Raw genomic sequence first — 55,352 nt, 5'->3', positions numbered from 1 at the left:
GGTCAGTACATCGGCCTCCTGGAAGGGCAGGGCGATGATGATCGCGTCCAGCTCCCCGGTGCGCAGCTTGTCGCGCAGGATATGGGTGAAGTTTTCCTCGATGTACAGCGGCATGTCCGGGGCGACCCGGTGCAGCTGCGGAATCAGGTGCGGGAACAGGTAGGGACCGACGGTGTAGATGGCGCCGATCTTCAACGGCGCCGCCAGCTGGTTCTTGCCGGCCTGGGCTAGCTCGCGGATGCCTTGTGCCTGCTCCAGTACCTTCTGCGCCTGGGTCACGATGCCCTCACCGACCGGCGTCAGGCGCACGGCGCTCTTGCTGCGCTCGAAGATCAGCACGCCGAGCTCGTCCTCCAGCTTCTTCACGCCCACCGACAGGGTCGGCTGGCTGACATGGCAGCGCTCGGCGGCACGCCCGAAGTGCTGTTCCTGAGCGAGGGTGACGATGTAACGCAGTTCGGTGAGGGTCATAGTGTTTATCCATTAAGTTGCCGCTAAGCATAGCCTTTGCATTGCGATGAACCAACCGGGCTGACCGACTGTTTGAGAACAATATGTGTTGCCGTGGCAGGCGCGTGCGCGAGTCCGATCAACAGGCCGGCTGCCAGCGCGAGCCTGCCTTCCAGCTGTTGCGGCCGGGCGCTGACGGCCTCGCCGAGGCGTCTGAGCGGCCTGTTACACTGCGCGTTCGCCTAAACGTCATGGAGAAGAGCATGTCCGCACCTAACAGTCTGCTGATCGTCGGTTGTGGCGATGTCGGTAGCCGCCTTGGGCAGCGCATGGCCGACGCTGGCTGGCGCGTGCTGGGGATGCGCCGCAATGTCGCGGCCCTGCCGGCCGGTATCGAGCCGGTGGCCGGTGATCTGCACGCGGACCCGTGCCCGGCGGACTGGCCACGGCAGCCCCTGGACTACCTGGTCTACTGCGCCGCCGCCACCCAGCATGACGAGGCCGGCTATCGCGCTGCCTACGTCGACGGGCTGCGTCGCACCCTGGGCTGGCTGGCGCTGCATGGGCAGCGCCCACGGCGCATCCTGTTCGCCTCCAGCAGTGGCGTCTATGGCCAGCAGGAGGGCGAGTGGATCGACGAGGACTCCCCGGCCGAGGCGCAGAGCTATTCGGCGCTGATCATGCGCGAGGCCGAGCGCGTCGCCCTCGACAGCGGCCTGCCGGCGACCGCCGTGCGCCTGACCGGTCTCTACGGGCCGGGCCGGCAGTGGCTGCTGAGCCAGGTGCGTGCTGGCTATCGCGTCAGCGAGACGCCGCCGCTGTATGGCAACCGTATCCATGTCGACGATGCCGCCGGGCTGCTCGCGACCTTGTTGCAGGCGGACGCCGCCGGCACGCCGCTGGCCGATCTCTATCTGGGTGTCGACGATGAGCCCGCCGCGCTGCACGAGGTGGTGGCCTGGCTGCGTGAGCGCCTGGGTGTCAGCCACTGGAGCGACGAGCAGCGTGTCCGGCGCGCCGGCAGCAAGCGTTGCAGCAACGCCCGCGCCCGGGCCCTGGGCTGGGCGCCGCAGTACCCCAGTTACCGCGAGGGCTACGCGGCGATGTTGCAGGACGCCTGAGGTTGGCCGGTAACCGCTTGCTGGCCAGGCCCTGGTTGCCGGGTGTGGAGCTGTTCCACGCCGACTTTTCCGGGCAGGCGTTCGGTCGCCACAGCCACGACGCCTTTGCCGTCGGCGCCATCGTGCAGGGCGTCGGCGGGTATCAGTGCCGGGGGCAGCGCTATGCCCTGCCGGCTGGCACCCTGTCGCTGATGAACCCCGAGGAGCCGCACACCGGGCATGCCGAGTCGGCGCGGGTGGTCTATCGCATGCTCTATGTCGAAGAGGCGCGCCTGCCTGCGCTGCTCGGGCGCAAGCGCCTGCCCGCGGGGTTTCGCGAGCTCAATCCGGCTGATGATGGCCAGGTGGCGGCCGGGCTCGCGCGGCTGGCGAGTGCCTTCGAGCACAGCGACGCGCTGACCCTGGAAAGCGAGCTGCTGGCGCTGCTCGAGCAGGTGTTCGTCCGCCATGGCGGCCTGCGCGCGGTGCGTGCCGCGCCACGTGACGGTGGCATGACGGCCTGGGTGCGAGACTATCTGGAGGCGCATCACGCGCAGGCGGTCAGCCTGGATGAACTGGCCCGGCTGGTGCAGCGCCATCCGCGGCACCTGATCGAGGCCTTTCGTCGTGCCTACGGCGTACCGCCGCACACCTACCTGCTGCAGCGCCGGGTGCGTGAAGCCAAGCGCCTGCTGTTGAGCGAGCAGACGCCCGTGGAGGTGGCGCTGGGCCTCGGCTTCTGCGATCAGGCGCATTTCTCCGCGACCTTCAAGCGCTTCACCGGCGTCACGCCGGGCCAGTTCCGGCGTCTTGCCGCGACCTGAGTTTTCTTCAAGACCGCAGCGCCGGGCTCCCCGGAAACTGACCTCCATTGCCAAGGAGGTCGTCTCTCATGCTCGCGCTGTTCGCCCTGGTCGCCAGTACCCACTTTGCCGCCTTGCTGTCGCCGGGGCCGGACTTCTTCCTGCTGATTCGCACCGCGCTGAGCCAGGGGCGTCGCCAGGCGGACGGGTGCGCCGCCGGCATCGCCCTGGCCAACCTGCTGAGCATGTTGCTGGTGCTGCTGGCCCTGCAGGCACTGCCTGGGCAGGGTGGGCCATTCTGGAGGGCGCTGCAGCTGGTCGGTGGGCTCTACTTCGCCTGGATCGGCGTGCAGGCGCTGCTGTCACGGCGCGACCTGCACCTGCCGGACGCCGCGCAGGTGGCGCTGGGCAGCTGGACGCGGGGGCTGCGCCAGGGGCTGCTGGCCAGCAGCCTGAATCCCAAGCTGCCGCTGTTCTACGCGGGGCTGTTCGGTGTCCTGCGCGAAGCCGCCATGCCGAGCTGGGGCCTGCTCCTGGCCATGCTGTGGATGACCCTGGTGGTCTGGGGCTGGGACCTGGCCCTGGTACGCCTGCTGGCCTATCCGCGCTGGCGCAGCTGGCTGCAGCAGCGGGTGCGCTGGCTGGACCGCGGGTGCGGGGCGCTGCTGTCGCTGCTGGGGGTGTCGCTGGTGCTGGGCGGGCTGCTCGACTAACCCGCCGCCCGGTTCATGGTTGCCGGCGCTTGAGCAGCCAGCGCTGCGGGCCTGGCTGGTACTCGGGCATCTCGTCGAACTGGGCACGGTTCTGTGCTTCGAAGATGCGCAACTGGTTGCCTTCATGGACGAACAGCCAGGGGCTGCCTTGGTCGCCCGCCTGGAGCCAGAGGCTGTCGTTCTCACCGCTCATGGCCGCGCAATCACCGGCCAGGCACAGGGCGAAACGCTCGGCGCCGGGCAGTCCTTCGACCTGGCCGTCGACCTGGAAGCGCACCAGGCCACCCTGGCCGATGCCTTCCTCGATCAGCCAGTCGCCACCCAGGTAGTCACGGTACAGGGCCTGCTCGAAGCGGCTGCCCAGTGGTGCCGGGCCTTCCTTGCTGTCGACGCGGGTGAACTGCTGTTCGGGCCAGTACTCACTGGCCACCTGCACCAGTTGGCCATCCTCGACGCTGAGCCGCTCCTGGTAGTCGCCGTAGAAGGTGACCTGCCAGCGGCCTTCGCCGGCGGCCTGCAGCCTGCCTTCTGCCAGCTCGAAACCGTTGCTGTAGCTGGCTTGTCGCTGCGCCGGGTCGATCTGCCATTCCAGGTTCGGGCCATAGGCGAGCAGGGCTTCGCGCAGGCGCCCGCTGGCGCTGGCCGCATCGATGGCTGCCTGGTTGATCCAGGTGCCGCTGGGGTCGTTGTTCGGTGTGCTGGCGCAGCCGGCCAGCAGGGCGCTGGCTAACAACAGAGCTGTCAGACGCATGGTGATCTCCATGCAGGGGGGAGAAGGGCGGGGCCGTGCGCCCCGCCTCGGGACTTATTCCAGAACCAGAATAGCGTCCATTTCCACCTGCGAGCCACGCGGCAGGGCGGCAACGCCGATGGCGGCGCGCGCCGGGTAGGGCTGCTCGAAGTAGCGACCCATGATCTCGTTGACCTTGGCGAAGTGCGAGAGGTCGGTGAGGAAGATGTTCAGCTTGACGATGTCCTTGAACGAACCACCGGCGGCTTCAGCCACGGCCTTGAGGTTCTCGAACACCTGCACGGTCTGGGCCTCGAAGCCTTCGACCAGTTCCATGCTCACCGGGTCCAGCGGGATCTGCCCGGACATGTAGACGGTGTTGCCGGCCTTGATGGCCTGGGAGTAGGTGCCGATGGCGGCAGGGGCCTTGTCGCTGCTGATGACGGTCTTGCTCATGAATCGCTCCTTGTGAGAACCGGCTGGGTCGAGCACCCAGCCTACAGGCTGGAAATGGGTGGATTGTGTCAGGCACGCACCCGAGTGATACGCATCACGCCCTTGAGCGCACGCAACTTCTTGATCACCCGGGCCAGGTGCACGCGGTCATGCACGCTGATTACCAGTTGCACGACGCTGATGCGCCCGTCGCGCTCGTCCATGCCGATCTTCTCGATGTTGCCATCGGCGGCATTGACGCTGCTGGCCAGCAGGGCGATCAGGCCGCGCTGGTGCTCCAGTTCGACGCGCAGTTCGACATTGAATTCGCCGGTGACATCCTTGGCCCAGTTGAGCTGGATGCATTTTTCCGGGTTGTGGCGAATGTCGGCGATGTTCCGGCAGCTTTCCATGTGCACCACCATGCCCTTGCCGGCGGACAGGTAGCCGACGATGGGGTCGCCCGGAATCGGCGTGCAGCACTTGGCGTAGCTCATCACCAGGCCTTCGGTGCCGCGAATCGCCAGCGGCCCTTCGCTGCTGGGCAGGGCGTCGTCGCTGCTCTCGGCGAGCAGGCGGCGGGCGACCACGTAGGCCATGCGGTTGCCCAGGCCGATGTCTTCGAGCAGGTCCTCGATGACCTCCTGGCGGTATTCGCCCAGCACGGTCTGGATGCGCTCGGCGCTGATCTTCTCCAGGTGCGTGTCGAAGCTGGCCAGCACCTTGTTCAGCAGGCGTTCGCCGAGGCTGATGGACTCGGAGCGGCGCTGCTGCTTGAGCGCATGGCGGATGTGCGTGCGCGCCTTGCCGGTGACCACGAAATTGAGCCAGGCCGGGTTCGGCCGGGCGCCCGGGGCGGTGACGATCTCCACCGTCGAGCCGCTTTCCAGGGCTTGCGACAGCGGCGCCAGGCGGCGGTTGATGCGGCAGGCGATGCAGGTATTGCCGACGTCGGTGTGCACCGCGTAGGCGAAGTCGACCGCCGTGGAGCCTTTCGGCAGCTCCATGATGCGGCCCTTGGGCGTGAACACGTAGACCTCGTCCGGGAACAGGTCGATCTTCACGCTCTCGATGAATTCCAGCGAGTTGCCGGCGCGTTGCTGCAATTCCAGCACGCCCTTGACCCACTGCCGCGCACGGGCGTGGTTACCCTTGGGCGCCTCGTCCTCGCTGGACTTGTACAGCCAGTGTGCGGCGATGCCGTTGTTGGCCATCTCTTCCATCTCGCGGGTGCGGATCTGGATCTCGATGGGCACGCCGTGCATGCCGAACAGTGTGGTGTGCAGCGACTGGTAGCCGTTGGCCTTGGGAATCGCGATGTAGTCCTTGAAGCGGCCGGGCAGGGGCTTGTACAGGTTGTGCACGGCGCCGAGCACGCGGTAGCAGGTGTCGACCTTGTCGACGATGATGCGGAAGGCATAGACGTCCATGATCTCGTTGAACGCCTTACGCTTGCCGCGCATCTTCTGGTAGATGCTGTAGAGGTGCTTCTCGCGGCCGATGACTTCGCCTTCCATGCCCTCGTGCTGCAGGCAGAGCTGGATCGACTCCTCGATCTTGGCGACGATTTCCTTGCGGTTGCCCCGGGCGCGGCGCACGGCGGCGCGGATGCGCTCGGAGCGCATCGGGTGCATGGCCTTGAAACCGAGGTCCTCGAACTCCACACGCATGGCGTGCATGCCCAGGCGGTTGGCGATGGGCGCGTAGATTTCCAGGGTTTCCTTGGCAATGCGCCGGCTCTTCTCGTGCGGCATGGCATCGAGGGTGCGCATGTTGTGCAGGCGGTCGGCGAGCTTGACCAGGATCACGCGAATGTCGCGGGCCATGGCCATGGCCATCTTCTGGAAGTTCTCGGCCTGGGCCTCGGCCTTGGTCTCGAAGTTCATCTGGGTCAGCTTGCTGACCCCGTCGACCAGTTCGGCCACGGTTTCGCCGAACTGCGCGTTGAGCGCTTCCTTGGCGATGCCGGTGTCTTCGATGACGTCGTGCAGCATGGCGGCCATCAGGCTCTGATGGTCCATGTGCATGTCGGCGAGGATGCTGGCCACGGCCAGCGGATGGGTCACGTAGGCTTCGCCACTGCGGCGGCGTTGGCCATCGTGCGCCTGTTCGGCGTAGAAATAGGCTCGGCGGACCAGGTTGACCTGGTCATGGCCGAGGTAGGTCGAAAGCCGATCGGCGAGAGCGTCTATGCCAGCCATGGGATGCTCCCCGGATGACTGGCCTCGTGCTGCGAGCGACTTCGACCCGGCATCATCGACTTACAGAGGCTCGTTGGCCTCTTCCTCGAAGGCAGCGAACAGCGGCTCTTCTTCAACGATGTCTTCCTGGGCGACGATCTCGGCATCGACCAGGCCGGCAGCGATTTCGCGCAGGGCGACGACGGTCGGCTTGTCGTTTTCCCAAGCGACCTTCGGCTCCTTGCCGCCGGTGGCCAGTTGGCGCGAACGCTTGGTCGCGAGCATGACCAGTTCGAAGCGGTTATCAACGTTGTCCAGGCAATCTTCGACGGTAACGCGAGCCATGGTGTTCCTCGTAACGTGTGCGGATAAGCTTGGCCCGAGCGGGCGAGCGGACTGAATAGTCTAAAAAATCACCAGCGACAATGGAAGCGCTGTTTTACGCCAGCAGTTCGCTGAGCAGGCCGGCATGGCGTTGTTGCTGCTGCGATTGCGCCAGCTGGTTGCAACGGAAGATCGCCTTGAGGTCGCTCAGGGCATGGTTGAAATCGTCGTTGATCACCAGGTAGTCGTACTCGACGTAGTGGCTCATCTCGCTGACGGCCTCGCGCATGCGCCGCTCGATGGTCTCGCCGCTGTCCTGGCCGCGGTTGGTCAGGCGATGGCGCAAGGCTTCCTGGGTCGGCGGCAGGATGAAGATGGACTTGGCCTGCGGCATCAGCTTGCGCACCTGCTGGGCGCCCTGCCAGTCGATTTCCAGAATCAGGTCGAAGCCCTCGGCCAGGGTCTGCTCGACCCACTTCTGCGAGGTGCCGTAGAAGTTGTCGAAGACCTGGGCGTGTTCGAGAAACTCGCTGCGCTCGATCATGGCAGTGAACTGGGCATGCTCGACGAAGTGATAGTTCACCCCGTCCTGCTCGCCCGGGCGCATGGCGCGGGTGGTGTGCGAAACCGAGACGCGAATCTGCACCTCGCTGTCGATCAGGGCCTTGACCAGGCTGGTCTTGCCGGCGCCGGAGGGTGCGGAAACGATGTAGAGGGTGCCGGTGGTGGCCATGAAAGCGATCCTGGGAAAAGCGTTGAACGAAAGATAGCAGCCGTATGGCTGACGTTACTCGATATTCTGCACCTGCTCGCGCATCTGCTCGATGAGCACCTTCAGGTTCACCGCAGCCTGCGTGCTGCGCGGGTCGAAGGCCTTGGAGCCGAGGGTGTTGGCTTCGCGGTTGAGTTCCTGCATCAGGAAGTCCAGGCGTCGCCCGGCAGCGCCGCCGGCCTTGAGTACGCGGCGCACTTCGCTGACGTGGGTGCTGAGACGGTCGAGCTCTTCGGCAACGTCGCTCTTCTGCGCCAGCAGCACCAGTTCCTGTTCCAGGCGTTGCGGGTCGAGCTCGGCCTGCATCTCGGCGAAGCGCGTCTCGATCTTGGCGCGCTGGCCGGCGAGCATCTGCGGGACCAGTTCGCGCAGGGCGGCGACCTCGTCGAGAATGGCGTCGAGGCGATCAGCCAGCAGCTTGGCCAGTTCGGCGCCCTCGCGGGCACGGCCGGCCTTGAGTTCGCCGAGGGCTTCGGCGAACAGGCTGAGGGCGGCGGCGTTGAGGGCCTGCGGGTCGGCCGAGTCGGCGACCAGCACGCCGGGCCAGGCCAGCACTTCCAGCGGGTTGAGCGGGGCGGGCTGCTGGATCAGCGCGGCGACCTGCTCCGCAGCGGCGATCAGCTGGCGTGCGCGCTCGCTGTCGACCTGCAGCTGCTTGTCGGTCGCCTCTTCGGCGAAGCGCAGGGTGCATTCCACCTTGCCGCGCGACAGCCCCTGGCGCAGCGCCTCGCGCACGGCGCCTTCGAGGTCGCGGAAGGCTTCCGGCAGGCGCAGGTGCGGCTCCAGGTAGCGATGATTGACCGAGCGCAGTTCCCAGCTCAGGGTGCCGTGGGCGGTCGCCTGCTCGTTGCGGGCAAAGGCCGTCATGCTGTGAACCATGGGAGTACCTCGCGGGATTCGGCTCGAAAAACGCAGGATTGTAGCCCAGGGGGCGTGCCCATTTCATGCCCGGCTGATCCGCCGGGGCGGGCCTGCCGTCTGCCGCTGCCAATTCGGCATGTCGTCCTGCTCTGCGGCCCCCTATAATGCGTGCTGTTTTCACTTAATGAAGTAGGTATCGCTCGATGAAACGTCCCAGTGGCCGCGCCGCCGATCAGTTGCGCTCGATTCGCATCACCCGCAACTACACCAAGCACGCCGAAGGCTCGGTGCTGGTCGAGTTCGGCGATACCAAGGTGATCTGCACCGTCAGCGTCGAGTCGGGCGTGCCGCGCTTCCTCAAGGGGCAGGGCCAGGGCTGGCTGACCGCCGAGTACGGCATGCTGCCGCGCGCCACCGGCGACCGTAACCAGCGCGAGGCCAGCCGTGGCAAGCAGGGCGGCCGTACCCTGGAAATCCAGCGCCTGATCGGCCGCTCGCTGCGCGCCGCGCTGGACATGAGCAAGCTGGGTGAGAACACCCTGTACGTCGATTGCGACGTGATCCAGGCCGACGGTGGTACGCGTACCGCCTCGATCACCGGTTCCATGGTGGCGCTGATCGATGCGCTGAAGGTGCTGAAGAAGCGTGGCTCGCTGAAGGGCGAGCCGCTCAAGCAGATGATCGCCGCGGTGTCGGTCGGCATCTACCAGGGCGAGCCGGTGCTGGACCTAGACTACCTGGAAGACTCGGCCGCCGAGACCGACCTCAACGTGGTGATGACCGACGCGGGCGGCTTCATCGAGGTGCAGGGCACCGCCGAAGGCGCGCCTTTCCAGCCGGACGAGTTCAATGCCATGCTGGCCCTGGCGCAGAAGGGCATGAATGAAATCTTCGAGCTGCAGAAAGCCGCGCTGGCCGACTGATCTTTCCGAGCAAGGAGCACCCAGATGAACGATGAACTGCAGAATCCGCTTCCGACCCCCAGTCAGGAGGCCCGTCAGTGGGCGATGTTCTGTCACTTCGCCGCATTTCTCGGGCTGGTGTTCCCCTTCGGCAATCTGCTCGGCCCGCTGATCCTCTGGCAGGTGAAGAAGGACCTGGACCCGTTCGTCGATGAGCAGGGCAAGGAGGCGCTGAACTTCCAGATCAGCGTCGCCCTGGCCGCCGTGGTGTGCTTCATCCTGATGGTGGTGGTGATCGGCTTCCCGCTGCTCATGCTGCTGGGGCTGGCCGCCCTGGTGCTGACCATCATCGCCGGGATCAAGGCCAACGAGGGGCAGTCCTACCGCTATCCCTTCAGCTGGCGCCTGGTGAAGTAGGCGAGCACGCAGCAAAAAGCCGGCTAAATGCCGGCTTTTTCATGCCTTGCGCTCAGACGCTGAGAATCCAGTCGTAGTCGACGATCAGCGGCGCATGCTGGGAGAAGCGCGGCTGGCGCGGCAGGCGCGCGCTGCGTACGCTGCGACGCATGCCCGGGGTCAGCAGCTGGTAGTCGAAGCGATAGCCCAGGTTGAGCATCTCCGCCTGTTCGTTGTCCGGCCACCAGCTGAACTGATCGCCTTCGCGGCTGACTTCACGCAGGGCATCGACGTAGCCCATGGTGCCGATCACCTCGTCCATCCAGGCGCGCTCGGGCGCAAGGAAACCGGGAGTCTGCTGGCAGTCGCGCCAGTTCTTCACGTCCAGCTTCTGGTGAGCGACATGCAGTGAACCGCAGTAGATGTACTCGCGGCGCTTGCGGCGTTGCTTGTCCAGATAATGGGTGAAGTCGTCCATGAACTTGAATTTCTGATTCAAGCTCTCGTCCCCGTCCCGACCCGAAGGCAGGAGCAGGGTGGCAATACTTACCTTGTCGAAATCGGCCTGCAGGTAGCGCCCGTAGCGATCGGCCATTTCAAAGCCGAGGCCGCTGATCACCGCCTTGGGTTGCAACCGCGAATAAAGCGCCACGCCACCTTGGCTGGGCACTTCACCGTCGCATGCATAGAGGAAATAACCATCCAGTTGGAAGGCTTGGTCGTCCAGTTCAAAGGCGGAGGCACGGGTGTCTTGCAGGCAGATCACGTCGGCATTCTGGGCTTGCAGCCAGCTGAGCAATCCACGCTCGGCCGCAGCCTGAATACCATTCACGTTCACACTGATGATCCGCATAAATGGCCCCCAAAAACACGTGCGTGTATGATACCCGAGCTCACCTCATTTAGCTAAATCCGTGCCGTCCGGGACTTTTCATGCAAACGTACCAGCGTGATTTCATTCGCTTTGCCATCGAACGCGGTGTTCTGCGTTTCGGCCAGTTCACTCTCAAATCCGGGCGCACCAGTCCTTATTTCTTCAATGCCGGCCTGTTCGACAGCGGCCTGGCCCTGGCCCAGCTCGGGCGCTTCTATGCGGCGGCCATCGTCGACAGCGGCATCGATTTCGACGTGCTGTTCGGCCCGGCCTACAAGGGTATTCCGCTGGCCGCGACCACGGCGGTCGCGCTGGCCGAGCATCATGGCCGTGATCTGCCCTGGTGCTTCAACCGCAAGGAAGCCAAGGATCATGGCGAGGGTGGCACGCTGGTCGGTGCGCCGCTGGAAGGGCGGGTGCTGATCGTCGACGACGTGATCACCGCCGGCACCGCCATCCGCGAAGTGATGCAGATCATCCAGGGCCAGGGCGCCCAGGCGGCCGGTACGCTGATCGCGCTGAACCGCCAGGAGCGTGGCCAGGGCGAGCTTTCTGCGATCCAGGAGGTCGAACGCGACTTCGCCATGCCGGTAGTGAGCATCGTGTCACTACAACAGGTACTGGAATATCTGGCAGGGGATGCTGAACTGAAGCAATATCTCCCGGCTGTCGAAGCCTATCGCGCCGAGTACGGAATCTAGCCCTAGCACAAGGTCGTTCTATGTCTGCACCGCTCCTGACCCGCTGTACGCTGCTGTTGAGCTTGCTACTGCCGCTGTCCGGAGTGGCTGCCGAGCTTTACCGCTACGTCGACGACAAGGGTGTCACGGTGCTCAGCCGTCAGGGCGTGCCGCCCGAATTCATCGGCAAGGGCTACGAGGTGCTGAACGACCAGGGACGTGTGGTGCGGGTGATTCCGCCGGCGCCGACGGCCGAAGAGTTCGCCCGCATGCAGGCCGAGAAGGTGCGCGCCAGCAATGACGCGAAGCTGCTGCGCCTCTATACCAACCTCAACGACGTCGACCGTGCCCGCGAGCGCAAGCTGGCGGAGCTCGACAGTGTCACCAACGTGGCGCGCGGCAATCTGCAGTCGGTGCGCACGCAGCAGGCCAACCTGCAGAGCCAGGCCGCCGAGCACGAGCGTGCAGGCCGGCAGGTGCCGGAAAACCTGCTGGCGCAGATCAACAACCTCAAGGAAGAGCAGCAGCGGCTGCAGCGCGACATTGCCCGCTACAAGGAGGCGCGTGGCCGCGCCGAAGCCGGTTTCGCCGCGGATCGTGCACGCCTGGCCGAGCTGTTCGGCGAGCCGCAGAGCAAGCCGTAGGCGCTGAGGTTTCCCGTGCCCCTGTGGGGTTAATCGAAACCTGTGGCGATGCCGCTTCAGGGCTGCCAGGGCGTGCTGCCTGCCTGACCCCGACCTATGGACACCCTCTCCCGCAAGCAGGAGAGGGGCATCAGCAAGCCGCGAGCGCGGCTGGCTTTCAGGGGCGCTTGCGGTTGCTGATCATGGTGCCGTTGCCGATATCGGTGAAGATCTCCAGCAACACGGCATTCGGTACGCGGCCATCGATGATGTGCGAGCTGGTCACACCACCCTGCACCGCCTCCAGGGCGCACTTGATCTTCGGCAGCATGCCGCCGTAGATGGTGCCGTCGGCAATCAGTTCGTTGACCTGCTCGGTGGTCAGGCCGGTGAGCACGTCGCCCTGCTTGTTCATCAGGCCGGCGATGTTGGTCAGCAGCATCAGCTTCTCGGCTTTCAGCGCCTCGGCCACCTTGCCGGCCACCAGGTCGGCATTGATGTTGTAGGACTCGCCGTCCGGGCCGACGCCGATGGGCGCGATGACCGGGATGAAGTCACCCTTGACCAGCATGTTCAGCAGGTCGGTGTTGACCCCGGTGACCTCGCCGACATGACCGATATCGATGATCTCCGGCTGGGTCATCTCCGGGGTCTGGCGGCTGACCTTGAGCTTGCGCGCGCGGATCAGGCAGGCGTCCTTGCCGGTCAGGCCGATGGCGCTGCCGCCATGCTGGTTGATCAGGTTGACGATGCTCTTGTTGACCTGGCCGCCTAGGACCATTTCCACCACGTCCATGGTCGCGGTGTCGGTGACGCGCATGCCGTCGATGAAGTGGCTCTCGATGGACAGGCGCTTGAGCAGGTCGCCGATCTGCGGGCCGCCGCCGTGCACGACCACCGGGTTGATGCCGACGGCCTTCATCAGCACGATGTCCCGGGCGAACCCCTGCTTGAGCTCCTCGCTTTCCATGGCGTTGCCGCCGTACTTGATCACCAGGGTCTTGCCGACGAAGCGGCGGATATAGGGCAGGGCTTCGGACAGTACCTTGGCAACCTGGGCGGCGGCGTCACGCTCGAGGGTCATGCGGGGGCTCCTGGAACTAATCGATCAAAAGGGCAGTTGCAGGTCGGGGGCGACCTTGTGCAGCTGGTTGCGGAACACATCCTGAATCCGCTCCAGCTCTTCCTGGGTGTCGGCCTCGAAGCGCAGCACCAGCACCGGCGTGGTGTTGGAGGCGCGGATCAGGCCCCAGCCCTTGGGATAGTCGACGCGCACGCCATCGATGCTGGTGAGATTGGCTTCGCCCCACTGGCCTTCACGCTGCAGGCGCTCGATCAGCGGGAACTTGCTCTGTTCGGTCACCTGGATGTTGATTTCCGGCGTGGAGATGTCGCTCGGGAAGGCGCTGAACACCAGCTCGGCTTCGCGCTTGTCGAGGCTGAGGATTTCCAGCAGGCGCGCGGCGCTGTAGATGCCGTCGTCGAAACCGAACCAGCGCTCCTTGAAGAAGATGTGGCCGCTCATCTCGCCGGCGAGCAGGGCGCCGGTTTCCTTCATCTTCTTCTTGATCAGCGAGTGGCCGGTTTTCCACATCACCGGACGACCGCCATAGCCGCTGATCAGCGGGGTCAGGCGACGGGTGCACTTGACGTCGAAGATGATGTCGGCGCCCGGGTTGCGCGATACCACGTCCTTGGCGAATAGCATCAGCAGGCGGTCGGGGTAGACGATGTTGCCGGTATTGGTGACCACGCCAACGCGGTCGCCATCGCCATCGAAGGCCAGGCCGAGATCGGCGTTTTCCGCTTTCACGCGGGCGATCAGGTCCTTGAGGTTCTCCGGCTTGCCCGGGTCCGGGTGGTGGTTGGGGAAGGTGCCGTCCACTTCGCAGTACAGCGGGATCACGCTGCAGCCGAGGGCTTCGATCAGTTGCGGGGCGATCACGCCGGCCGCGCCGTTACCGCAGTCGACCACCACGCGCAGCGGCTTGGCCAGGGCGATGTCGTCACGGATGGTCTTGAAGTAGCGCTGCAGCACGTCGACCTGCTGCACGCTGCCCACGCCGCTGGCCAGGTCGTTGTCGTCCAGGCGGGTCTTCAGTGCCTGGATCTGCTCGTTGGCCAGGGTGTCGCCAGCGATGATGATCTTGAAGCCGTTGTAGTCCGGCGGGTTGTGGCTGCCGGTGAGCATCACGGCGGAACGCCCTTCCAGCACGTTGGCGGCGAAATACACCACCGGGGTCGGCACCATGCCGATATCGGTCACTTCGCAGCCGCAGTCGAGCAGGCCTTGTACCAGCTGTTGCAGCAGTTCCGGGCCGGAGAGGCGGCCGTCACGGCCGACGATGACCTTGGGTTCGCCCTGGGCCAGGCTCTGCGAGCCGATGGCACGGCCGATCCAGTAGGCGTACTCGGCGGTCAGGGTGTCACCCACCACGCCACGGATGTCGTAGGCGCGGAAGATGTCGGCGGGGAGTTTCGGGGCGCTTTGGCTAGTCGTCATTGCGGGGTTCTGCTCCAGTCCCAGGAGATCCTGGTCTTCGTCGAGAATGTCGATATCGAGGATATCGGTGTCCTGGAACAGCGGGTCGACCAACTCGGCGGGCTTGGCAGCGGGCGGAGCGGCGGGAGCCGCAGCTGTTCCTTTAGCGGGTGTGGTACTGCCTTCAGGGCTGCTGCGACGCGGCAGCCGGGCCAGGCTCTGAGCCAGGGCATCGAGTGCTGGCACGCTGAGGCTGAAGGCTTTGACGTTTTTGCCGGCGGAGAGTTCTTTGAGCATTTGCCCGAGTTGCCTGGCGTCGCCGTTGACCTGGCGTTGCAGGCCGCCGCGTACCAGGATCAGGCCGATGACCGCGCCGCCGAGGGCGAGCAGGGCGGCCAGGGCCAGCATCAGCGGAGGAATGCTGCCCTGCACCAGGCCTGGGCCGGGGGTGAAGGTGACTTTCCAGTAGGGATTGCCGGTGGCGAAGGTCTGGGCGTTGCCGTTGCCCGGCTGGCCACGCTGCAGCAGCACCTGCGCCGGGGTGTTGGCGAACTGCTGCACCAGCTGCAACTGGCCATACTCGGCCGGCAGCGGCGGCAGTGCCGCGAGCAGGCGTTGCAGATCGAACGCCAGCAGCAGGGTGCCCTGGGCCGGCTGGGTCTCGCTCATGCGCAAGGTTGCCGCGCTGTAGGCCAGCCAGCGCTGGCCGACCCGATAGGCTTCGATGGCGGGTTGCTGGCCGCTCTCGGCGCGGCGCAGCATGTCCAGCCCGGCGAAGTTCATGGGGGCTGCGCGGCTGGTGTTTTGCACGGCTTCGCCACGCCGGTTGAGATGGGCATCGATGACGCCGTCCCAGTAGCCCAGGCGCCGTTCGGCTTCGCTGACCTGCAGGCTGTCGCCGCTCTGCAGGGCCTGCAGCAGCTCGGGGTTGCGCGCAGCGGACAGGCTGTCGGCCTGCATCTGCTTGAGTGCCTGCTGCACCGCAGCGGCCTGGCTGCTGCCGATGGCCTGGGTCTGCTCGGCCTGGCGGGCCTGGTCACCGCTGCTCTGGACGAACCAGAGCAGCGCGCCGCCGGCGCCCACGCCGATCAGCGTGGCCAGCAAGCCGGGCAGCAATGGGCCCAGGGCCGGCGCCGGCGCCTTGCTCCTGGTCTTCTCCGGCACGATGGCGGCGGAGGTGTCGGCTTCCTTGGCGTTGCGCTTGAAGAGTTTCACGTGGGTGCTCCTCGGCGGATCGTCCTGTGGGAAAGGGTCAGTGGCTGCCGGAGTGGCCGAAGCCGCCCGAGCCGCGTTGGGTTTCGTCGAACTGCTCGACCAGCTCGAAGTGCGCCTGCACCACAGGCACCAGCACCAGCTGCGCGATACGCTCGCCGATGGCGATGGTGAACGGCGTCTGGCCGCGGTTCCAGCACGACACCATCAGCTCGCCCTGGTAGTCCGAGTCGATCAGGCCGACCAGGTTGCCCAGCACGATGCCGTGCTTGTGGCCCAGGCCCGAGCGCGGCAGGATCATCGCGGCCAGGCCCGGGTCACCGATGTAGATCGACAGGCCGGTCGGGATCAGGACGGTCTGGCCCGGCTCGAGGACGATGTCCTCCTTGAGCATGGCGCGCAGGTCGAGGCCGGCGGAGCCCGGGGTGGCGTATTGCGGCAGGGGGAATTCCTGGCCGAGGCGAGGATCGAGGATCTTGGCTTGCAGAGCGTGCATGGTCAGTTCTTGTTCAAACGGTCGGCGATGAGTGTGATCAACTGGCGGGCGATCTTGCCCTTGCTGGTCTGGGCAAAGCTGGTTTGCTGCAGCTCGCGGTCGATCACGGTGATGGCGTTCTCTTCACTATTGAAGCCGATGCTGGGGTTGGCCACATCGTTGGCGACGATCAGGTCGAGATTCTTGTCGCGCAGCTTGCGCGAGGCGTATTCGAGCAGGTTCTCGGTTTCCGCGGCGAAGCCCACGCTGAACGGGCGGTCGTCGCGACCTGCGATGGTGGCGAGGATATCCGGGTTGCGCACCATTTGCAGGAGCATCCCCTCGCCACTGCTGGGGTCTTTCTTCAATTTGTGCTGCGCGACCACTTCCGGGCGGTAATCGGCCACGGCGGCGGCGGCGATCAGCACGTCGCAGGGCATCGCAGCTTCGCAGGCGGCAAGCATGTCGCGGGCACTGACCACATCGATCCGGCTGACCCGGTCCGGCGTCGGCAGGTGCACCGGGCCGCTGACCAGGGTGACCCTGGCGCCGGCTTCGGCGGCGGCCTCGGCCAGGGCGAAGCCCATCTTGCCGGAGCTGTGGTTGGTGATGTAACGCACCGGGTCGATGTTTTCCTGGGTCGGGCCGGCGGTGATCAGGATGTGCAGGCCGTCCAGCGCCTGACGCTCGAAGCAGTCGGCGGCCAGGTTGGCGAGGTCGTTCGGTTCCAGCATGCGGCCCAGGCCGACGTCACCGCAGGCCTGGCTGCCGGATGCGGGGCCGAACAGGCGCATGCCGCGCTGTTGCAGCAGGTCGAGATTGGCCTGGGTGGCGGCGTCGCGCCACATCGCCTGATTCATCGCCGGCGCCAGGGCGATCGGGGCGTCGGTGGCCAGCACCAGGGTGGTCAGCAGGTCGTTGGCGATGCCCTGGGCCAGGCGGGCCATGAGGTCGGCGGTGGCCGGGGCGATGAGGATCAGGTCGGCCCAGCGTGCCAGTTCGATATGGCCCATCGCCGCTTCGGCGGCCGGGTCGAGCAGGTCGAGATGGACGGGGTGCCCGGAAAGCGCCTGCAGGGTCAGCGGCGTGATGAACTCGCGGCCGCCCTGGGTCATCACCACGCGGACTTCGGCGCCCTGATCCTTGAGTCGGCGAACCAGCTCGGCGCTCTTGTAGGCGGCAATACCGCCCCCCACGCCGACGATGATGCGTTTGCGATACAGCCGCTGCATAGGCTTGCCTTTTATATACCGGTGGATGTGCGCCACGTGACCAACGCCTCCCCAGGCCGGTCCCGTGTAAAAAGATGGGCTACGATAGCACAGCGCCCGCAGCGGAACAGCGGGCGCCTGGCTCGACATGGAGGTGTTCGATGAGCATTCGCGACTGGCCCGCGGCGGAGCGTCCGCGGGAGAAATTGCTGGAGCAGGGCGCTGCTGCGCTGACCGATGCCGAACTGCTGGCGATCTTCCTGCGCACGGGGGTTGCCGGCTGCAGTGCGGTGGACCTGGCGCGGCGCCTGCTTGCCGAGTTCGGCAGCCTGCGGGCCTTGCTGGAGGCGGAGTTGCCTGACTTCAGTCAGCACCTCGGCCTGGGGCCGGCCAAGTACGCGCAGCTGCAGGCGGTGCTGGAGATGGCCAGGCGGCATCTGGCCGAGCGTCTACGCCGTGATTCGGCGCTGGAGAGTCCGCAGGTGGTGCGCGACTACCTCAAGGCGCAGTTGCGCCACGAGTTGCACGAGGTGTTCGGCTGCCTGTTCCTCGATGCCAAGCATCGCGTGCTGGCGTTCGAGGTGCTGTTCCGTGGCGGCATCGACAGCGCCAGCGTCCACCCCCGGCAGGTGGTCAGGCGTGCGCTGGCCAACAACGCGGCGGCGGTCATTCTCACCCACAATCACCCGTCTGGCGTTTCCGATCCCAGCCAGGCCGACCGTGTGCTGACCCGGCGCCTCAAGGACGCGCTGGCGCTGGTGGAGGTGCGGGTGCTCGACCACTTCATCGTCGGCGACGGCGAGCCGCTGTCGATGGCCGAGCAGGGGTGGATGTAGCCTGGCCGGTCAGCGGGCCAGGCTGACCCTGGCGAAGTCCTGGCGACCGAACGGGCTGACCCGGTAGCCCTCGACCTTGGCGTCGAGCAGGGCGAAGGCCGTGGGGTGGGCCAGCGGCAGCCACAGCGCCTGCTGCTGGATGATCGCCTGCGCCTGGTGATAGAGGCGGCTGCGTTCGGCCTGGTCGCTGTGGGTCTTGCCGTCGGCGATCAGCTGGTCCAGGTCCTTGTCGCAGTAGCGCGCGAAGTTGAGGCCGGACTCGACCGAGGCGCAGGCGAATTGCGGGGTGAGGAAGTTGTCCGGATCGCCGTTGTCGCCGGCCCAGCCCATGAACAGCAGATCGTGCTCGCCGGCCTTGGCACGGCGGATCAGCTCGCCCCATTCGATCACGCGGATTTCGGCGTCGATGCCGACCTTGGCCAGATCCGCCTGCAGTAGCTGGGCGCCGAGGCTGGGGTTGGGGTTGAGCAGGCTGCCGCTCGGGCGGGTCCAGATGGTGGTCTTGAAGCCGTCCGCCAGGCCGGCTTCGGCCAGCAGGGCACGGGCGCGCTCCGGCTCATGGGCGTAGCCGGGCAGCTCGCGGGCGTAGCTCCAGGTGTTCGGCGGGTAGGGGCCGTTGGCCGGCTCGGCGCTGCCTTCGAACACGGCCTTGACGTAGCTGGCCTTGTCGAACGCCAGGTTGATCGCCTGGCGGACCTGCGGTTTGTCCAGCGGCGGGTGCTGGCTGTTGATGCCGACGAAGGCGGTCATGAATGCGGCGGTCTGGGTGCTCTTGAGCTTGGCGTCGCCGGCGATGGCCTGGACGTCCTGAGGCTTCGGCGACAGGGCGATCTGGCATTCGCCGCGGCGCAGCTTCTGCAGGCGCACGTTGCTGTCCGGGGTGATGGCGAAGATCACCCGGTCCATGGCGGGCTTGCCGGCAAAATATTCCGGGTTGGCGCGGTAGCGCACGGCGGCGTCCTTCTGGAAGCGTTCGAAGACGAAGGGGCCGGTGCCGATGGGCGCGCTGTTGAGCTTCTCCGGTGTGCCCGCCGCCAGCAGTTGCTCGGCATATTCCGCCGGGTAGATGGAGGCGAAGCCCATGCTCAGGGTGGCCAGGAAGGTGGCGTCGCGGCGGCTCAGGGTGATGCGCACGCTGTGTGCGTCCGGCGCCTCGACCCTGGCGATCAGGCTCGGCCACTGCATCGATTGCGCATGCGGATAGCCGCTGACGGCGACCGCGTGCCAGGGATGCTGGTCGTCGAGCATGCGCTGGAAGCTGAATACCACGTCCCGGGCATCGAGGTTGCGGCTGGGAGTGAAGGCGGCGCTGTGGTGAAAATGCACGTCATCGCGCAACTGGAAGTCGTAGACCAGGCCGTCCGCCGAGATCGACCAGCTGCGCGCCAGGCTCGGCAGCAGCTTGCCCTGCACGGCGTCGAACTCCACCAGGCGGTTCATCAGCATGTCGGCCGATGCATTGGTGGTGGTCAGCGAGTTGTACTGCACCACGTCGAAACCTTCCGGGCTGGCTTCGGTGCACACGCTGAGGGTCGCGGCCTGGGCAAGGATCGGGGTGCACAGCAGAGTGGCGAGCAGCAGGCGCATGGTTGGCTCCATTCCTGGCGTGGATGACAAGCTTGCAACCCTAGTCGATTTGCCGGGTGCTGAATACCTCGGTGAGGCGACGAGCGGTCAAATGTGGATAATGCCCCGAAGGCTCGGCCCCAGGGCCGTTCGCGGGTGCGCCCTGACTTTTTATCCTGCGCTTTCCCTTGTTGCCCCCAGGGCTTTCTGGTATAAAGCAGCGCTCTTTTCTAGGGGCCCGGTTCTTGCGCTATTCAGTGCGCCCGGTAAGACCCTCGAGAAACGCGGCGCTGAGCGCCAATGACATTGAGTTTAAGCGGCCAACCCATGCCGGGTTGGGCATGTGGTTTTAGAGGGCTGAGGCATGTCGAGAGTCTGTCAAGTTACCGGTAAGGGTCCGGTAACCGGGAACAACATTTCCCACGCAAACAACAAAACCCGTCGTCGTTTCCTGCCGAACCTGCAGCACCATCGCTTCTGGGTCGAGTCCGAGAAGCGCTTCGTACGTCTGCGCGTATCTGCCAAGGGCATGCGTGTCATCGACAAGCGTGGCATCGACGTAGTGCTGGCTGAGCTGCGCGCTCGCGGCGAAAAGGTTTAAGGAGAGAGTCATGCGTGAACTGATCCGTTTGGTGTCCAGCGCCGGTACCGGCCACTTCTACACCACCGACAAGAACAAGCGCACCACCCCCGACAAGATCGAAATCAAGAAATTCGATCCGGTCGTACGCAAGCACGTGATCTACAAGGAAGCCAAGATCAAGTAATTGATCGGCCTTCCGTCGAAAAAGCCCGCCCTTCCGGCGGGCTTTTTCGTTTCTGCGTGCGGCAATAGGTCTCAGGCATTCCCGGCGGGTGCCGGCCCGTGCCGGCTGACGACAGCCCAGGCGGCGGTTTAGACTGCGGCCTCTGGCCTGAAACTGACGCATCGTGCAGCTTTCTCCGGCCCGGCAACCTCCCTTCGTTCCCGTCCAGAGAGTCGCATGACCGCCTCAGCACATCCCGTGGAAGTTCTAATCGCCGAGGCCGACCCCTGGACTTCCAACCTGCTGCAGCAACTGGTGCTCGATGTCCGGGGCGATGCGCGCGTGCTGCAGGTCAGCGACGGCCAGACCGCTCTGGCCCGCTGCAAGCGGCGGCTGCCCGATCTGGTGATCGCCGACGGCGAATTGCCCGGGCTCGACGGTGTCGAGCTGCTGCGTCAGCTGCGGCGCCATCCGCGTACGCCGGCACTGCCCTTCGTCCTGATCAGCGGTCGTCTCGATGCCAGCAGCGTGCGCGCCGCACGCCCGCTGGCGCCCAGTGCCTACCTGGCCAAGCCCTTCAATGCCGAAAGCCTGCGCCAGCGCTTGCGCGGGTTGTTGCCGGTCGCCAGCGGTGAGCCGCAGTCGCGGCAGCCGCTGCTGCTCAGCGAGCTGCGGGACTTTCTCGACACGGTGCGCGAGGAGGGCCAGGGGGCGCCGTTGCTCAGCGATGTGCGCAATGCTGTCAGCCAGGGCTTGCAGGCGGGTGAGCAGGACCTGGGCGAGCTGGCGGCGGTATTCGGCGCCGATCCGCAGATCACCGCTCTGCTGATCGCTGCCGCCAGCACGGCGGCGCAGCACCAGGGCATGCCCTGTCACACCCTGGCGCAGGCGCTGCAACGCCTGGGCGTGGCGCGCACGCTCAACCTGGTGCTGGGACTGGCGCTGCAGCGCAATGCCCAGTTGCGCGATGCGCGCCTGGCCGAACTGGCCGCGCAGACCTGGCAACGGGCCAGGCGCAGCGCCGAGCTGGCGCGCTGGCTGGCGACCGAGCTGAAGCTGGACGCCGAGCTGTGCTACACGGCGGGCCTGCTGCACAACCTCGGCGAGCTGGCCCTGCTGCGCAGCCTGCAGGACTGGCAGGAGGCCGGTGGCGAGCTGAGCAATGCGCAGATCGACGATGCCATGCAGCGCCGTGCGGCGAGTTTCGGCTCCGCCCTGCGTATCCGCTGGCGCCTGCCGTTCGGCCTGCGCGAGCTGATCGCGGCGTTCTATGGCCTGGGCAGCGGCGTGTTCTCCCGCGAGGCGCTGGTGCTCAACCTCAGCGGCCTGCTGCTGGCGCTGCCGGCCAACGCCCTGCCGGCCAGCCTGGCCGAGGCCCGTTGCGTGCGTATGCTGCGCCTGAACGTGGCGTTGCTGGAGCAGGTGCCGGTGGAGCTCTATCAGGCGTCCTGAGTGTCGTGATGGCGGACATCGTCGGCCAGCAGGTGCAGCGGTTGCGGGCGGCCGACGAAATAGCCCTGTGCGTAGTCGATGCCGAGGCGGCGCAGGCAGTCCAGGCTGGCCTGGGTCTCGACGAACTCGGCGACGGTGAGCAGGCCGAGCTGGCCGGCGATCTGGCGCATCGAGCCGACCATGGCCTGGTTGATCGGGTCGCGCTCGATCCCGCTGATGAAGCTGCCGTCGATCTTGAGGATGTCCAGCGGTAGGTGGCGCAGGTAGGCGTAGGAGGCGAAGCCGCTGCCGAAATCGTCCAGAGCGACCTTCAGACCCTTGCCGCGCAGCTGTTCGATCCACTGCGCGGAAACGCCCAGTTCACCCAGGGCGACCATTTCCGTGACCTCGATGCACAGCTTGCTGGGCGGCAGGCCGTGGCGCTGCAGCTCGTCCTGCAGCAAACGGTGGAAGCCGCTGTCGAGCAGTGAACTGGCGCTGAGGTTGACGTTGACCTGGGCCAGCTGCGCCAGATGGCGTGGATTGGCCGCCAGCCAGGCGCACAGGTGCTGGATCACCCAGCGATCGATGGCGCCGAGGAAGTCATAGCGCGCCGCGGCGTCGAGAAACTGCGCGGGGCTGATCCAGTCGCCGTTGTGCGGGTCGCGGTAGCGCAGCAGCACTTCGTAGTGCAGGCCGCTGGAGGCCTGCTGCAGCGCCTGTACCGGCTGGAAGAACAGCTCGAAATGACCGCGCTCGGTGGCCTCGCGCAGGCGGGTTATCCACTGCAGCTGGCGCTGGTGCTCGAGCAGGGCGCCATCGGCCGGGTTGAACTGCTGCACGCGGTTGCGCCCCTGGTGCTTGGCCAGCTGGCTGGCGCTGGTGGCCCAGTTCAGTGCGGTCTCCCAGTCGCTCACCCCGGAGCCGAGTGCCAGCATGCCGATGCTGGCGTGCAGGCGGAATGGCCGTCCCTGCCAGGTGAAGACGAACTGCTCGACGCTGCGGCGCAACTGTTCGGCCTGCTCCAGCGCGGCTTCGTCGTCCACCTCGCGCAGCAGGACGGCGAACTCGTCGCCGCCAACGCGGGCCAGCTCGGCATGCCGTGGCAGCTGATGCAGCAGTTGGCTGGCGAGCTGCCTGAGCAACTGATCGCCGGCGGAATGGCCACAGAGGTCGTTGACCTGCTTGAAGCGGTCCAGCCCCAGCAACAGCAGGTGACTGAAGCGGCGCTTGGCGGTGCCGCCGAGGGTTTCCGCGAGCAGTCGTTCCAGTTCGCGGCGGTTGAGCAGGCCGGTCAGCGCGTCATGTGCGGCCAGTTGCTGCAGGCGCTCTTCCAGCGCACGGCGCTCGCTGAGGTCGACCACGATGCCCTCGATGCAATCCTGATGCGGGCGCAGGTGCAGCGACAGGTACACCCAGCGCGGGCGCTGTTCGAGGTCGTACAGCTGGCATTCGCAGCTGGCGGTGCCGCTTCGCGCGTCCAGCTGCGAGAGCAGCTCGTGCCACTGCGTCTCGCCCACCAGGCTCGGCAGGGCGAGTGCGTCGAGGTTGGCCGGCAGTGCCTCGCGGCCCAGCAGGCGAGCCAGGCTCGGATTGGCTTCCAGCAGCCTGCCGTCGCGGCGGCAGCGGAAGATGCCTTCGCCGCTGTGGCGGAACAGCGCCTGGTACTGTTCCAGGTTGTCGATGGCCTGGGCCTGGCTGCTCAGCAGCACGCGGCGTACGCGCTCCAGCTGTTTGTCCAGCAGGGCGCCGAACAGCAGCATGCTCAGGGCCGGCAGGTAGGCGTACATGGCGTAGAAGCCCGCCGGCAGCGGGACCAGCCCGGCGCGGCCCAGCGGCACCAGCAGCATCAGGGTCAGGGCCGCGCTCCAGCACAGCAGGTAGCCGGGCGCGTAAGGGCGGCGCTGGCGGACGCCGATGACCAGGAGCAGCAACTGGTACAGGCCGGTGGCAAGGATCAGCAGGTTCAGCACCTCATAGGCGCGCGGATGATCCACCAGCAGGCCGCCGACGCTGACCAGCAGGCTGGCGGCGAACAGCGCGTCGCGCAGCCAGCGCAGGCGCTTCAGGCGCAGGCCGAGGGCGCTGGCGATGAACAGCGAGCTGAAGATCATCATGCCGGCGGTGGGCAGGTTGACCAGCAGCTTGGGCAGCATCGGCCACTGCGGCCAGAGCAGCCCGGCGAGGTTGTAGATACTGGCGTTGTACAGCGCGGTACTCAGCGAGGTCAGGCCGAAACAGGCCAGCGGCCACTCGCGCAACGTGCTGTAGCGGATCAGGTAGAACAGCGCCAGGGCCAGCAGCGCGCCGATCAGCAGGCCGCTGCGCAGCCAGCTGTGGGCGATCAGCTGCTGCCCCTGTTCGGCACCGACCAGCTGCAGCGGCAGGTTGATCGCCGAATGGCTCTGCACGCGCAGCAGCAGGGTGTGTACACCGGCGTCCAGGCGCGGCAGGTTGAGCAGGAAATGCGGATAGGGTTCGCCACGTTCGCTGAATGCCCGGCTCGAACCACTGTAGAGCGGTCCCAGTGGCCGTTCTCCGTCGTACAGCCAGATTTCCAGGTCGTCGAGGAAGGTCTGTCCGATGATCAGTTGCAGGCGCTCCGCCGCCGGGGCCTGCACCTGCGTGGCGAGCCACCAGGCGCTGCGGCTGTAGCCGATACGCGGTGTGCCCTCGACCTCGCGGCCCTGGCTGGCGATGCGTTGCAGCACCTCGCTTGCGGTCAGCTGGGCGCCGGGGTCCTCGAGCAGCAGGCTGCGTTCGATGCTGACCGGCTCGTCCAGGTCGCTCGCCTCGAGCTTGAGCAGCGGCAACGCGCCGCCCGCCCAGGCCGGCAGGACGCAGACCAGGCAGAGCAGGGTCATCAATGAACGAAGTGGGCGGAGCATCCGGGCGCCTCATGGCTACTGCGAGGGCGCCGGAGTCCGGTGGACGTTGTTCTGTCGTGCGGTAACGGTCAGGCGCAGAGGGATTCTAGCCGACTGTCGGGATGATGATTGCGGGGCGAGTCTCATCCGCCAGGAAGAACGCCCCCGCCCGTCGCGGCGCACAGGGCGCCGCGCATGAGAATCAGGCGGCCTGCGTGCGTTGCGCTTGCGCCTGGTCGCGGCGGGTCCAGCGATTGGCGCGGGCGAACGTGCCGAAGTCGTTGAAGCGTACGCCCATCTCGCGCATCACCCTGTGGGCGAAGGGCACGCTGAGCTGGCGGATGTAAAAGGGCTCCTTGACCACGAAGTGGTGGATCGCATGGCTGCTGCCGAAGTTGAAGCAGAATGCCTGCAACGGCCACAGCCACCAGGGGTTGAGCACCTGGGTCTGCTGGATCACGTTGCCCGGTTCGACATCGCCGTAGTAGTGCATGTTGGAGCTGACGAAGTGCAGGCAGAAGGTGCGCAGCACGTTGGGGCCGACCAGCACCACCACGGCGACGTTCACCACCTGCATGGTCGCCAGGGTCGTGGCCGACCAGGCAATGGGGGCACCGAGGGCGGCGCTGGCCCAGTCGAGCAGGTGGAAGCCGAGGAACAGGTACCAGGTCGCCCAGTTGAGCAGGCCCAGCGGCGCGTAGACCTTCAGCGTGCGGCTGAGGATCAGCCGGCGGTGCGCCGGATTCTTCGCCCGCAGCCAGCGGATCAGCGAGCTCATCATGTTGTCGCCGACCATCAGCAGGCGGGCGATGCCCCAGGGTTCGCCGTTGGTGATGGCACGTTCCTCGGTATCCGCCTCGCTGCCGGACACCTTGTGGTGGTTCAGGTGCAGGTGCCGGCGCACCCAGGGGTTGATGGTGCTCGGCCGGGCCAGCCAGACCAGCGCCATCATCAGGTTGTGCGGCACGGGGCGCTTGCGGAAGTACATCGAGTGGATCAGGTCGTGCTCCAGCTCGTGGGTCAGCGAGGCGAAGAAGGCGTTGAGCAGCAGGCACCCCCACCAGGGCAACTGGCCGCCGATGTACAGGGCCGCCGAGCCGAGCATGCCGAGCAGGGCGAAGGCGAGAATAGCGGCGCCGAGCGCGTCCTGGTGCTGCAGGATCGGGTAGCGCTGGCGCAGTGCATTGCCGTGGGCCATCACCTGCTCGCGGATATGCGCGGCGCGTTGCTGATCATTAAGGCTTGCGGGGGAGGGGGACATGCCGACATCCTCTTGTTATTGGGCTGTGACTTCACTGTGCCGTGACGGTCGTCAGAGCGCCCGACCGAGCACGCCAACCTGCCTACCGGATACGCCAATCTGCATGACCGCCGAACCCTCCACCCTGGCCAGCTGGACCCGCGCCCTGCGCAAGCAGCTCGATGCCCTTGGCCTGGACAGCAGCGCGCTGTGCCGCGAGGCCGGGCTCGACCCTGCGCTGCTGGACGATCCCAACGCGCGTTGCCCGCTGTCGGTGACCACCCGTCTGTGGCAACTGGCGGTGGCGGCCAGCGATGATCCGGCGCTGGGCCTGAAGACCTCGCAGTTCGTCAGCCCGACCACCTTCCATGCCCTGGGTTATGCGCTGATCGCCAGCAGCAGCCTGCGCGAGATGTTCGAGCGCATCGTGCGCTATCACCGGGTGGTCAGCGATGCCCTGCAGCTGGAGCTGCGCCAGGTGGACGATGCCTACGAGTTTCGTTTCCGTGTCCCGCCTGGCAGCCCGACGCCGGCACCGGAGGCGCTGGACGCCTTCGCCGCGATCTACGTGCGCAGTTGTCGCAATCGCCTGAGCCGCGACTTCGCCCCGCTGCTGGTGCAGCTGCAGCGCCCGCGTCCGCTCGACCCCGAGCCGTGGCAGGCGGTGTTTCGCGCTCCCGTGCAGTTCGAGGCCGAGGAAAGCCTGCTGCGCTTTCCGCGGGATGCCTTCGAGCAACGCCTCGACGATGGCAACCCGGAGCTGGCCGAGCACAACGAGGCCGTGCTCAGGCGCAGCCTGGAACAACTGCAGGCGGCCAGTTGCAGCGAGCGGGTACGCAACTTCCTGCAGGCACAGTTGCCAGATGGCGAGCCGTCGGCCGAACGCATCGCCCAGGCCCTGCACCTGAGCCTGCGCAGCCTGCAGCGCCACCTGGCCGAGGAGGGCACCAGCTACGAGGCGCTGCTCGGTGACACGCGCCAGGCCCTGGCACTGCAGCACATGCGTGACCCGCGCTGTTCGATCAGCGAGATTGCCTATCTGCTCGGCTTCAGTGACAGCAGCAGCTTCGGCCGAGCCTTCAAACGCTGGACCGGGCAGACCCCGAGCCAGTACCGCGACGGATTGAAAAAAACATGACCCAGTACGACCTGATATTGGCCGGAGCCGGTCACGCCCACCTTGGCGTGCTGCGCCGTTGGGCCATGGTGGAACGCCCGCCAGGGCGGATCGGCCTGCTCAGCCCCGGCCCCGAGGCCTGGTACGCCGGCATGTTGCCGGGGCTGATCAGCGGCCGTTTCAGCGCTGCCGACTGCCGGGTGGAGCTGCAGCCGCTGTGCCGGGCGGCCAAGGTCGAGCTGATCGAGGGCGAGATCGCCTCGCTCGATGCCGACAGCCGCTGCCTGCGCCTCACCGATGGCCGTGACCTGCAGGGTGAATGGCTGTCACTCAACGTCGGTGCCGGCATGGCCATACCACCGCAGCAGGGCGATGCCATGCAGGTGCTGGCCGCGCGGCCCATCGAGCGGCTGCTGGTGGGCTGGCAGCAATGGCAGGCCGAGCCCAGGCGCATGGCGATTCTCGGCGGCGGCGCGGGTGGCGTGGAGCTGTCCCTGGCGCTGGCCGACAAGGTGCCGGCACTGGCGCTGTTCTGCGGCGGCGCGCTGCTCGACGGGCTGTCGCCGGGGCTGCGCCTGCGTGCCCTGGGCCATCTGCGTCAGCGTGGCGTGCAGGTGCGTGAGCACTGTCCGATCGGGCGCATCGAGGACGACTGGCTGCTCAGTGGCGACGAGCCCGTGTGGCGCGGGCGCCGCCTGTTGCTGGCCAGTGGCGCGCGGCCCTGGCCCTGGCTGACGGCCAGCCAGCTGGCCACGGACAGCGCCGGCTTCATCGCCATCCGGCCGACCCTGCAGTGCGAGTCGCACGCGCAGGTGTTCGCCGTCGGCGACAGCGCCAGCCTCGATGGCATGCGCCGCAGCGGGCGTTTCGCGGTGCGCCAGGCGCCCGTGCTGGCTGCCAACCTGCAGGCCGCCTTGCAGGGGCGGCCCCTGCGCCAGTACCGGGCGCAGTGGCAGAGCCTGGCACTGCTCGCCACGGGCGATGGCGGCGCGCTGCTCGGCTGGCACGACTGGAGTGCGGGCGGCCAGCTCTACGGACGTTGCAAGGACTGGCTCGACCGGCGTTTCGTCCAGCGCCATCGCGTCGTGGGGTAGGGCAGGCTAAATTCATGGCATGGTGCTACCAAAGTGCGATGGTGCCGGCGCTGCCAACCTGCTCGAATCCGCTCATCGTGCCCGGTCTGCATCGTCTGATTTGTCGACGGGCCTGCCTTCCTCGTAGCCTGCTGCCCAGGTTGCGTGGGATATTCCAGGAGAGAACCCGCCGTGACTTCGTCCGCCTACAGCGCCTCGCCGCGCACCAGAACAAGAACTCTGAGGTCGGTCATGCAAGCTGCTTTCATCCGCACACCTGTCGCCTGTCTGCTGCACGCCATCGGGCTTGCGGGCCTGATGCTGGTCTATCAGCAGGTGCAACTGCCCGCTTATGTCAGCGTGCCGTCCTTCCTGCTGCTGGCGCTGTGGCCCTGGCTGGGGCCCTGGCAGCGCCGCGACGAACCCGCCGCCGTGGTGCGCAAGGCGCCGACCGGTGACTTCGTCGAGCTGAGCCGTGGGCTGTCGCGCCACACCTGTCACAACGCGTTGTCCGCAGCCAGGGTCGCCCACGCGGTCAAGCACCTGGCCGAACGCCTGCAATCGCAGCTGGCGGCGGTGCAGCAGGTCAGCCAGGCCGCCGAGGCCATTACCCTTACCGAGCAGGACAGCGCGGCACGTGCCGAGCAGACCCTGACGGCGGCCCGGCATGTGCGTGAGGCCAGTGCCGATGGCCAGGCCGAACTCAACCAGGCCATCGGCCGCATGCAGCAACTCAGTGCCCAGACCCTGGCCAGCCGCGAGCTGATCGACGGCCTCGGTAGCCGCACCGAACAGATCGAGCAGGTCACCCAGGTGATCCAGTCCATCGCCAGCCAGACCAACCTGCTGGCGCTCAACGCCGCCATCGAGGCGGCTCGCGCCGGTGAGATGGGCCGTGGTTTCGCCGTGGTCGCCGATGAGGTGCGCAACCTGGCGGCGCGCACCGCCAGCGCCACCGAGGAAGTCAGCCAGATGGTCGCCGACATCCGCCAGCAGAGCACGGCAGTGGTCGAGCACATCCAGCGCCAGAGCGGCGAGCTGGAGCAGGCGGCGCAGCAGATCGAGACCGCCGGCAGTCGGTTGCATGGCATCGCCGACCAGGCCGAGGAGGTCGAGCAGCAGGTGGCGCGGATCAGCGCCGGCACCGCCGACAATCACCAGCGCCTGGCCAGCCTGTCGGCCGCCGCGTTGCAGCTGCAGGATGACGTGCAGGGCAGCGAGGGACAGACGCGGCAACTGGCCGATGCCGCCGAACAGTTGGTCGGCCAGGCCGAGACGGTCAGCGAGCAGCTCGCCGAGGTGGGCCTGGACGACTATCACCAGCGGGCCTATGACCTGGCGCGCGAAGGCGCGGCTGCCATCGCCGCGCAGTTCGAGCAGGACCTGCAGGCCGGACGTATCGGCCTCGACGACCTGTTCGATCGCCGCTACCAGCCGATTGCCGGTACCCAACCGCAGAAGTACCGCACGCGCTTCGACCAGTACGCCGACCAGGTGCTGCCGGCCCTGCAGGAACCCTTGCTCGAACGCCACGAGGGGCTGGTCTTCGCCATCTCCACCACGCCGGAAGGCTACGTGCCCACCCACAACGCCGCGTTCAACCATCCGCCCAGCGGCGACCCGGCGGTGGATGCGACCCGCAGCCGTGGCAAGCGCCTGTTCAACGACCGCACCGGTATCCGTTGCGGCAGCCACAAGCAGACCCTGCTGTTGCAGACCTACATGCGCGATACCGGCGAACTGATGCACGACCTGTCGGTGCCGATCATGGTGCAGGGCCGGCATTGGGGTGGTTTGCGACTGGGTTATCGACCCGAGCCATAGGGCGCGCCGCGCGCCCCGTCGACGGCATTGCCGGCAGGAAAACGCGTGCCTGATTGTTTAGCCGGCGCACAACCAAGCGTATGAAAAACCCGATTTAACGCACGTCAAACCCTGTGCGACGCTGCCAAGCCATGATCTCCTCGGCCTGCCAAGTCCATGTTCCGCTGTACCGCGCGCCTGCGCGGCGGCGCCTGTTGGAGCGGCTCAACCCGCTGCTGACGATCATCCTCGCCTTCTGGGCGCTGTGGCACTGCCGCCACGCGCGCCCACCGGACGCCGTCCCCACCCGCTGAATTCCGATGGCTGCGCCATGCCCGCAGCCGCTGATGCCCAATTGTCTGCCTGTGCAACCTGTTCGAGAATCGAACGGGCCGTGCGGACACCGAGCGCCTGACTGGCGCAAGCGAGTGCGATATGACGACTTTCGCTGCTGTGCAGGAAGCCCAGGCTTTCCTGACCGACAACCCCGACATCGAACTGATCGAGCTGTTCATCCTCGACGCCAATGGCGTGCCGCGCGGCAAGCTGCTGCATCGCGAGGAACTGCTGGCGCTGTATGAGAGCGGCCGGCCGTTGCCGAGCACCATGCTGGGCCTGTCCATCCTCGGCGAGGATGTCGAGGACTCCGGCCTGGTCTGGGACGTAGGCGATATCGACTGCCGCGCCTACCCGTTGCCCGGTAGCCTGGTGCGCCTGCCCTGGCGGCAGATTCCCACTGCTGCGGTACAGGTTTCCATGCACCCCAGCGAAGGCCTGCCGGCAACCCCCGCCGACCCGCGCCAGTTGCTGGTGCGGGTGATCGAGCAACTCGAAGCCGACGGCTATCACCCGGTGATGGCCTGCGAGCTGGAGTTCTACCTGCTCGACCAGAAGCGCGACGCGCAAGGGCGCCCGCAGCCGGCGCTGGATGCCGACGGTGGCCGCCCGCGACAGACCCAGGTCTACGGCCTGCGCGAACTGGAGCAGATCGAGCCGTTCCTCCGCGACCTTTACGCCGCCTGCAAGGCCCAGGGGATTCCGGCACGCACGGCGATTTCCGAGTACGCCCCCGGCCAGGTCGAGATCACCCTGGAGCACGGTCCGGTACTGGCGGCGATGGACCAGGCGGTGCGCTACAAGCGCCTGGTCAAGGGGGTGGCGCATGCCCACGGCATGCAGGCCTGCTTCATGGCCAAGCCGTTCGCCGAGATCGCCGGCACCGGCATGCACATGCACGTCAGCCTGGCCGACGCGGCGGGTGACAATCTGTTCGCCAGCGAAGATCCGGCCGGTACGCCGCTGTTGCGTCAGGCGGTCGGCGGCATGCTCGCCAGCCTGCACGACTCGTTGCTGCTGTTCTGCCCCAACGCCAACTCCTACCGGCGTTTCCAGGCCAACAGCTACGCGCCGCTGGCGCCGACCTGGGGTGTGGATAACCGTACCGTGAGCCTGCGCGTGCCGGGCGGCCCGGCCAGGACCCGACACGTCGAGCACCGCATCTGCGGCGCCGACGCCAACCCCTACCTCGCGGCAGCGGCGATTCTCGCCGGTATCCAGCGCGGCATCCGCGACCGCCTCGACCCCGGGGCGCCGATCGAGGGCAACGGCTATGCCCAGGCCAAGGAGCGCCTGCCGAGCCAATGGTCGGCGGCGATCCAGGCGCTGGAGCAGTCGAGCTGGGCCCGCGACGCCTTCGGTGGCGACTTCCTCAAGGTGTTCCTGGCAGTCAAGCGCGCCGAGTATCGCCAGTTCATGGGCGAGGTCGGCGAGCAGGACTGGCGCTGGTACCTGAGTAACGCCTGACTGAACAGCATCGCGGCTGCAGCCGCTCCTACGAAGTGTGCATCCCATGCAGGCGCGGCCGGGCGGCATTCCGCTTCAGCCGCGATCACAGATTCACCGGTGCCAACGCACCCCAAGGATATGCAATGAACGCGATCAACCAACCCGTCAAACCCGCCGCCGAGCGTGCGCCTTCCTACTACTCGGCGTCGCTCAACTTCGAGTCCGACTACCCGACGCTGCAGGGCAGCGTGAGCGTGGACGTGGCCATCATCGGCGGTGGCTTCACCGGCATCGCCACGGCCGTGGAGCTGGCCGAGCGCGGCCTCAAGGTCGCCGTGGTGGAAACCAACAAGGTCGGCTGGGGGGCCAGCGGACGCAATGGTGGCCAGGTCACCGGCAGCCTGTCCGGCGACGAAGCCATGCGCAAGCAGATGCGCAACAGCCTCGGCAGCGACGTCGACGACTTCATCTGGCACCTGCGCTGGCGCGGCCACGAGATCATCAAGAGCCGTGTGGCCAGGTACGGCATCGCCTGCGACCTCAAGCACGGCCATCTGCATGCGGCGATGAAGCCCAGCCACATGGACGAGCTCAGGGCCTCCTACGACGAGGCACTGCGGCGCGGCATGGCCGGCGAGGTGAGCCTGCTCGACGGCGCCGAGGTGCGTGCCCAGCTGGGCAGCGACCTGTACTGCGGGGCGATCAAGAACACCCGCAACATGCACCTGCACCCGCTCAACCTGTGCCTCGGCGAAGCGCAGGCGGCGGCGAGCCTGGGCGCGCTGATCTTCGAGCATTCCGAAGTGCTGGATATCGTCCATGGCCCGCGTCCGGCGGTGGTCACCACGGGCGGGCGTATCGAAGCCAAGCAGGTGCTGCTGGCTGGCGACGTCTACCACAAGCTGGAGCGGCGCAAGCTCAAGGGCATGATCTTCCCGGCCATGGGTGGCATCGTCACCACCGCGCCGCTGGGCGAGCTGGCGAAAGAGATCAACCCGCAGGACCTGGCGGTCTACGACTGCCGTTTCGTGCTCGACTACTACCGCCTGACCGGCGACGGCCGCCTGCTGTTCGGCGGTGGTGCCAACTATTCCGGGCGTGATTCACGGGACATCGCCGGGGAACTGCGCCCGTGCATCGAGCGCACCTTCCCGCAACTCAAGGGCGTGCAGATCGACTTCCAGTGGAGCTGCGCCATGGGCATCGTGATGAACCGCATCCCGCAGCTGGGCAAGTTGTCGTCCAATGTCTGGTACTGCCAGGGCTACTCCGGTCACGGCGTGGCGACCACCCACATCATGGGCGAGATCATGGCCAAGGCGATTACCGGCGACCTGGAACAGTACGACACCTTCGCCGCCTGCAAGCACATCAAGGTGCCGCTGGGTGACCAGCTCGGCAACCCGATGCTGGCGGCCGGCATGTGGTACTACCAGATGCTGGAGAAGCTGCGCTGAGACGGGCAACTGTGCCGGTGGCGTTTCAGCGCTGGCTGCGGCATTCGCCCTGGCTGCGGTAGCGAATACTGCGCAGTTCTTCGTTGCTGTCTTCGAAGACCATGATCTGTGGGATGACTCCGCAGTATTCGATTCTCGGGCTCTGGTAAACGACCTTGGCGATGTCCAGTTTCATGCTGTAGCGGTAGTCCTGGATTTGCGGCATCGGCTTGCCCGTGCGCTCGGCGTATCGCTGGGCGACTTCGATGCTGTTCTGTTCGATCTGCCTGACCTTGTCCTTTGGAAAGGACTGCGCAAGGGCGTTGCTGGCGACCAGCAGAAGGGCGATAGGCAAGAGGCGGTTGAGGATTTTCATGGCTGGGCCTGTGGCTGATGGTGTCGAGCCGGACACTAGCGACCCGTCGCTTACCCAGGCATTGCGCCAGGATTACAATCGCGAAAGCCGACGCCGGCAGGGGCTTGGCACCTGCCGGCGGCACACTCAGAAGACGTACTGCAGGCGCATGACGACGCCATCGCCGGTGTCATCGCCAACCGTGTTGCTGGCGTTGTCGGTACTCGCCGTGACGTAGTTGGCGCTGATCTTCACGGCCTCGTTGGCATACCAGTTGACGCCAAGCGTATGGGTCCTGGCGCGAGCGTCACCGACCTGGCGTGTGGTCGTGCTGCTGGTGATGTTGTCATCCTCCACCGTGATCGAGTCGAAACGGTAGAACAGCTCCCAGGCCCCCAGCGCCTTGTCGTCCGCCTTGATGGTGTCGAACCTGGCGCCATCGAGTCGGTAGAGACGCGGCTCGCCGGTGAGGGTGTAGGCGACCTGGACGTAGTAGCCGTCCGCTTCGACGTCGTTGCTCGCCTGGTCGGCCTTGAGGGTGCGGCGCAGATACTCGCCCTGGACCGAGAAGGCGTTCAGGGCCCAGGCACCCTCCACGCCCCATACCGCATCGTCGTCCCAGAGATCGGCGCTGGCAGCAGCGCCACCGAAGACCACGCGGTTGCCGTTGTCGCCGGCGCTGCTGCCGCCGTTGGTGCTGACACCGCGCATCCCCACGCGTGGACGAATGCGTGTGTCCACGGCGCTGCCGCCGAGGTCGCGATAGGCGTACTGCAGGCCGACATGCAGGACATTGCCGGGTTGGTTGAGGGGCGCGAACACCGCGCGGGCGTTGTAGCGTTTGACGCTGTCACCATCGCTGTCGTTGTTGTTCTCGCTGAAGACGCTGCCGGAAAGGTATGCGGAACCGGCGATGACGCGGGTCGCCTGTAGCCCCAGGCCGGAGTTGTCGTTTATCCAGTCGGCCAGCTCGTAGGACAGGTTGCGTTCCAGCGCGGTCGTCCATTTCGAGCTGGTGGCCTTCTCCAGGCCGAAGTCGGTGTAGAAGCGACCGGCCTTGATGTTCAGCGGGCTGAAGCCGGTATAGGTGACGCTGGCCTCGTCGAAGTAACCGGCACTGTCGTTGCCGGTGTTGCGCGACAGGTCATAGTTGATCTGGTACTTCCAGTCCCTGTAGGCGGTGCCGCCCAGTTCCAGGTAGGCGCGTCGGAAATAGCCCGCATCGGCCGAGTTGCCATTGCGCGTGTAGTAACCGTCGAACATCGAGTAGTCGGCCTGCAAGCGGCCGCCCAGCTTGAAGCTGAAGGCTTTGTCGGTGGTGGCCACCTCCAGTCCGCCTTTGGTCCTGATGACGATATCGGCGCCGTCGGTGGTGACCGTCCCGGCGTGTGCCGGGATGGCAGGAAGACTCAGCAGGATGCCGAGTGCGAGGAGGGAAAATGGCGTGGGTTTGATCAACATGCATGGCTCCTTGTCGCCGAATGTCAGGGGTTGGCGACGGGATGCTTTGCGGGGCGGATGACGCTTGGCGGGCAATTCGGTGACGATTCGATGACGCTCGCTCGTTGCGGGCGCGCACCCCGGAAATGCTGGGCGCCGGCGCTTTTACGGGCATGCCGGGGGGTGATTTCACTTCGATGGCGATCAGGTGAAAGCGGCCGTGTGGCACCCAGTCGCTGGCGCCGTGAGCGACGCTGCAGAACCCGGATTACAGATAAGTAATCTTGCGGCAAGCCTGGCGAAAGGCGGTGCTCAGTAGGCTGCCGGCCATGTCATCACGTCTTGCCAGTGCGCACATGCAGAATCGAGTCCGGAGCCACATGCCTGGCGGTCGCCATGGCTGAGATCGAGCGACTCGTGGCCAGGAGCTTTCTGGCAACCGCGCGCTGCGCCAGTTTCAAACAGGCGGCACGCAGCCTGAACATGCACCCCACGGTGCTGCGCAAGCAGTTGCGGCGGCTCGAATCCAGTCTGGGGGAAGCGCTCTTCGTCTATCAGGATCGCGCACTCGCACTGACGTCACGCGGCCTGGCGTTGCAGGCGGAACTGGCATCCCGGCATCGAGACCTGCGCCCCGAAGTCGGTTTCGCCGAACGGCCCGAGCTGCGTCTGACGCTGCCGGAATGGGTGCTCGACGATGTGCTGGGTCGGCATCTGGTGGCCTTTCTGCGCAGACATGCCGGCGTGCGCCTGGAGCTGCTCCGCCAGGACCAGGGGCCGCTGCTGCAGAGCGAGGTCATGATCTGGCTGGCCGATCCCGACCAGGCCCGGCCTGATCCCGGTTTTGCCATGACGCGGCCCCAGCGCCTGGCCAGCGTCGAGTTCCAGGCCTGCATCGGCAAACGCTACGCCCGTGAGCGACGGCTACCCGCGCGCCTGTGTGATCTGCACGACTACATGCTGGTGCAGCGCCCGGACACGTCGGCATCGGCGGTGTTCGCGCCGTGGAATGCCCTGGTGGACGCGCGTGGCAGTGCGGTGACACGCGCGCACTCCCAGCAATGGACGATGGAACTGATCCGGCACGCCGCCTGTATTGGCCTGATGCCGCACTACACCTCGCACATCGACGCGAACCTGCAACTGCTGCCCGGCCTCTTTGCCCGACCGATGAGGCAGTCGATCTGGTTGGCCTGCGCACCGCTCTCGGCGCAGCGCGAGGATGTCATGAGCCTGCAGGCGCTGATCCACAACGCCTTCGCGGAGCGCCGCGACTGGTTTGCTGCAGACGATGAGTGATGCCGCACGATGACTTGCCGTGCCGGCGTGCGAGCGGACCGTGCAGGGGGCGTCGAGTTCTTCGATTACGAAATTGTAATGCTGCGCTCATCTCCGAGTTATCCGCAGGTTGCAAGGATGTGAGGGCCATAACCACAAGAAGAGTCGGCCTATGACAACCCCAAAACTGCCGGTAAGCATCAGGAGCCATGTATGAACAAAAGCCCCCTAACCCTGGCGATCATCTCCGCACTGGCATTCGGTCCAAGCACGATGACGCAGGCGTCCGAGACACAGGCCAGCGACGGTTTCGTCGAGGGAAGCAGCCTGAAGATCCTCAACCGCAACTTCTACTTCAACCGCGACTTCCGCAAGGGCGAGGCCAGGGTGCTGCCCAACGGTGAGCGCAGCAGCTACACCGAGGCCTGGACGCACGGCATTCTCGCCAACTTCGAGTCTGGCTTCACCCAGGGTACCGTCGGCTTCGGTGTCGACCTCCACGCGGGGCTGGGCCTGAAACTGGATACCGGCGACGGCCGTTATGGTCCGGGTGGTAGCGTCGACATGCTGCCGGTCGACAGCGATGACCGGGCCGAGGATGCGTATTCCAAAGTGGGCGCGGCGGTCAAAGCCCGCTTTGCCGACACCGTGGTCAAGGCCGGTGATGTGTTTCCGACCACGCCTGTCGTGCACTACGGCGATTCGCGTTTGCTGCCGCAGAGCTTCAAGGGGGTCACCCTGGTCAACGAGAGCGTGGACGGGCTGACCCTGCAGGGCGGCCGCCTGCACGCCATGAGTCAGCCACAGGAAAGTACCTCGCGTGGTGAGTTCGCGACTTTCTACGCCGGGCAGGTGGACTCGCCCTGGGTCGGCTACTTCGGTGGCGACTATGCCGTCAGCGACAACCTGGGCTTCAGCCTCTACGGCAGCCGCCTGAAGGATGCCTGGGATCAGTACTACGCCGGGATGTGGTGGACCTATCCGCTCTCCGACGACCTGGCGCTGTTCGGCGGGCTGAACTGTTACAACGCGACGGACGAAGGCAAGAAACGCCTGGGCGAACTGAGCAACAACATCTACAGCGGCAGCATCGGCGTGCACTACGGCGCCCACCGCGTCGCCCTCTCTCACCAGCGCAACAATGGCGACGATGATTTCGACTATCTGCGCCAGTCCGACTCCATCTTCCTGGACAACTCCCTGCAGTACAGCGATTTCAACTCGCCGAAGGAGCGTTCCTGGATGCTGCGCTACGACCTGGACATGGCGGACTTCGGCGTACCCGGGCTGAGCTTCATGGCGCGCTACGCGCTGGGGCGTGACGCGGACTACTCCAACGCCAACAGCACGTACATGCGCAGGGATGACGCCGGCAACCCGCTGACCGACCAGAAGCGCTGGGAGCGCAATATCGAGGTCAAGTACGTGTTCCTCGACGGCTCGCTCAAGGACCTCTCGGTGCGTGTGCGGCAGATGAATACGCGTGCCACCGCGTATGAAAGCGACCTCGATGAGGTGCGTGTCATCGTCGAGTATCCGCTGCAGGTGCTGTAACACCGAACAGGAGCGGCGCTGCCGCTCCTAACTGTCAGGATTGTAATGCGGGCCTCATGCTCCCGTTAGGTGCGCCTACCTAACATGGGGCTGTCTTCGAAGCGTTCGTTTCCACGTTTGCTCAGTCAGTCCGAGGTTCCCATGAAAGTGTTCACCCAGTTCCTGTTCGTCGTTCTCCTGAGTGCAAGCAGCCTGCTCGCCTCGGCGGAGGATGGTTCGCAACGCTCGCTCGATGCGCTCAAGCAGTTCCGTGAAAACCAGCAGCGCATCCATGGCGATCGAGCCGCCGAGCAGCCGCCATCATCGCCTGTTCAGAGTGGCGACAACGACGCAGTGCGTGACTGAACGCACGTCGTTTCCCCTCTTCGGTCCCCATCTCTTGGTAGCTCCCGCTCCTTTGGTTGAGAGATGGCTTTTGGCGCCCCTTCGGGGCGCTTTTTTATGGCGCTCATCAGGCGGGCGTCTTCGCGCATCGAATCAGTCCGGTGGTGCCAGGTTCTTCCGGGGCTTGTGCGTACGCATGCAGCCTGTCCATGGGCCGCGCCTGCCGTTGGCGAGTGGCGCGAGCTGCCTCAGGGGTGCGCCACGGTGGGGAAGTAGAGGGTGAAGATGGTGCTCTCGTGCACGATGCTGCTGACGTTAACCTGGCCCTGATGCAGGCTCATGATCGAACGCACGATGGCCAGGCCCAGGCCGGTGCCGCCGTCGGCACGCGAGCGTCCGCGGTCGACCCGGTAGAAGCGCTCGAACAGCCTGGGCAGGTGCTCGGGCGGGATGCCGGGACCCGGGTTGCTCACCGCCAGCGTCACCTCCGAGGGCCCTGCGCTGATCCTCATGTTCACCGTCGCCCCTTCCGGGCTGTGGCGAATGGCATTGGATAGCAGATTGGAGATGGCCCGCTGCACCATCAGGCGGTCACCCTCGATCGTTGCCTGGCCGGCGACGTCGAGCAGGATGCGCTTCTCTTCGGCCATGAGGGCGAAGAGTTCCGCGACCTTTCGGGCTTCTTCGTGCAGGGCGATCTCTTCGAAAGGAATCAGCGCGGCGGGATGGCTGACATGGGCCAGGAACAGCATGTCCGACACGATACGCGTGACCCGGCCGAGCTCCTCGGTGCAGTTCTCCAGTACCAGCTTGTACTGCTCGGGCGGCCGCTCTCGCGACAGCGTTACCTGCGCCTTGCCGATGAGGTTGGTGATGGGGGTGCGCAGCTCGTGAGCCAGGTCATCGGAGAACTGCGAGAGCTGCTGCACGCCGCTGTCCAGGCGATGGAGCATGAAGTTGATGCCGCTGGCCAGTTCACGAAGCTCGCGGGGCAGATTCTCCAGCGGCAGGCGGTGGCTCAGGTCCTGAGTCGATATGCGTTCGGCGATCCTGCGGAACTGATGCAGCGAGCTGAGACCGCGATGGGCTATCCATCCGGCGCCTGCGGCGATCAGCAGCAGCACGAAAGGCAGGGCGATCAGCGTGGATTCGATGTAGGCGCGCAGCAGTGCCTGATCGCTGGCGCGGTCGAGGGTGAGCACGGCTCGGATGCGTGTCCCATCCTTGCGTACCATCAGCTGCGAGGCCGTCATCCGTTCATTGCCCAGGGCGTCCTGCCAGCGCTCGAAACGCACGGCCTCGCTCGAACTCTTCGACAGGGGTGGCAGGTCCGCCAGGTTGCCCACGCGCAACAGGACACGCGGCTCAGGGCCATCGTCATACAGGATGAGCGAGAGGTTGTCGTGGCCCTTGATCAGGTCCCTGATGTTGTGGATCTGGTCGCCCACTTCGGGACGCAAGGCGACTTCGCGGGTGGCATGGCGAACCTGCTGCAGCTTGTCCTCGAGGTTCTGTGTCGCGATGCCGTCGAGTTGTCGGCTCAGCGAGAAGTAGGCCAGGGCACTGAGCAGCGCAACCAGCAGCAAACCCAGCAGGGCGACGTAAAGGCTGAGCTGGCTCGACAGCCGGACGGGCCTCATGAACGGGCTTCCAGCACATAGCCGACACCGCGCAGGGTGTGGATGAGCTTGTTCTCGAAGGGGTCGTCGATCTTCGCACGCAGGCGACGGATCGAGACTTCCACGACATTGGTGTCGCAATCGAAATTCATGTCCCAGACCAGAGAAATGATCTGGGTGCGCGAGAGCACCTCACCGCTGCGGCGCATCAGCAGGTGCAGCAGGGCGAACTCCTTGGTGGTCAGGTCGATGCGCTGTTCGCTGCGGTAGGCGCGATGACGGGCCGGGTCCAGTTCGAGGTCGTCGACCTTGAGGACGTCAGGGACGCTCGGTTGTTCGCCACGCCGCAGGAGCGAGCGGACCCTGGCCAGCAGTTCGGGAAACTCGAATGGCTTGACCAGATAGTCGTCGGCGCCGGAGTCGAAGCCTTTCAGCTTGTCGGCCAGCCGGCCGCGTGCGGTCAGCATCATCACCGGGGTGCGGCTGTTGCGGCGGATGCTGGCGAGTACTCCCCAACCGTCGATTTCCGGCAGGTCGACATCGAGTATGACCAACTCGTAGGCAGACTGCGCTGCCATATGCAGGCCGTCGACACCATTGGTTGCAATATCGACGATATAACCACTTTCGCTCAGGCCCTGGTGGAGATAGTCGGCAGTTTTAAGCTCGTCCTCAACGATCAGGATTCGCATGCGCGGGATAACCTTGATGAAATTGATAAGGAGTTTTTCGAGTCGCGGTTGTTATCGAATACGGCAACGTCAGTGCGCGATGTCCAGGCGCGCAATGATGAACCTTGAAGTGGCTACAGAGTCAAGGAAGGCCATTTGTTTCAGGGCGTTACATGAACTTATAGGGTTTCTTCTAGTTGTGGATTGGTGAAGTTGATATATGTCTTGTTATAACTTGATAGATGACTTTGCGTGTGTGAGTTGCATGTTAATACAGGGCATTGTTCTGTGGCTGAGTATTACGGATTTGTAATTTTGCAGTCACTCCGTCGATAGGTGGGGCTCCCTAAATTCTGCACCGAATGAAGTTTGCCGAGACGTGCACGCATGTCTGCGGATTTATATCGGTGTGGAGGAAAGAACTTGTCGAGGCGAGATTCGAAAGTTGCTGAAGTATGGGGCCTGGCCGCTGCTTTCGTGTTCACCCTGGGCCAGGCCAATGCGTCGACAGCGATCACGCTGAGCCAGGCGTGGGAACGAGCCCTGCAAAGCAACCCGTCGCTGCTGGCCGGTGAACGCAATGCCGGCATTGCCGAGGGCGAGCGCAGGCAGGCCGGGGTGCTGCCCAACCCGGAGTTGTCCTGGGAGGTGGAGGACACGCGCAGTGCGACGCGAACCACCACGGTACAGATCAGCCAGCCGATCGAACTGGGGGGCAAGCGCGGTGCCCGTATCGAGCTGGCCGAGCGCGGTATCGACAGCGCCTCGATAGGCCAGGAGCAACTGCGCAACGAACTGCGTGCCGAGGTGGTGGCGGCATTTCAGGGGACGTTGCTGGCGACGATGCGCCAGACCCTGGCCGAACAGGCACAAGCGCTGAGTGAGCGTGGCGTCGCGGTGGTCGAGGCGCGAGTCAAGGCGGGCAAGGCGTCCCCGCTGGAGGTCGCACGGGCCCGCCTGCAGCTCGACGAGGTGCGCCTGGAAACCGCGCGTGCCCGCGATCAACGGCGCAATGCCATGAGCCAGCTACTGGCGGTCATCGGCCCGCAGGCCAGCGCGGATGAGCTGGAGCTGAGCGGCGATGCCGCCAGCATGCCCGCGCTACCGGGTGTGACAGCGCTGTTGCGCCGTCTGGACAGTGCCGCGCCGATGCGTCTGGCGCAGATCGAGATCGAGCGCCAGGAGGCCGCTATCGCGGTGGAGAAGAGTCGGCGCATTGCCGATCTCAGGGTCAGCCTCGGCAGCCAGTACAGCCGTGAGGATCGCGAGCGGGTGAATCTGCTCGGGCTGTCCATGCCGCTGCCGTTGTTCGACCGCAATCAGGGCAACGTGCTGGCCGCCTCGCGGCGCGCCGAGCAGGCGCGCGACCTGCGCAATGCGGCGCAGCTGCGCCTGCGCAGCGAGGTGCAGCAGGCTCACCAGCAATGGCGCACGGCGCAGGGGGCGATCCGCCGTTTCGAGGACGGCTTGCTGGGCGCCGCCGACCAGGCGCTGGAGAGCACCACGCGGGGGTTCCAGATGGGCAAGTTCGCCTTCATCGATGTGCTCGATGCCCAGCGCACCCTGATCGACGTTCGCTCGCGCTACCTGCTGGCGCTCGACGAAGCGCTGGCCGCCTGGGTCCGGCTCGAACGTATCTATGGCGATCTCTCCGCCAGCACGGATGGGTACTGAATCCTTGTCACCAAGGCCGGTGCGATGCCGGCGCTGATCACTGTTTGGGGTTGTTCATGCAGAAGAAACTCGGTGTTGCCATCACGGCCGCCATGGCCGTGGGTTTTGTGGGTGGGGCGCTGTTCTACAACGGTGGGCAGTTCGCTGCGGATATGGGCCATCGACTGGCGGAAAGCGGCAAGGGCTACGCGTCCGGGGTCAATCCGCTCGGCGCGGCGCAGGCCGCGAGTGCCGACGAGGAGCATGCCGAGGACGGCGATGGTCATGCACAAGGCGATGAGTCGGTAGAGGGGCATGCCGAGGAGGGTGGGCTGCAGCTCAGCGACGTGCAGATCGCCGCTGCCGGTATCGAGCTCGCCGAAGCGCAGGCACGCAGCGTGAGCACCTATATCTCGCTTCCTGGCGAAGTGAATTTCGATGAGGAGCGCACGGCGCACGTGGTACCGCCCAGTGCCGGGGTGGTCGAGCGGGTGCTGGTCGGCCTGGGGCAGAAGGTGGCGGCTGGCGAGGCGCTGGCGGTGATCGTCAGCCAGCAGGTTTCCGAGTTGCGCAGCGAACTGGCGGCGGCCTCACGGCGCCTCGAGCTGGCGCGCACCACCTTCGAGCGTGAGCGTCAGCTGTGGCAGGAGGGCATCTCCGCCGAGCAGGATTACCTGCAGGCCAGGCAGGCGCTGCAGGAGGCGCAGATCGCCCTGGCCAACGCCCGGCAGAAGGGCAGGACCCTCGATCCTCAGGGCGATGCCGGTGACGGCAGTCGCTACGAGCTGCGTGCCCCCTTTGCCGGTGTGGTGGTGGAAAAGCACCTGGTGCCGGGCGAGGTCGTGGGCGAAAGCAGTGCGGCCTTCACCGTGGCCGACCTGAACCGCGTGTGGGTCACTTTCAGCGTGTCTCCGCGCGACCTGGAACGGGTCAGGGTCGGCCAGGACGTGCGCGTCATCGCCCCCGAACTGGGGCGCGAGACGACCGCCAAGGTCGCCTATGTCAGCCGCCTGCTGGGTGAGCAGACGCGCACGGCCGCGGGCCGCATCACCCTGGACAACGCCGATGGCGTATGGCGCCCCGGGCTGTTCGTCTCCGTTGCACTGGTCACCGAACGCCATGCGGCCAAGGCGGTGATCCCGCTTTCGGCCGTGCAGGAGGTCGAGCAGCAGAGCAGTGTCTTCGTGCGCACCGACGAGGGTTTCGACGTTCGTGCCGTGACGCTGGGGAGCCGCAGCGACGGCTTCGTGGAGGTGCGCGAGGGCCTGAAGGCCGGGGAGCGGGTGGCGGCTGCCGGCAGCTTCATTCTCAAGTCCGAACTGGGCAAAGCCAGCGCCGAGCACGCGCACTGACCCTCACCGACGAGTATTCCTCATGTTTGAGCGCATCATTCAATTCGCCATCGAGCAGCGCTTTCTGGTGCTGCTGGCCGTGCTGGCGATGGCCGGGCTGGGTGTGGCCAGCTATCAGAAGCTGCCGATCGACGCCGTTCCCGACATCACCAACGTGCAGGTGCAGATCAGCACCGCTGCCGATGGTTTCTCGCCGCTGGAAACCGAGCAGCGCATCACCTTTCCCATCGAGACGGCCATGGCCGGTCTGCCGCACCTGAAGCAGACCCGCTCGCTTTCGCGCTCGGGGCTGTCGCAGGTGACGGTGATCTTCGAGGACGGCACCGACCTCTACTTCGCCCGGCAGTTGGTCAACGAGCGCCTGCAGGCTGCCAAGGAGCAGTTGCCCGAGGGGGTGGAGGCCTCCATGGGGCCGATTTCCACGGGCCTGGGCGAGATTTTCCTGTGGACGGTGGAGGCCGAGGAGGGCGCCCTCAAGGAGGACGGCACGCCCTATACGCCAACCGATCTGCGGGTGATCCAGGACTGGATCATCAAGCCGCAACTGCGCACGGTGCCTGGCGTGGCCGAGATCAACAGCATCGGTGGCTTCGCCAAGGAGTTCCAGATCGCCCCCGATCCCAAGCGCCTGGCCGCCTACAAGCTGACGCTGGGCGAACTGCTGCTGGCGCTGGAACGCAACAATGCCAACGTCGGCGCCGGCTACATCGAGCGCAACGGCGAGCAGCTGCTGGTGCGGGCCCCCGGCCAGCTGGGCACGCTGGAGGATATCGCCAACATCGTGGTGGCCAACGTCGATGGCACGCCGATTCGCGTCAGTCATGTCGCGCAGGTGATGCTCGGGCGTGAGCTGCGTTCCGGCGCCGCCACCGAGAACGGCCGCGAGGTGGTGCTGGGCACGGTGTTCATGCTGATCGGCGAGAACAGCCGCAGCGTATCCCAGGCCGTGGCCGCGCGGCTGGAGGAGATCAACCGCTCGCTGCCAGAAGGGGTGGTGGCGGTGACGGTGTATGACCGCACCAACCTGGTGGACAAGGCCATCGTCACGGTGAAGAAGAACCTGATCGAGGGCGCGATCCTGGTGATCGTCATCCTCTTCCTGTTCCTCGGTAACATCCGTGCCGCCCTGATCACGGCCATGGTGATTCCGCTGTCGATGCTGTTCACCTTCACCGGCATGTTCGGCAACAAGGTCAGTGCCAACCTGATGAGCCTAGGGGCACTGGACTTCGGCATCATCGTCGACGGTGCGGTGGTGATCGTCGAGAACGCCATTCGCCGCCTGGCCCACGCGCAGCACAAGCACGGTCGCGAGCTGACCCGCAGCGAGCGCCTGCACGAAGTGTTCGCTGCCTCCAGGGAGGCGCGCCGCGCACTGATCTTCGGCCAGCTGATCATCATGGTGGTGTACCTGCCGATCTTCGCCCTGACCGGGGTCGAGGGCAAAATGTTCCACCCCATGGCCTTCACCGTGGTCACTGCGCTGTTCGGCGCCATGATTCTCTCGGTGACCTTCGTCCCGGCGGCGATCGCCCTGTTCGTCACCGGCAAGGTGAAGGAGGAGGAAAACGCGCTGATGCGCATCGCTCGGCGTGCCTACGAGCCGGTGCTGCAGTGGGTCATGCGCTATCGCCTGCAGGCCTTCGGCGCCGCCCTGGTGCTGGTGCTGTTCTCCGGCTTCCTGGCCTCGCGCATGGGCAGCGAGTTCGTCCCCAGCCTGAGCGAAGGTGACTTCGCCCTGCAGGCGCTGCGCGTGCCCGGCACCAGCCTGACCCAATCGGTGGAGATGCAGATGCGCCTGGAGCAGACCCTGCTGGCCCAGGTGCCGGAGGTGAAGCGCGTCTTCGCCCGCACCGGCACGGCCGAGATCGCCTCCGACCCGATGCCGCCGAACATTTCCGACAGCTACGTGATGCTCAAGCCGCGTGAGCAGTGGCTTGATCCGGACAAGTCGCGGGAAACCCTGATCGCCGAACTGCAGGCTGCCGCCGAGTTGGTGCCGGGCAGCAACTACGAGCTGTCGCAACCGATCCAGTTGCGTTTCAACGAGCTGATTTCCGGCGTGCGCAGCGACGTCGCGGTGAAGATCTTCGGTGACGACAGGGACGTGCTCAACCGCATGGCTGCCGACGTGGCACAGGCCCTGGGCAGCATCGCGGGTGCATCCGAAGTGAAGGCCGAGCAGACCAGCGGCCTGCCGGTGCTGACCGTGGCCATCGACCGCGACAAGGCGGCGCGCTATGGCCTGAACGTCGGTGACATTCAGGACACCGTCGCCGTTGCCGTGGGGGGCCGCCGGGCGGGCACGTTGTTCGAGGGCGATCGCCGCTTCGATCTGGTCGTGCGCCTGCCGGAAGACCTGCGCACCGACATCGACGGCCTGTCGCGTCTGCTGATCCCCGTGCCGGCTGCCGGGGCCGCCACCAGCGTCGGCTTCATCGCCCTGGCGGAGGTGGCCCGGCTGGAACTGGCGCCCGGCCCCAACCAGGTCAGCCGCGAGAATGGCAAGCGTCTGGTGGTGGTCAGCGCCAACGTGCGTGGGCGCGATATCGGCTCCTTCGTGGAGGAAGCCGAAGCGAAGATTCGCCGCGACGTGAAGCTGCCCGCCGGCTACTGGACCAACTGGGGCGGGCAGTTCGAACAGTTGCAGTCCGCCGCCAGGCGCCTGCAGGTGGTGGTGCCGGTCGCGCTGCTGCTGGTCTTCATGCTGCTGTTCATGATGTTCAACAATCTGCGCGATGGCCTGCTGGTGTTCACCGGCATCCCCTTCGCCCTGACCGGGGGTGTCATGGCGTTGTGGTTGCGTGACATTCCCCTGTCGATCTCCGCCGGGGTCGGCTTCATCGCCCTGTCGGGGGTGGCGGTGCTCAACGGCCTGGTGATGATTTCCTTCATCCGCAACTTGCGTGAGGAAGGCATGGGCCTGCAGCGAGCCGTCACCGAAGGGGCCTTGCAGCGTCTGCGCCCGGTGCTGATGACGGCCCTGGTGGCGTCGCTGGGCTTCGTGCCGATGGCCCTGGCCACCGGCACCGGTGCCGAAGTGCAGCGACCGCTGGCGACCGTGGTGATTGGCGGCATCCTGTCGTCCACCGCGTTGACGCTGCTGGTGTTGCCGGCCTTGTATCGCTGGGCGTACCGGCGTGAAGAGCAGGCGGAACCGGAGGCCAGCCCGTGACCGCGCTGCCCATGCGCGGTCCGGGACTGGGGCGTCAGCCGCCCTGCGCCTGGAGGAACAGGGCGAACAGTTCCGACTGCGACTTGATCCCCAGCTTGCTGTAGACATGCTTGCGGTGCACCTTCACGGTCTCCGCCGAGATCGCCAGCTTGCGCGCCACTTCCTTGCTGGAGTGGCCGCTGAGCATCAGCCGCACGACTTCCAGCTCGCGGCCGGTCAGGGCGGTCTCCACGTGCCGCGCCATCTGCTCCAGGCGTTCCTGCCAGGGCGGGGGCGCGCTCGGTTCGCCGGGCTCCGGTTCGAAGGCCAGGCGCTGGCGCATCAGCGCCGTGACCCAGGGCTGCACCAGGCCGAGCAGGGCGATCTGCTCGGGACGGAAGACCTGGCGTGAGCCCAGTGACAGGCACAGGGTGCGTTCGCCCGGCAGGGCCAGGTTGATCTGCACTTCGTCGGCGACCACGTTGAGGCGGAAGTAGCGCTGGTAATAATCGGTCTGCTCGAAGCACTCCGGCGCCACCTCGCCCAGGCGCACCAGGCCGTCGCGGCGGCCTTCGCGGCTGGCGATGTAGAAGGGGTCGAGCAGGTAGAGGCCGCGCAGGTAGTCCTGGAACAGCAGGTCGGGCTCGCCATCATCGCCGCTGCACTCGGCCAGCACCTGCGGGCGGCCCTCGCTGAAGATCAGCGCCACCCAGCTGTCGTGCGCCACGTACTGGCCCAGGGTGCGCTGCAGGGCGCGCCAGAAGTGAGGGCCCGGCAGCGCGTCGATCAGCTCGGCGACGCTGCGATGGAAGGCGATGTCGTGCAAGGTCATGGTCATGCCTCTACCCCCGGGGGGTTACCCCGCATGCGTGATTTCGCCCGGGCACCCCTGTCTCCATACTCGAACCCTGGCGGATGGCTGCCGGCATTCTGGGTAGCCACCACGCGTCGTGCAACAACAAGAATCGGAGCCCTGTCATGCAAGTCGAACTCGTCCAGCTCGCTGGCCGTGATGGCGATACCGCCCACAACCTCGCTGCCGCGCTGCATGCCATCGCCGGCTGCGCGGCCGGAACCCGCCTGCTGGTCTTTCCGGAAACCTACCTGACCGGCTTCCCCACGGCGGAGAACGTCGCCGCCCTGGCCGAGCCACTCGATGGCCCGAGCCTGCGGGCGGTCCGTCGCGCCGCCGCCGAGCGGGGGGTGGCCGTGGCCATCGGCATTGCCGAGAACGACAACGGCGTGTTCTACAACACCACGCTGCTGATCGATGGCGACGATACCGTCCTCACTTACCGCAAGACCCATCTGTGGGCCTCCGATCGGGGTGTGTTCACCCCGGGCGACCGCTACGCCACGGCGCTGCTCGACGGTGTGCGCGTCGGCCTGCTGGTGTGCTTCGACATCGAGTTTCCGGAAAGCGCCCGGGCCCTGGGTGAGCTGGGCGCCGAGTTGCTGATCGTCACCAACGGCAACATGGACCCCTACGGGCCGACCCATCGCACCGCGATCATGGCGCGGGCCATGGAGAACCAGGCCTACGCGGTGATGGTCAACCGCGTCGGCGAGGGTGACGGCAACCTGGTGTTCGCCGGCGGCAGCGCGGTGGTCGAGCCCGGCGGCGGCCTGCTGCTGGAGGCGGGGCGCGAACCCTGCCGGCAGGTCATCGAACTGGACATGCAGCGCCTGGCCGAGGCCCGCCGCGACTATCGCTACCTGGACGAGCGACGCATGCCGCTGCCTGGCCAGCGTGTCGAGCATGACAGCGGCCTGCGTGAGCTGCTGATTCCCTGATTTCCCTTGAACGGGTGCCGCAGAAGCGCCCGTGCGGCCTCGCCGTGCCTTTCTTTCGCCGACTTCGGCTCTGCCATAACAATTTCAAAAAAACGGGAGTAGCAAGCAATGGCTCGTCTGCAACGATCCCTTTCACTGGGAGCGGTGGTGCTGTTCGGCATCGCCTACATGACACCGATCATCGTCCTCGGCACCTTCGGCATCCTCGCCGAGATCACCCGTGGTGCGGTGCCCGCGGCCTATGTCGCCGCCTCGCTGGCGATGGTCTTCACGGCACTCAGCTATGCCCGCATGGCCGGGTTGTTCCCGGTGGCCGGTTCGGCCTACAGCTACGTGCGCCGCAGCATCAACGATCACCTGGGGTTCATCGCCGGCTGGGCGGTGCTGCTCGATTACCTGTTCCTGCCCATGGCCATCTGGCTGATCGGTGCGGCCTACCTGCATTCGGCCTTCCCCGGCTTGCCACAGGCGCTGTGGGTGCTGACCTTCATTGTGCTGACCAGCCTGATCAACGTGGTCGGCCTGCGCCTGGCCAAGGGCATCAACGGCGTGCTGATGCTGGTGCAGTTCCTCGTCCTGCTGGCCTTCGTCGCGCTGTGCGTGCACTACGTGCTGGGTGATGCGAGCAAGCCGCTGTGGTCGCTGGAGCCGTTCCTGGGCGAGGGCATGAACCTGTCGCTGGTCATGGCTGGCGCGGCGGTCGCCTGTTACTCCTTCCTCGGTTTCGATGCGGTCAGCACCCTGACCGAGGAGACCCACGAACCGCAGCGCACCATCCCGCGAGCCATCCTGCTGATCACCCTGATCGGTGGCCTGATCTTCGTGGTCACCGCCTACTGCGTGCAGCTGGCGCATCCCTCGACGCTGTTCGAGAGCAGCGATGCGGCGGCCTACGAGATCGCCCGCAACATCGGTGGCGACCTGTTCGTGTCGGTGTTCCTGATCGGTCTGATCGTCGGCCAGTTCACCTCGGGCCTGTCGGCCCAGGCCAGTGCCTCGCGCCTGATGTTCGCCATGGGCCGTGACGGCGTGCTGCCGCAGGCCTTGCTGGGCACCCTGAGCCCGCGTTTCGGCACCCCGGTGGGCGCCATCCTGGTGTGCGCGGTCGTGGCCCTGCTGGCGCTGAAGCTGGACGTCACCACCTCGACCTCCTTCATCAACTTCGGCGCCTTTCTCGCCTTCAGCCTGGTCAACCTCTCGGTGATCGTCCACTTCGCCCGCCAGCCGCAGGCGCGGGGGCCGCTGCAGGTGCTGCGCTACCTGCTGTGCCCGTTGCTCGGTCTGCTGGCGACACTATGGCTGATGGTCAGCCTGGATCGCCTGGCGATCATGCTCGGCTGCAGCTGGCTGGTGCTCGGTGGCCTGTACCTGACCTGGCTCACCGGAGGCTTTCGCCGCCGTCCTCCGGAGCTGCAGTTCGACGCGCAGAGCTGAGCTGCGCCACCGTTGCCGGACCTTCGTCGCGCTCGGCGACGAAGGTCACCGGTTTCGAGCCGTCGGCATTGAGGTGCAGGATGCGTTCGGGACGGCCCTGCGCGTCGAAGAACACCTGGCCGAGGCCGGCGCCGTTCCACAGCCGCTCGCCCGAGCGGCTGCGGTCGGGGATCAGCGGGGTGACGCGCATGCGCCGGCGCTTGGTCAGCCAGTTGAGTGGCGACCAGGGTGCATAGAGCCAGCGGTTGAGGCGGTCGAACCAGTCCAGCAGCCTGTGCGGGAATTCGTTCTTGATGCCGCTGCTGGTGATCTGCCAGATGGTGGGACTGTTGCGGCGCAGGCGGATGCTCACCCGGTAGACGAAGGAGTAGTGCACGTCGCCGGACAGGATGACGAAGTCCCCAGGCGTGCGCGAGTGGCGGAAGATGTTCATCATCACGCTGGCTGCGCCGCGATGGGCCATCCAGTTCTCGGCATCGACCAGCAGCGGATGGCCGGCGTAGGTGAACAGCTTCTGGATGCCTTCGATCAGCTTGACGCCGAACATCGGCGCGGCGGAGACGATGATGCAACTGGGGTGATCGAGCAGTGCCTGCTGGAAGTCGCACAGCGCTTCCCAGTCCATCAGCCCGGAGGGTTTCGACAGATGACCTTCGCTGCGCCAGCGCCGCGTGCGGGTGTCGAGCACCAGCAGCGCCGGGGTGGTCGGCAGCACGTAGTGCCAGTGCTGGAACTCCAGCAGCTGCCCGATCAGCGCGTCCTGCGCCTTGGCCTGCAGCTGGTCGTCCGCCTGGCGTTGCAGGAGCAGGTCGCGGGAGGCCTGCAGCGGCTCGGCGAACGCCTGCGGGTCGTTGCCCCAGCCCTGGCACAGCAGGTAGGCGAGCAGGGCGTTGCCGATGATGCGCCGGGAGAACGGATGGCCGTAGGCGGTCTGTTCCCAGCGCGCGGACAGGTTCCAGTCGTCGGTGACGTCATGGTCGTCGAAGATCATCAGCGTCGGCAGGTGAGCCAGCACGCGGGCGGCCTGGCCGAGCCCCTGGCGGAATGCCGCGATGCGCTGGCGTTCGTCGGCGTAGCGCTGCTGCCGTTGCTCGTCCAGTGGCGGGGGCGTTTCCTCGATCAGCGTCCAGGGTACGGGCGACCAGACCAGCAGGTACATGGCGATCATCTCGGCGAAGGTCACCAGGTGGTTGTCGGCGCTGCTGCTGGTGAAGATCGGTTTCTTCACGCCGCCGAAGAACTTGTCGCGCAGGGTCTGGTTGCTGGTGATCTCGGGCAGCAGCTCGGCCCGCCGGTAGTAGCCCACCGGATCGGCGTAGAGCGCCTGGCTGTCTTCGACCACGGCGCCTTCGAGCTGTTCGTCGAACAGGCCGAGGCGGGCGATCAGCTGGTGGATGGCGCACAGCATCGGCCCGGCGACGTCATCCACGTACACCTGGTCGCCGCTCATCAGCAGCAGGGCCGGGCGCTGCGTGGCGTCGTGTGGCTCGGCCAGCAGGCGGTCGGCGCAGAGCAGGCCATCGTCGGCAGCATGGTGCGGCTTGCGGCAGGAGCCGTGGAGCAACTGGTCGAGCCGTGCACGCAGGACGAAATCGGCGTGCTCGGCGCCGTCGTGGAGCAGGTGCGCCGCCCAGTCGGCCATGCCGCGCGTCCCGTCAGCCGCGATGATCTGCAGGTCATAGGCGATGCGCACATCCTGGGGCAGGGCACGCTCGAGGGGCACGTCGAGCAGATGCAGGACCGCATGCCGGCCCAGCGGCAGCTGCTGGCAATGCGCGTCGAGGGCCAGGGTGCGCGGCTCCTCGCCGTCGGGGTGCAGCCAGAGTTGCAGGCTCAGCTCGCGACTGGCCACCAGCCACAGCACCAGGCGGCCGGGCTCCAGGCGACGCAGCAGCGGGCCGGCCAACACCGCGGGCAATGGCGTGTGGAGGTTGTCGGGCATGACGCTTCCTGCAGGATGAGAGACAGGGCTTGGACAGTGGCAGGGCGCCAGCGGTTCAGGAGGCCAGCTGGCGCAGGTGCTCGAAGTCGAGAATCTCGATCTCGCCGTAGGTCAGGCGCACGACGCCCTGGGCCTCCAGCTCCTTGAGGATCTGGTTGGTGGTCTGGCGCGACAGCGAGAGCATCAGCGCCAGTTGTTCCTGGGCCAGGTGCAGCACCCGGCGCGGCTCGCTCTCGCCGTAGTTCTCGGCGATCAGCAGCAGGCGCCTGGCCAGGCGTGGCGCGGCCGGCAGCAGGCTCATGTCTTCCAGGGCGATGAAGGCCAGGCGCAGCTTGTGGCTCATCAGCAGGGCGAAATCGCGCCAGTGCTGCGGCTGGCGCTCGAGCAGGGCGAGCAGCTCGGCCTGTGGCAGCAACAGCAGGGTGCTGGCGCTTTCGGCGAAGGCATCGTGGGTGCGCGGCAGGCCGTCGAACAGGGAGATCTCGCCGAACCAGTACGGCGGCTCGACCAGGGTCAGCAGGGCTTCCTTGCCGTTTTCGCCGATGGCGCCGACGCGCACCGCGCCTTCGACCACCGCGTACAGGCCGCTGGGTCTGTCGCCACGGCGAAACAGCCGCTGGCCGGCATCCAGGCGCTGCACCCTGGCCATCTCCAGCAGGGTCTGGCTCAGCGCCGCAGGCAACGCGGCGAACCAGTGGCCCTGGTTGAGCAGGCTGGCGTAGGTACGAGGGTCGGGCATGTCGGCTCCTGTAGGGCGCTGTGGCCGTCGATGTCATTGTCGGCTAGGCGACAGAGCGATGCGCCGGCACGAGGTGATCATGGCGGGGCCTGTTCCCCTGCTGAGGACGATAACAATGAAAACCCTCGTCGATCACCTGGCCCAGTATGCCGCCTACCACCGCGACCGACGCAACATCGCCAGCCATTTCATCGGCATCCCGATGATCGTGCTGGCGGTCGCCGTGCTGCTCTCGCGCCCGGGTTTCGCGCTGTTCGGCCTGTGGCTGGCACCTGCCACCCCGGTGGCGCTGGCCGCCGCGCTGTTCTACCTGCGCCTGGATACCCGCTTCGGTCTGGTCATGAGCCTGCTGCTGGCGCTGTGCCTGTGGGCCGCTGCCGGGCTGGCGGTGGCCGGCACGGCGCTGTGGCTGTCGGCGGGGCTCGGCCTGTTCGTGGTCGGCTGGGTCATCCAGTTCGTCGGCCACTATTACGAAGGGCGCAAGCCGGCGTTCGTCGATGACGTCATGGGGCTGATGGTCGGCCCGCTGTTCGTGGTGGCCGAGCTAGCCTTCCTGCTCGGTCTGCGCAAGGAGGTCGAGCACGCGGTGGTGGAAATCGCCGGGCCGACCTGCATTCGCGAGAAGAAGGCCCTGGCCTGAGTCGCCCGGCTGACGGGCGCATGCGCCGGCGAGCCGGGTTCTGCGGCTACCCGGCAAGGCTGGGCTAGAACATCGCCATCCACTGCGCGGTCAGCGAGCGCGCGTGGCGGTCCACGGTGATCGGTGCGAAGGGGCGGCCGGACACGCTCTCCAGCGTGTTGCTCTGGCTGTTCATGTCGGCCAGCGCGGCGCGCAGATAGCCCCAGCGGGTCTGCAGCTTGTTCACCTGCGGGTCCGCCTTGGCATCCAGGGCCTGCAGTTCCTGGTCGATGGCCGGCAGCAGCAGGCGTTCGTCCTGGCCCAGGTAGGTGTCGGGGTGCTCGCGGGCGATCTCGAAGGTGCCCAGGTAGGAGCGGGCGAGGTACTGCACCCCCAGGTACTCGACCTTCGCCGCCAGTTCGCTCTGCCCTGGCGCCCCCGGCAGCCCCCTGGCCGCCGCGAGAAAATCACGCAAGGCGCGACTGAGGTCCTCCGGGAAGCGCCAGGGCACGTTCTCGTCACCGGGGCCATAGGAAACACCGTTGCGCAGTTGGGTAACGAGGGCGTGGTGGGCGCTGGTGAGCTCGCTGCTGCCTTGCGGCAGGCTCTGCATGGCGCCGGCCAGAGCGGCCAGGTCGGCCTCCAGGCGCTGTCGATGGACCTTCTGGAAGCCCTCGCCACGTAACAGCATCAGGCTGCTGGTCGCGCGACAGGCGTGAATCTGGATTTGTTCCTGCGGACTGACGGCCTCGGCGAAGGCCATGGGCGAGAGCCCGACGAAGAGGCCCAGCGACCAGAGAAAGGCATGGCGTAGCAGTGCTTTACAGCGCATCCGGGTGCTCCTTGTTATTGTTTTGAGCGGGGCGGCGTCAATGACACAGCGTCAAGACTACTGCGTCATGCCGGAGCGAGCATGACCCGAAAGAGTGATTTCGTCGGAAATCGCTACCGTTCGGGGGCTTTTGCCAGGTTGCGCAGGTACTCGGCACTGAAGGCGTCGGCCGGGAAGAAGGTTTCCAGGGCCAGCTCGGCCAGGGTCACGTCGTTCGGTGTGCCGAACACGGTGGTGGTGCTGATCATGCTCAGCACGCCGGCTTCGGTGCGCAGTTGCACCGGCATCAGGACCGTCTCTGCAGAGGCTTCGCCCTCATCCTCCGGCGCCGGGTAGGTCAGCAGTTCCTCGTGCAGGGCCAGGAGCTGCGGGTCGCCGCTGATCTCGGCATCGCGGTGCAGGCGCAGCAACAGGTGCGCGCGCCACTGCGCCAGGTTGACGATGCGCGGGGCCAGCCCCTCGGGGTGCAGGGACAGGCGCAGCACGTTGAGCGGCGGGCCGAGCAGGTCGTCTGCCACGCCGACGAGAAAGGGGCCGACCGAGGCGTTGGCCGCGAGCAGGTTCCACTGCCGGTCGATGGCCAGGGCGGGATAGGGTTCATGGGCCTTGAGCAACTGGTCGATGGCCTGGCGCGCCGGCTCCAGCGCCGGGTCGGCGAGGTCGTGCTGGCTGTAAAGCGGGGCGAACCCCGCGGCGCTGAGCAGGCGGTTGCGCTCGCGCAGGGGAATCTCCAGCTGCTCGGCCAGGTGCAGCAGCATGTCGCGGCTGGGTTGTGCGCGGCCGGTCTCGACGAAGCTCAGGTGGCGGGTGGATATCTCCGCCTCGCAGGCGAGGTCGAGCTGGCTCAGGCGGCGCCGCTGGCGCCATTGGCGCAACAGGGCGCCGGCGGTCTGGGAGTTCGTAGTCATGGCCAGCACGATAGTCCAGCCAGGTCATGTCGGCCATTACCTGATAGGTAATCGACGGCCCGTGCGTTTCGGCGAAGTCTGTAGGCCAGGCACCACCCCGGTGCTCCCTGTGGAGAACTTGCCATGAATGTACTGCAACCCAACCCCATGCTGCGTGATGCGCTGTTGCTCGACGGCCTGCTCAGCGGCGTCACCGGCCTGCTGCTGGTCCTGGCGGCCGGCTGGCTGGGCGCCTTCCTCGAACTGCCGCGCCTGCTGTTGCTGGTCGCCGGCAGCGCCCTGTTGCCATTCGCCGCGCTGCTGGTGTGGTTGTCCAACCGCCAGCAGATCAGCCGCCAGGTCGTCTGGGCGGTCATCGCGGTCAATGCCCTGTGGGTGATCGACAGCCTGCTGGTACTGCTGATCGGCTGGCTGTCGCCGAACCTGTTCGGCTACGCCTTCGTCATCGCCCAGGCGCTGGCGGTGGCGCTGCTGGCCGAGCTGCAGTGGTTCGGCCTCCGCCACTCGCAGGCGGCCGCCATCTGACGCTTGCGCTCAGAAGCCGCGCAGGGCCAGTTCGCT

The 55,352-nt window shown here is 66.3% G+C and carries 52 protein-coding genes (2 of these 52 running past the window's edge); 27 read left to right on the top strand and 25 right to left on the bottom strand.

From position 1 onward, the window contains the following. Positions 1-471 carry the 5' portion of a hydrogen peroxide-inducible genes activator gene (locus EWH21_RS23785; protein ID WP_037051126.1) on the bottom strand. Its footprint begins 459 nt before the window's first position, so the window shows 471 of its 930 coding nt (coding positions 1-471); its start codon is at positions 469-471; its stop codon lies off the left edge, out of view. A 242-nt stretch (positions 472-713) separates the two neighbouring features. On the opposite strand from EWH21_RS23785, the gene EWH21_RS23780 reads away from it, so the two are divergent. From EWH21_RS23780 to EWH21_RS23770, 3 genes are all read left to right on the top strand, one after another. Beyond that, positions 714-1,571, top strand: a complete 858-nt coding sequence (locus EWH21_RS23780) for an NAD-dependent epimerase/dehydratase family protein (RefSeq protein ID WP_277699484.1) — start codon at positions 714-716, stop codon at positions 1,569-1,571. Between the two features lie 2 nt (positions 1,572-1,573). Continuing rightward, the gene (locus EWH21_RS23775) at positions 1,574-2,374 is read left to right on the top strand and encodes an AraC family transcriptional regulator (protein ID WP_277699483.1); all 801 of its coding nucleotides are present in this window, start codon (positions 1,574-1,576) and stop codon (positions 2,372-2,374) included. 68 nt (positions 2,375-2,442) lie between these two features. After that, the gene (locus tag EWH21_RS23770) at positions 2,443-3,066 is read left to right on the top strand and encodes a LysE family translocator (protein ID WP_277699482.1); all 624 of its coding nucleotides are present in this window, start codon (positions 2,443-2,445) and stop codon (positions 3,064-3,066) included. Positions 3,067-3,079: 13 nt separating this feature from the next. Here the strand turns inward: EWH21_RS23770 and EWH21_RS23765 are convergent, their stop codons facing one another. The 6 genes from EWH21_RS23765 to EWH21_RS23740 all read right to left on the bottom strand — a co-directional run bounded on the left by EWH21_RS23765 (position 3,080) and on the right by EWH21_RS23740 (position 8,386). Beyond that, the gene (locus tag EWH21_RS23765; protein WP_179555199.1) at positions 3,080-3,817 is read right to left on the bottom strand and encodes a hypothetical protein; all 738 of its coding nucleotides are present in this window, start codon (positions 3,815-3,817) and stop codon (positions 3,080-3,082) included. Between the two features lie 54 nt (positions 3,818-3,871). After that, a complete protein-coding gene (locus EWH21_RS23760; RefSeq protein ID WP_037051135.1) occupies positions 3,872-4,252 on the bottom strand; it encodes a RidA family protein in 381 nt (126 codons plus the stop codon). Between the two features lie 68 nt (positions 4,253-4,320). Beyond that, positions 4,321-6,432: a bifunctional GTP diphosphokinase/guanosine-3',5'-bis pyrophosphate 3'-pyrophosphohydrolase gene (spoT, locus tag EWH21_RS23755; protein ID WP_037051137.1), complete on the bottom strand. Its 2,112-nt coding sequence runs from the start codon at positions 6,430-6,432 to the stop codon at positions 4,321-4,323. 60 nt (positions 6,433-6,492) lie between these two features. Then, a complete protein-coding gene (rpoZ, locus tag EWH21_RS23750) occupies positions 6,493-6,756 on the bottom strand; it encodes a DNA-directed RNA polymerase subunit omega (RefSeq protein ID WP_037051139.1) in 264 nt (87 codons plus the stop codon). A 94-nt stretch (positions 6,757-6,850) separates the two neighbouring features. Further along, a complete protein-coding gene (gmk, locus tag EWH21_RS23745) occupies positions 6,851-7,468 on the bottom strand; it encodes a guanylate kinase (RefSeq protein ID WP_037051141.1) in 618 nt (205 codons plus the stop codon). A gap of 54 nt (positions 7,469-7,522) precedes the next feature. Next, entirely contained in the window at positions 7,523-8,386 is an 864-nt protein-coding gene (locus EWH21_RS23740) for a YicC/YloC family endoribonuclease (RefSeq protein ID WP_134677630.1), read from the bottom strand. Positions 8,387-8,571: 185 nt separating this feature from the next. Between EWH21_RS23740 and rph the strand changes: the two genes are divergently transcribed. Both rph and EWH21_RS23730 read left to right on the top strand, forming a co-directional pair. Beyond that, positions 8,572-9,291, top strand: a complete 720-nt coding sequence (rph, locus tag EWH21_RS23735; RefSeq protein ID WP_037051147.1) for a ribonuclease PH — start codon at positions 8,572-8,574, stop codon at positions 9,289-9,291. Positions 9,292-9,315: 24 nt separating this feature from the next. Then, positions 9,316-9,687 carry a DUF4870 domain-containing protein gene (locus EWH21_RS23730; RefSeq protein WP_037051149.1) on the top strand — a complete coding sequence of 124 codons (372 nt, stop codon included), beginning with the start codon at positions 9,316-9,318 and terminating at the stop codon, positions 9,685-9,687. A gap of 52 nt (positions 9,688-9,739) precedes the next feature. Here EWH21_RS23730 and EWH21_RS23725 read toward each other — a convergent pair whose 3' ends face one another. Continuing rightward, on the bottom strand, positions 9,740-10,519 hold the full coding sequence (locus tag EWH21_RS23725) for an exodeoxyribonuclease III (protein WP_037051151.1): 780 nt from the start codon (positions 10,517-10,519) through the stop codon (positions 9,740-9,742). 80 nt (positions 10,520-10,599) lie between these two features. On the opposite strand from EWH21_RS23725, the gene pyrE reads away from it, so the two are divergent. Beyond that, a complete protein-coding gene (gene pyrE / locus EWH21_RS23720) occupies positions 10,600-11,241 on the top strand; it encodes an orotate phosphoribosyltransferase (protein ID WP_037051153.1) in 642 nt (213 codons plus the stop codon). A gap of 20 nt (positions 11,242-11,261) precedes the next feature. Next, a complete protein-coding gene (locus tag EWH21_RS23715) occupies positions 11,262-11,864 on the top strand; it encodes a DUF4124 domain-containing protein (RefSeq protein WP_037051155.1) in 603 nt (200 codons plus the stop codon). A gap of 157 nt (positions 11,865-12,021) precedes the next feature. Here EWH21_RS23715 and argB read toward each other — a convergent pair whose 3' ends face one another. Genes argB through coaBC form a run of 4 tightly spaced genes read right to left on the bottom strand, consistent with a single transcriptional unit; the run spans position 12,022 to position 17,244 of the window. Beyond that, a complete protein-coding gene (argB, locus tag EWH21_RS23710) occupies positions 12,022-12,927 on the bottom strand; it encodes an acetylglutamate kinase (RefSeq protein ID WP_037051158.1) in 906 nt (301 codons plus the stop codon). Between the two features lie 24 nt (positions 12,928-12,951). Then, on the bottom strand, positions 12,952-15,540 hold the full coding sequence (locus EWH21_RS24010) for a phosphomannomutase/phosphoglucomutase (RefSeq protein WP_347177584.1): 2,589 nt from the start codon (positions 15,538-15,540) through the stop codon (positions 12,952-12,954). A gap of 37 nt (positions 15,541-15,577) precedes the next feature. After that, a complete protein-coding gene (gene dut / locus EWH21_RS23700) occupies positions 15,578-16,033 on the bottom strand; it encodes a dUTP diphosphatase (RefSeq protein WP_037051166.1) in 456 nt (151 codons plus the stop codon). A 2-nt stretch (positions 16,034-16,035) separates the two neighbouring features. Further along, positions 16,036-17,244 carry a bifunctional phosphopantothenoylcysteine decarboxylase/phosphopantothenate--cysteine ligase CoaBC gene (gene coaBC / locus EWH21_RS23695; RefSeq protein WP_037051169.1) on the bottom strand — a complete coding sequence of 403 codons (1,209 nt, stop codon included), beginning with the start codon at positions 17,242-17,244 and terminating at the stop codon, positions 16,036-16,038. A gap of 140 nt (positions 17,245-17,384) precedes the next feature. Between coaBC and radC the strand changes: the two genes are divergently transcribed. Next, positions 17,385-18,059, top strand: a complete 675-nt coding sequence (gene radC, locus EWH21_RS23690) for a DNA repair protein RadC (protein ID WP_037051173.1) — start codon at positions 17,385-17,387, stop codon at positions 18,057-18,059. Between the two features lie 9 nt (positions 18,060-18,068). Here radC and EWH21_RS23685 read toward each other — a convergent pair whose 3' ends face one another. Continuing rightward, positions 18,069-19,646 carry an ABC transporter substrate-binding protein gene (locus EWH21_RS23685; protein WP_277699481.1) on the bottom strand — a complete coding sequence of 526 codons (1,578 nt, stop codon included), beginning with the start codon at positions 19,644-19,646 and terminating at the stop codon, positions 18,069-18,071. A 343-nt stretch (positions 19,647-19,989) separates the two neighbouring features. Between EWH21_RS23685 and rpmB the strand changes: the two genes are divergently transcribed. The 3 genes from rpmB to EWH21_RS23670 all read left to right on the top strand — a co-directional run bounded on the left by rpmB (position 19,990) and on the right by EWH21_RS23670 (position 21,823). Then, positions 19,990-20,226: a 50S ribosomal protein L28 gene (gene rpmB / locus EWH21_RS23680; protein WP_003242523.1), complete on the top strand. Its 237-nt coding sequence runs from the start codon at positions 19,990-19,992 to the stop codon at positions 20,224-20,226. 10 nt (positions 20,227-20,236) lie between these two features. Next, positions 20,237-20,392: a 50S ribosomal protein L33 gene (rpmG, locus tag EWH21_RS23675; RefSeq protein WP_003457707.1), complete on the top strand. Its 156-nt coding sequence runs from the start codon at positions 20,237-20,239 to the stop codon at positions 20,390-20,392. Positions 20,393-20,608: 216 nt separating this feature from the next. Beyond that, positions 20,609-21,823, top strand: coding sequence for an HDOD domain-containing protein (locus EWH21_RS23670; RefSeq protein ID WP_152489943.1), 1,215 nt, complete (start codon positions 20,609-20,611; stop codon positions 21,821-21,823). Here EWH21_RS23670 and EWH21_RS23665 read toward each other — a convergent pair. Both EWH21_RS23665 and EWH21_RS23660 read right to left on the bottom strand, forming a co-directional pair. Beyond that, positions 21,811-24,690 (bottom strand): EAL domain-containing protein, encoded by a 2,880-nt coding sequence (locus EWH21_RS23665; RefSeq protein ID WP_277699480.1) that lies wholly within the window; start codon positions 24,688-24,690, stop codon positions 21,811-21,813. The two genes, EWH21_RS23670 and EWH21_RS23665, sit on opposite strands and share 13 nt — an antisense overlap. 181 nt (positions 24,691-24,871) lie before the next feature. Then, on the bottom strand, positions 24,872-25,930 hold the full coding sequence (locus EWH21_RS23660) for a fatty acid desaturase (RefSeq protein WP_047587179.1): 1,059 nt from the start codon (positions 25,928-25,930) through the stop codon (positions 24,872-24,874). Between the two features lie 103 nt (positions 25,931-26,033). Between EWH21_RS23660 and EWH21_RS23655 the strand changes: the two genes are divergently transcribed. The 5 genes from EWH21_RS23655 (at position 26,034) to EWH21_RS23635 (ending at position 33,144) form a co-directional block, all read left to right on the top strand. Next, a complete protein-coding gene (locus tag EWH21_RS23655; protein ID WP_277699479.1) occupies positions 26,034-27,047 on the top strand; it encodes an AraC family transcriptional regulator in 1,014 nt (337 codons plus the stop codon). Next, positions 27,044-28,120: an FAD-dependent oxidoreductase gene (locus EWH21_RS23650; RefSeq protein WP_037051202.1), complete on the top strand. Its 1,077-nt coding sequence runs from the start codon at positions 27,044-27,046 to the stop codon at positions 28,118-28,120. Before EWH21_RS23655 ends, EWH21_RS23650 begins: the two co-directional genes overlap by 4 nt. A 231-nt stretch (positions 28,121-28,351) precedes the next feature. Next, positions 28,352-29,923: a methyl-accepting chemotaxis protein gene (locus EWH21_RS23645; RefSeq protein WP_172979192.1), complete on the top strand. Its 1,572-nt coding sequence runs from the start codon at positions 28,352-28,354 to the stop codon at positions 29,921-29,923. 414 nt (positions 29,924-30,337) lie between these two features. After that, a complete protein-coding gene (locus tag EWH21_RS23640) occupies positions 30,338-31,705 on the top strand; it encodes a glutamine synthetase family protein (RefSeq protein WP_037051211.1) in 1,368 nt (455 codons plus the stop codon). Positions 31,706-31,830: 125 nt separating this feature from the next. Further along, complete coding sequence (locus tag EWH21_RS23635; protein WP_047587171.1) at positions 31,831-33,144, top strand: FAD-binding oxidoreductase; 1,314 nt, start codon at positions 31,831-31,833, stop codon at positions 33,142-33,144. A gap of 25 nt (positions 33,145-33,169) precedes the next feature. Here the strand turns inward: EWH21_RS23635 and EWH21_RS23630 are convergent, their stop codons facing one another. After that, the gene (locus EWH21_RS23630) at positions 33,170-33,499 is read right to left on the bottom strand and encodes a DUF2790 domain-containing protein (protein ID WP_277699478.1); all 330 of its coding nucleotides are present in this window, start codon (positions 33,497-33,499) and stop codon (positions 33,170-33,172) included. Between the two features lie 126 nt (positions 33,500-33,625). Further along, positions 33,626-34,939, bottom strand: coding sequence for an OprO/OprP family phosphate-selective porin (locus EWH21_RS23625; protein ID WP_277699477.1), 1,314 nt, complete (start codon positions 34,937-34,939; stop codon positions 33,626-33,628). A gap of 375 nt (positions 34,940-35,314) precedes the next feature. Here EWH21_RS23625 and EWH21_RS23620 point away from each other — a divergent pair, with 375 nt between their 5' ends. The 3 genes from EWH21_RS23620 to EWH21_RS23610 all read left to right on the top strand — a co-directional run bounded on the left by EWH21_RS23620 (position 35,315) and on the right by EWH21_RS23610 (position 38,095). After that, entirely contained in the window at positions 35,315-36,217 is a 903-nt protein-coding gene (locus tag EWH21_RS23620) for a LysR family transcriptional regulator (protein ID WP_277699476.1), read from the top strand. 252 nt (positions 36,218-36,469) lie between these two features. Beyond that, positions 36,470-37,750, top strand: a complete 1,281-nt coding sequence (locus EWH21_RS23615) for an OprD family porin (protein ID WP_277700643.1) — start codon at positions 36,470-36,472, stop codon at positions 37,748-37,750. Positions 37,751-37,891: 141 nt separating this feature from the next. Further along, positions 37,892-38,095, top strand: a complete 204-nt coding sequence (locus EWH21_RS23610; protein ID WP_277699475.1) for a hypothetical protein — start codon at positions 37,892-37,894, stop codon at positions 38,093-38,095. A 227-nt stretch (positions 38,096-38,322) separates the two neighbouring features. On the opposite strand, the gene EWH21_RS23605 is transcribed toward EWH21_RS23610, so the two are convergent. Together EWH21_RS23605 and EWH21_RS23600 are read right to left on the bottom strand one after the other, a co-directional pair. Next, a complete protein-coding gene (locus tag EWH21_RS23605) occupies positions 38,323-39,714 on the bottom strand; it encodes a heavy metal sensor histidine kinase (RefSeq protein WP_277699474.1) in 1,392 nt (463 codons plus the stop codon). Beyond that, a complete protein-coding gene (locus tag EWH21_RS23600; RefSeq protein WP_277700642.1) occupies positions 39,711-40,328 on the bottom strand; it encodes a heavy metal response regulator transcription factor in 618 nt (205 codons plus the stop codon). The genes EWH21_RS23605 and EWH21_RS23600 overlap by 4 nt, the downstream gene beginning before the upstream one ends. Between EWH21_RS23600 and EWH21_RS23595 the strand changes: the two genes are divergently transcribed. From EWH21_RS23595 to EWH21_RS23580, 4 genes are all read left to right on the top strand, one after another. After that, the gene (locus tag EWH21_RS23595) at positions 40,272-40,493 is read left to right on the top strand and encodes a hypothetical protein (protein WP_277700647.1); all 222 of its coding nucleotides are present in this window, start codon (positions 40,272-40,274) and stop codon (positions 40,491-40,493) included. The two genes, EWH21_RS23600 and EWH21_RS23595, sit on opposite strands and share 57 nt — an antisense overlap. Positions 40,494-40,787: 294 nt before the next feature. After that, complete coding sequence (locus EWH21_RS23590) at positions 40,788-42,038, top strand: TolC family protein (RefSeq protein WP_277699473.1); 1,251 nt, start codon at positions 40,788-40,790, stop codon at positions 42,036-42,038. A gap of 56 nt (positions 42,039-42,094) precedes the next feature. Next, the gene (locus EWH21_RS23585) at positions 42,095-43,369 is read left to right on the top strand and encodes an efflux RND transporter periplasmic adaptor subunit (protein WP_277699472.1); all 1,275 of its coding nucleotides are present in this window, start codon (positions 42,095-42,097) and stop codon (positions 43,367-43,369) included. A gap of 22 nt (positions 43,370-43,391) precedes the next feature. Then, complete coding sequence (locus EWH21_RS23580; protein WP_277699471.1) at positions 43,392-46,544, top strand: CusA/CzcA family heavy metal efflux RND transporter; 3,153 nt, start codon at positions 43,392-43,394, stop codon at positions 46,542-46,544. A gap of 34 nt (positions 46,545-46,578) precedes the next feature. Here EWH21_RS23580 and EWH21_RS23575 read toward each other — a convergent pair whose 3' ends face one another. After that, positions 46,579-47,361 carry a helix-turn-helix transcriptional regulator gene (locus EWH21_RS23575; protein WP_152489930.1) on the bottom strand — a complete coding sequence of 261 codons (783 nt, stop codon included), beginning with the start codon at positions 47,359-47,361 and terminating at the stop codon, positions 46,579-46,581. 140 nt (positions 47,362-47,501) lie between these two features. On the opposite strand from EWH21_RS23575, the gene EWH21_RS23570 reads away from it, so the two are divergent. Next, complete coding sequence (locus tag EWH21_RS23570) at positions 47,502-48,317, top strand: carbon-nitrogen hydrolase family protein (RefSeq protein ID WP_047587143.1); 816 nt, start codon at positions 47,502-47,504, stop codon at positions 48,315-48,317. A 108-nt stretch (positions 48,318-48,425) separates the two neighbouring features. Then, a complete protein-coding gene (locus EWH21_RS23565) occupies positions 48,426-49,751 on the top strand; it encodes an APC family permease (protein WP_277699470.1) in 1,326 nt (441 codons plus the stop codon). Here EWH21_RS23565 and EWH21_RS23560 read toward each other — a convergent pair. Next, entirely contained in the window at positions 49,696-51,693 is a 1,998-nt protein-coding gene (locus EWH21_RS23560; RefSeq protein WP_277699469.1) for an alkaline phosphatase family protein, read from the bottom strand. The genes EWH21_RS23565 and EWH21_RS23560 overlap by 56 nt on opposite strands. A 55-nt stretch (positions 51,694-51,748) precedes the next feature. Beyond that, positions 51,749-52,432 (bottom strand): Crp/Fnr family transcriptional regulator, encoded by a 684-nt coding sequence (locus EWH21_RS23555; RefSeq protein ID WP_277699468.1) that lies wholly within the window; start codon positions 52,430-52,432, stop codon positions 51,749-51,751. 115 nt (positions 52,433-52,547) lie between these two features. Here EWH21_RS23555 and EWH21_RS23550 point away from each other — a divergent pair, with 115 nt between their 5' ends. Then, on the top strand, positions 52,548-53,072 hold the full coding sequence (locus EWH21_RS23550; protein WP_277699467.1) for an Mpo1-like protein: 525 nt from the start codon (positions 52,548-52,550) through the stop codon (positions 53,070-53,072). A gap of 64 nt (positions 53,073-53,136) precedes the next feature. Here the strand turns inward: EWH21_RS23550 and EWH21_RS23545 are convergent, their stop codons facing one another. Both EWH21_RS23545 and EWH21_RS23540 read right to left on the bottom strand, forming a co-directional pair. Then, the gene (locus EWH21_RS23545; RefSeq protein WP_134677652.1) at positions 53,137-53,883 is read right to left on the bottom strand and encodes a hypothetical protein; all 747 of its coding nucleotides are present in this window, start codon (positions 53,881-53,883) and stop codon (positions 53,137-53,139) included. A 113-nt stretch (positions 53,884-53,996) separates the two neighbouring features. Further along, complete coding sequence (locus EWH21_RS23540; RefSeq protein WP_152489925.1) at positions 53,997-54,791, bottom strand: helix-turn-helix domain-containing protein; 795 nt, start codon at positions 54,789-54,791, stop codon at positions 53,997-53,999. Positions 54,792-54,914: 123 nt separating this feature from the next. On the opposite strand from EWH21_RS23540, the gene EWH21_RS23535 reads away from it, so the two are divergent. Then, the gene (locus EWH21_RS23535) at positions 54,915-55,316 is read left to right on the top strand and encodes a hypothetical protein (RefSeq protein ID WP_037051248.1); all 402 of its coding nucleotides are present in this window, start codon (positions 54,915-54,917) and stop codon (positions 55,314-55,316) included. 9 nt (positions 55,317-55,325) lie between these two features. On the opposite strand, the gene EWH21_RS23530 is transcribed toward EWH21_RS23535, so the two are convergent. Then, a protein-coding gene (locus tag EWH21_RS23530) for a sulfite exporter TauE/SafE family protein (protein WP_277699466.1) crosses the window boundary here: on the bottom strand, positions 55,326-55,352 show its 3' portion. 711 nt of this gene lie beyond the right edge of the window; 27 of the gene's 738 nt are visible here — the last part of the coding sequence; its start codon lies off the right edge, out of view — the gene reads right to left on this strand; it ends in the stop codon at positions 55,326-55,328.

Source organism: Pseudomonas sp. REST10, assembly GCF_029542605.1.
Lineage (GTDB): Bacteria > Pseudomonadota > Gammaproteobacteria > Pseudomonadales > Pseudomonadaceae > Aquipseudomonas > Aquipseudomonas khazarica.
The sequence above is the reverse complement of the archived record's forward strand: the minus strand, read 5'-3'. Positions and strand labels throughout refer to the sequence as shown.

Bases quoted from the DNA above. Each gene is read 5' to 3' on its own strand.
- EWH21_RS23540 (WP_152489925.1), bottom strand. From the start codon at position 54,791: ATGACTACGAACTCCCAGACCGCCGGCGCCCTGTTGCGCCAATGGCGC.
- pyrE (WP_037051153.1), top strand. From the start codon at position 10,600: ATGCAAACGTACCAGCGTGATTTCATTCGCTTTGCCATCGAACGCGGT.
- EWH21_RS23770 (WP_277699482.1), top strand. From the start codon at position 2,443: ATGCTCGCGCTGTTCGCCCTGGTCGCCAGTACCCACTTTGCCGCCTTG.
- EWH21_RS23625 (WP_277699477.1), bottom strand. From the start codon at position 34,939: ATGTTGATCAAACCCACGCCATTTTCCCTCCTCGCACTCGGCATCCTG.
- rpmG (WP_003457707.1), top strand. From the start codon at position 20,237: ATGCGTGAACTGATCCGTTTGGTGTCCAGCGCCGGTACCGGCCACTTC.
- EWH21_RS23765 (WP_179555199.1), bottom strand. From the start codon at position 3,817: ATGCGTCTGACAGCTCTGTTGTTAGCCAGCGCCCTGCTGGCCGGCTGC.
- EWH21_RS23665 (WP_277699480.1), bottom strand. From the start codon at position 24,690: ATGCTCCGCCCACTTCGTTCATTGATGACCCTGCTCTGCCTGGTCTGC.
- coaBC (WP_037051169.1), bottom strand. From the start codon at position 17,244: ATGCAGCGGCTGTATCGCAAACGCATCATCGTCGGCGTGGGGGGCGGT.
- radC (WP_037051173.1), top strand. From the start codon at position 17,385: ATGAGCATTCGCGACTGGCCCGCGGCGGAGCGTCCGCGGGAGAAATTG.
- EWH21_RS23715 (WP_037051155.1), top strand. From the start codon at position 11,262: ATGTCTGCACCGCTCCTGACCCGCTGTACGCTGCTGTTGAGCTTGCTA.
- EWH21_RS23610 (WP_277699475.1), top strand. From the start codon at position 37,892: ATGAAAGTGTTCACCCAGTTCCTGTTCGTCGTTCTCCTGAGTGCAAGC.
- EWH21_RS23740 (WP_134677630.1), bottom strand. From the start codon at position 8,386: ATGGTTCACAGCATGACGGCCTTTGCCCGCAACGAGCAGGCGACCGCC.
- EWH21_RS23685 (WP_277699481.1), bottom strand. From the start codon at position 19,646: ATGCGCCTGCTGCTCGCCACTCTGCTGTGCACCCCGATCCTTGCCCAG.
- EWH21_RS23655 (WP_277699479.1), top strand. From the start codon at position 26,034: ATGACCGCCGAACCCTCCACCCTGGCCAGCTGGACCCGCGCCCTGCGC.
- EWH21_RS23585 (WP_277699472.1), top strand. From the start codon at position 42,095: ATGCAGAAGAAACTCGGTGTTGCCATCACGGCCGCCATGGCCGTGGGT.
- spoT (WP_037051137.1), bottom strand. From the start codon at position 6,432: ATGGCTGGCATAGACGCTCTCGCCGATCGGCTTTCGACCTACCTCGGC.
- gmk (WP_037051141.1), bottom strand. From the start codon at position 7,468: ATGGCCACCACCGGCACCCTCTACATCGTTTCCGCACCCTCCGGCGCC.
- EWH21_RS23640 (WP_037051211.1), top strand. From the start codon at position 30,338: ATGACGACTTTCGCTGCTGTGCAGGAAGCCCAGGCTTTCCTGACCGAC.
- EWH21_RS23545 (WP_134677652.1), bottom strand. From the start codon at position 53,883: ATGCGCTGTAAAGCACTGCTACGCCATGCCTTTCTCTGGTCGCTGGGC.
- EWH21_RS23555 (WP_277699468.1), bottom strand. From the start codon at position 52,432: ATGCCCGACCCTCGTACCTACGCCAGCCTGCTCAACCAGGGCCACTGG.
- rph (WP_037051147.1), top strand. From the start codon at position 8,572: ATGAAACGTCCCAGTGGCCGCGCCGCCGATCAGTTGCGCTCGATTCGC.
- EWH21_RS23730 (WP_037051149.1), top strand. From the start codon at position 9,316: ATGAACGATGAACTGCAGAATCCGCTTCCGACCCCCAGTCAGGAGGCC.
- EWH21_RS23550 (WP_277699467.1), top strand. From the start codon at position 52,548: ATGAAAACCCTCGTCGATCACCTGGCCCAGTATGCCGCCTACCACCGC.
- EWH21_RS23635 (WP_047587171.1), top strand. From the start codon at position 31,831: ATGAACGCGATCAACCAACCCGTCAAACCCGCCGCCGAGCGTGCGCCT.
- rpmB (WP_003242523.1), top strand. From the start codon at position 19,990: ATGTCGAGAGTCTGTCAAGTTACCGGTAAGGGTCCGGTAACCGGGAAC.
- dut (WP_037051166.1), bottom strand. From the start codon at position 16,033: ATGCACGCTCTGCAAGCCAAGATCCTCGATCCTCGCCTCGGCCAGGAA.
- EWH21_RS23565 (WP_277699470.1), top strand. From the start codon at position 48,426: ATGGCTCGTCTGCAACGATCCCTTTCACTGGGAGCGGTGGTGCTGTTC.
- EWH21_RS23645 (WP_172979192.1), top strand. From the start codon at position 28,352: ATGCAAGCTGCTTTCATCCGCACACCTGTCGCCTGTCTGCTGCACGCC.
- EWH21_RS23660 (WP_047587179.1), bottom strand. From the start codon at position 25,930: ATGTCCCCCTCCCCCGCAAGCCTTAATGATCAGCAACGCGCCGCGCAT.
- EWH21_RS23620 (WP_277699476.1), top strand. From the start codon at position 35,315: ATGGCTGAGATCGAGCGACTCGTGGCCAGGAGCTTTCTGGCAACCGCG.
- EWH21_RS23615 (WP_277700643.1), top strand. From the start codon at position 36,470: ATGACGCAGGCGTCCGAGACACAGGCCAGCGACGGTTTCGTCGAGGGA.
- EWH21_RS23560 (WP_277699469.1), bottom strand. From the start codon at position 51,693: ATGCCCGACAACCTCCACACGCCATTGCCCGCGGTGTTGGCCGGCCCG.
- argB (WP_037051158.1), bottom strand. From the start codon at position 12,927: ATGACCCTCGAGCGTGACGCCGCCGCCCAGGTTGCCAAGGTACTGTCC.
- EWH21_RS23670 (WP_152489943.1), top strand. From the start codon at position 20,609: ATGACCGCCTCAGCACATCCCGTGGAAGTTCTAATCGCCGAGGCCGAC.
- EWH21_RS23630 (WP_277699478.1), bottom strand. From the start codon at position 33,499: ATGAAAATCCTCAACCGCCTCTTGCCTATCGCCCTTCTGCTGGTCGCC.
- rpoZ (WP_037051139.1), bottom strand. From the start codon at position 6,756: ATGGCTCGCGTTACCGTCGAAGATTGCCTGGACAACGTTGATAACCGC.
- EWH21_RS23595 (WP_277700647.1), top strand. From the start codon at position 40,272: ATGCAGGCCGTCGACACCATTGGTTGCAATATCGACGATATAACCACT.
- EWH21_RS23535 (WP_037051248.1), top strand. From the start codon at position 54,915: ATGAATGTACTGCAACCCAACCCCATGCTGCGTGATGCGCTGTTGCTC.
- EWH21_RS23780 (WP_277699484.1), top strand. From the start codon at position 714: ATGTCCGCACCTAACAGTCTGCTGATCGTCGGTTGTGGCGATGTCGGT.
- EWH21_RS23570 (WP_047587143.1), top strand. From the start codon at position 47,502: ATGCAAGTCGAACTCGTCCAGCTCGCTGGCCGTGATGGCGATACCGCC.
- EWH21_RS23605 (WP_277699474.1), bottom strand. From the start codon at position 39,714: ATGAGGCCCGTCCGGCTGTCGAGCCAGCTCAGCCTTTACGTCGCCCTG.
- EWH21_RS23725 (WP_037051151.1), bottom strand. From the start codon at position 10,519: ATGCGGATCATCAGTGTGAACGTGAATGGTATTCAGGCTGCGGCCGAG.
- EWH21_RS23650 (WP_037051202.1), top strand. From the start codon at position 27,044: ATGACCCAGTACGACCTGATATTGGCCGGAGCCGGTCACGCCCACCTT.
- EWH21_RS23760 (WP_037051135.1), bottom strand. From the start codon at position 4,252: ATGAGCAAGACCGTCATCAGCAGCGACAAGGCCCCTGCCGCCATCGGC.
- EWH21_RS23575 (WP_152489930.1), bottom strand. From the start codon at position 47,361: ATGACCATGACCTTGCACGACATCGCCTTCCATCGCAGCGTCGCCGAG.
- EWH21_RS23580 (WP_277699471.1), top strand. From the start codon at position 43,392: ATGTTTGAGCGCATCATTCAATTCGCCATCGAGCAGCGCTTTCTGGTG.